The organism is Larkinella soli (genome assembly GCF_003703975.1).
Lineage (GTDB): Bacteria > Bacteroidota > Bacteroidia > Cytophagales > Spirosomataceae > Larkinella > Larkinella soli.
This window is the reverse complement of record NZ_QTJY01000005.1, coordinates 54458-110268: the sequence shown is the minus strand read 5'-3', so window position 1 is coordinate 110268 and position 55811 is coordinate 54458. Positions and strand designations below refer to the sequence as shown.

General features: G+C 59.6%; 55 protein-coding genes (2 of these 55 running past the window's edge). 34 read left to right on the top strand and 21 right to left on the bottom strand.

What is annotated here, in order from left to right:
* Positions 1 to 117: the beginning of an alpha/beta hydrolase gene (locus DX909_RS14250; RefSeq protein WP_128545854.1), read on the bottom strand. The gene continues 750 nt to the left of window position 1, outside the view; the window shows 117 of its 867 coding nt (coding positions 1–117); it begins with the start codon at positions 115 to 117; its stop codon lies off the left edge, out of view.
* A gap of 95 nt (positions 118 to 212) precedes the next feature.
* Here DX909_RS14250 and DX909_RS14245 point away from each other — a divergent pair, with 95 nt between their 5' ends.
* Positions 213 to 1202 (top strand): zinc-binding dehydrogenase, encoded by a 990-nt coding sequence (locus DX909_RS14245; RefSeq protein ID WP_128545853.1) that lies wholly within the window; start codon positions 213 to 215, stop codon positions 1200 to 1202.
* 233 nt (positions 1203 to 1435) lie between these two features.
* On the opposite strand, the gene DX909_RS14240 is transcribed toward DX909_RS14245, so the two are convergent.
* On the bottom strand, positions 1436 to 1804 hold the full coding sequence (locus DX909_RS14240) for a hypothetical protein (protein WP_128545852.1): 369 nt from the start codon (positions 1802 to 1804) through the stop codon (positions 1436 to 1438).
* Positions 1805 to 2261: 457 nt separating this feature from the next.
* Here DX909_RS14240 and DX909_RS14235 point away from each other — a divergent pair, with 457 nt between their 5' ends.
* On the top strand, positions 2262 to 3164 hold the full coding sequence (locus DX909_RS14235; protein ID WP_128545851.1) for a manganese catalase family protein: 903 nt from the start codon (positions 2262 to 2264) through the stop codon (positions 3162 to 3164).
* A 45-nt stretch (positions 3165 to 3209) separates the two neighbouring features.
* On the opposite strand, the gene DX909_RS29545 is transcribed toward DX909_RS14235, so the two are convergent.
* A complete protein-coding gene (locus DX909_RS29545; protein ID WP_164851283.1) occupies positions 3210 to 3383 on the bottom strand; it encodes a hypothetical protein in 174 nt (57 codons plus the stop codon).
* A 186-nt stretch (positions 3384 to 3569) separates the two neighbouring features.
* Between DX909_RS29545 and DX909_RS14230 the strand changes: the two genes are divergently transcribed.
* The 5 genes from DX909_RS14230 (at position 3570) to DX909_RS14210 (ending at position 8966) form a co-directional block, all read left to right on the top strand.
* Positions 3570 to 4616, top strand: coding sequence for a sensor histidine kinase (locus DX909_RS14230; RefSeq protein WP_128545850.1), 1047 nt, complete (start codon positions 3570 to 3572; stop codon positions 4614 to 4616).
* A complete protein-coding gene (locus tag DX909_RS14225) occupies positions 4597 to 5427 on the top strand; it encodes a LytR/AlgR family response regulator transcription factor (RefSeq protein WP_128545849.1) in 831 nt (276 codons plus the stop codon). The genes DX909_RS14230 and DX909_RS14225 overlap by 20 nt, the downstream gene beginning before the upstream one ends.
* Positions 5428 to 5631: 204 nt before the next feature.
* The gene (locus tag DX909_RS14220; protein ID WP_128545848.1) at positions 5632 to 7080 is read left to right on the top strand and encodes a S41 family peptidase; all 1449 of its coding nucleotides are present in this window, start codon (positions 5632 to 5634) and stop codon (positions 7078 to 7080) included.
* 22 nt (positions 7081 to 7102) lie between these two features.
* Positions 7103 to 7930: a hypothetical protein gene (locus tag DX909_RS14215; protein WP_128545847.1), complete on the top strand. Its 828-nt coding sequence runs from the start codon at positions 7103 to 7105 to the stop codon at positions 7928 to 7930.
* Between the two features lie 4 nt (positions 7931 to 7934).
* Positions 7935 to 8966 (top strand): S41 family peptidase, encoded by a 1032-nt coding sequence (locus DX909_RS14210; RefSeq protein WP_128545846.1) that lies wholly within the window; start codon positions 7935 to 7937, stop codon positions 8964 to 8966.
* A 44-nt stretch (positions 8967 to 9010) separates the two neighbouring features.
* On the opposite strand, the gene DX909_RS14205 is transcribed toward DX909_RS14210, so the two are convergent.
* From DX909_RS14205 to DX909_RS14190, 4 genes are all read right to left on the bottom strand, one after another.
* Complete coding sequence (locus tag DX909_RS14205; protein ID WP_128545845.1) at positions 9011 to 9805, bottom strand: hypothetical protein; 795 nt, start codon at positions 9803 to 9805, stop codon at positions 9011 to 9013.
* A 22-nt stretch (positions 9806 to 9827) separates the two neighbouring features.
* Complete coding sequence (locus DX909_RS14200) at positions 9828 to 10970, bottom strand: cytochrome-c peroxidase (RefSeq protein ID WP_128545844.1); 1143 nt, start codon at positions 10968 to 10970, stop codon at positions 9828 to 9830.
* 68 nt (positions 10971 to 11038) lie between these two features.
* Positions 11039 to 11554, bottom strand: a complete 516-nt coding sequence (locus DX909_RS14195; protein WP_128545843.1) for a hypothetical protein — start codon at positions 11552 to 11554, stop codon at positions 11039 to 11041.
* 56 nt (positions 11555 to 11610) lie between these two features.
* Positions 11611 to 12066, bottom strand: coding sequence for a rhodanese-like domain-containing protein (locus DX909_RS14190; RefSeq protein WP_128545842.1), 456 nt, complete (start codon positions 12064 to 12066; stop codon positions 11611 to 11613).
* 130 nt (positions 12067 to 12196) lie between these two features.
* On the opposite strand from DX909_RS14190, the gene pdxR reads away from it, so the two are divergent.
* A complete protein-coding gene (pdxR, locus tag DX909_RS14185; protein WP_128545841.1) occupies positions 12197 to 13681 on the top strand; it encodes a MocR-like pyridoxine biosynthesis transcription factor PdxR in 1485 nt (494 codons plus the stop codon).
* Positions 13682 to 13699: 18 nt separating this feature from the next.
* On the opposite strand, the gene DX909_RS14180 is transcribed toward pdxR, so the two are convergent.
* The 3 genes from DX909_RS14180 to DX909_RS14170 all read right to left on the bottom strand — a co-directional run bounded on the left by DX909_RS14180 (position 13700) and on the right by DX909_RS14170 (position 16626).
* The gene (locus DX909_RS14180; protein ID WP_128546028.1) at positions 13700 to 14014 is read right to left on the bottom strand and encodes a HigA family addiction module antitoxin; all 315 of its coding nucleotides are present in this window, start codon (positions 14012 to 14014) and stop codon (positions 13700 to 13702) included.
* 81 nt (positions 14015 to 14095) lie between these two features.
* On the bottom strand, positions 14096 to 15130 hold the full coding sequence (gene cydB, locus DX909_RS14175; protein ID WP_128545840.1) for a cytochrome d ubiquinol oxidase subunit II: 1035 nt from the start codon (positions 15128 to 15130) through the stop codon (positions 14096 to 14098).
* A 110-nt stretch (positions 15131 to 15240) separates the two neighbouring features.
* Positions 15241 to 16626 (bottom strand): cytochrome ubiquinol oxidase subunit I, encoded by a 1386-nt coding sequence (locus DX909_RS14170; protein WP_128545839.1) that lies wholly within the window; start codon positions 16624 to 16626, stop codon positions 15241 to 15243.
* A gap of 172 nt (positions 16627 to 16798) precedes the next feature.
* On the opposite strand from DX909_RS14170, the gene DX909_RS14165 reads away from it, so the two are divergent.
* Positions 16799 to 17563, top strand: a complete 765-nt coding sequence (locus DX909_RS14165) for a creatininase family protein (RefSeq protein ID WP_128545838.1) — start codon at positions 16799 to 16801, stop codon at positions 17561 to 17563.
* Positions 17564 to 17567: 4 nt separating this feature from the next.
* Here the strand turns inward: DX909_RS14165 and DX909_RS14160 are convergent, their stop codons facing one another.
* The 3 genes from DX909_RS14160 to DX909_RS14150 all read right to left on the bottom strand — a co-directional run bounded on the left by DX909_RS14160 (position 17568) and on the right by DX909_RS14150 (position 19795).
* Positions 17568 to 17864 (bottom strand): nucleotidyltransferase domain-containing protein, encoded by a 297-nt coding sequence (locus tag DX909_RS14160; protein WP_128545837.1) that lies wholly within the window; start codon positions 17862 to 17864, stop codon positions 17568 to 17570.
* 3 nt (positions 17865 to 17867) lie between these two features.
* Positions 17868 to 18296, bottom strand: a complete 429-nt coding sequence (locus DX909_RS14155) for a nucleotidyltransferase substrate binding protein (RefSeq protein ID WP_128545836.1) — start codon at positions 18294 to 18296, stop codon at positions 17868 to 17870.
* 110 nt (positions 18297 to 18406) lie between these two features.
* Positions 18407 to 19795, bottom strand: coding sequence for a PQQ-dependent sugar dehydrogenase (locus DX909_RS14150; protein ID WP_229311045.1), 1389 nt, complete (start codon positions 19793 to 19795; stop codon positions 18407 to 18409).
* Between the two features lie 158 nt (positions 19796 to 19953).
* Here DX909_RS14150 and DX909_RS14145 point away from each other — a divergent pair, with 158 nt between their 5' ends.
* From DX909_RS14145 to DX909_RS14135, 3 genes are read left to right on the top strand one after another with little or no spacing between them, the layout of a single operon-like run.
* A complete protein-coding gene (locus DX909_RS14145; protein WP_128545835.1) occupies positions 19954 to 21711 on the top strand; it encodes a PA14 domain-containing protein in 1758 nt (585 codons plus the stop codon).
* Between the two features lie 7 nt (positions 21712 to 21718).
* The gene (locus tag DX909_RS14140) at positions 21719 to 22057 is read left to right on the top strand and encodes a tRNA-binding protein (protein WP_128545834.1); all 339 of its coding nucleotides are present in this window, start codon (positions 21719 to 21721) and stop codon (positions 22055 to 22057) included.
* Between the two features lie 21 nt (positions 22058 to 22078).
* Positions 22079 to 24088 carry a plastocyanin/azurin family copper-binding protein gene (locus tag DX909_RS14135; RefSeq protein ID WP_128545833.1) on the top strand — a complete coding sequence of 670 codons (2010 nt, stop codon included), beginning with the start codon at positions 22079 to 22081 and terminating at the stop codon, positions 24086 to 24088.
* Positions 24089 to 24261: 173 nt separating this feature from the next.
* Here DX909_RS14135 and DX909_RS14130 read toward each other — a convergent pair whose 3' ends face one another.
* Positions 24262 to 24672, bottom strand: a complete 411-nt coding sequence (locus DX909_RS14130; RefSeq protein ID WP_128545832.1) for an Rrf2 family transcriptional regulator — start codon at positions 24670 to 24672, stop codon at positions 24262 to 24264.
* A gap of 102 nt (positions 24673 to 24774) precedes the next feature.
* Here DX909_RS14130 and DX909_RS14125 point away from each other — a divergent pair, with 102 nt between their 5' ends.
* The 7 genes from DX909_RS14125 (at position 24775) to DX909_RS14095 (ending at position 31870) form a co-directional block, all read left to right on the top strand.
* A complete protein-coding gene (locus tag DX909_RS14125) occupies positions 24775 to 25305 on the top strand; it encodes a hypothetical protein (protein ID WP_128545831.1) in 531 nt (176 codons plus the stop codon).
* A 93-nt stretch (positions 25306 to 25398) separates the two neighbouring features.
* Positions 25399 to 25692: a hypothetical protein gene (locus tag DX909_RS14120; RefSeq protein WP_128545830.1), complete on the top strand. Its 294-nt coding sequence runs from the start codon at positions 25399 to 25401 to the stop codon at positions 25690 to 25692.
* A 32-nt stretch (positions 25693 to 25724) separates the two neighbouring features.
* Entirely contained in the window at positions 25725 to 27077 is a 1353-nt protein-coding gene (locus tag DX909_RS14115) for a M20/M25/M40 family metallo-hydrolase (RefSeq protein WP_128545829.1), read from the top strand.
* Positions 27078 to 27292: 215 nt separating this feature from the next.
* Entirely contained in the window at positions 27293 to 27760 is a 468-nt protein-coding gene (locus tag DX909_RS14110; protein ID WP_128545828.1) for a lipocalin family protein, read from the top strand.
* A 305-nt stretch (positions 27761 to 28065) separates the two neighbouring features.
* Entirely contained in the window at positions 28066 to 29253 is a 1188-nt protein-coding gene (locus tag DX909_RS14105) for a pyridoxal phosphate-dependent aminotransferase (protein ID WP_128545827.1), read from the top strand.
* A gap of 32 nt (positions 29254 to 29285) precedes the next feature.
* The gene (locus DX909_RS14100; protein WP_128545826.1) at positions 29286 to 30848 is read left to right on the top strand and encodes a flavin monoamine oxidase family protein; all 1563 of its coding nucleotides are present in this window, start codon (positions 29286 to 29288) and stop codon (positions 30846 to 30848) included.
* A gap of 23 nt (positions 30849 to 30871) precedes the next feature.
* Entirely contained in the window at positions 30872 to 31870 is a 999-nt protein-coding gene (locus DX909_RS14095) for a Hint domain-containing protein (RefSeq protein WP_128545825.1), read from the top strand.
* A gap of 21 nt (positions 31871 to 31891) precedes the next feature.
* Here the strand turns inward: DX909_RS14095 and DX909_RS14090 are convergent, their stop codons facing one another.
* Positions 31892 to 32680 carry an SDR family oxidoreductase gene (locus tag DX909_RS14090; RefSeq protein ID WP_128545824.1) on the bottom strand — a complete coding sequence of 263 codons (789 nt, stop codon included), beginning with the start codon at positions 32678 to 32680 and terminating at the stop codon, positions 31892 to 31894.
* Positions 32681 to 32794: 114 nt separating this feature from the next.
* On the opposite strand from DX909_RS14090, the gene DX909_RS14085 reads away from it, so the two are divergent.
* Both DX909_RS14085 and DX909_RS14080 read left to right on the top strand, forming a co-directional pair.
* Entirely contained in the window at positions 32795 to 35905 is a 3111-nt protein-coding gene (locus DX909_RS14085) for a PVC-type heme-binding CxxCH protein (protein ID WP_128545823.1), read from the top strand.
* An 88-nt stretch (positions 35906 to 35993) separates the two neighbouring features.
* Positions 35994 to 36929, top strand: a complete 936-nt coding sequence (locus DX909_RS14080) for a hydroxypyruvate isomerase family protein (RefSeq protein WP_128546026.1) — start codon at positions 35994 to 35996, stop codon at positions 36927 to 36929.
* 69 nt (positions 36930 to 36998) lie between these two features.
* On the opposite strand, the gene DX909_RS14075 is transcribed toward DX909_RS14080, so the two are convergent.
* The 3 genes from DX909_RS14075 to DX909_RS14065 form a co-directional block, all read right to left on the bottom strand.
* Positions 36999 to 37310, bottom strand: a complete 312-nt coding sequence (locus tag DX909_RS14075) for an isoamylase early set domain-containing protein (protein WP_128545822.1) — start codon at positions 37308 to 37310, stop codon at positions 36999 to 37001.
* A 163-nt stretch (positions 37311 to 37473) separates the two neighbouring features.
* A complete protein-coding gene (locus DX909_RS14070; RefSeq protein ID WP_206513004.1) occupies positions 37474 to 39771 on the bottom strand; it encodes a TonB-dependent receptor in 2298 nt (765 codons plus the stop codon).
* 146 nt (positions 39772 to 39917) lie between these two features.
* Positions 39918 to 40283 carry a DUF8478 family putative metalloprotein gene (locus DX909_RS14065; RefSeq protein WP_164851282.1) on the bottom strand — a complete coding sequence of 122 codons (366 nt, stop codon included), beginning with the start codon at positions 40281 to 40283 and terminating at the stop codon, positions 39918 to 39920.
* Positions 40284 to 40484: 201 nt separating this feature from the next.
* Between DX909_RS14065 and DX909_RS14060 the strand changes: the two genes are divergently transcribed.
* Both DX909_RS14060 and DX909_RS14055 read left to right on the top strand, forming a co-directional pair.
* The gene (locus tag DX909_RS14060) at positions 40485 to 41678 is read left to right on the top strand and encodes a Gfo/Idh/MocA family protein (protein WP_128545820.1); all 1194 of its coding nucleotides are present in this window, start codon (positions 40485 to 40487) and stop codon (positions 41676 to 41678) included.
* A gap of 243 nt (positions 41679 to 41921) precedes the next feature.
* Complete coding sequence (locus DX909_RS14055; protein ID WP_128545819.1) at positions 41922 to 44300, top strand: PAS domain-containing sensor histidine kinase; 2379 nt, start codon at positions 41922 to 41924, stop codon at positions 44298 to 44300.
* A gap of 2 nt (positions 44301 to 44302) precedes the next feature.
* Here DX909_RS14055 and DX909_RS14050 read toward each other — a convergent pair whose 3' ends face one another.
* Positions 44303 to 45034 carry a GntR family transcriptional regulator gene (locus DX909_RS14050; RefSeq protein WP_128545818.1) on the bottom strand — a complete coding sequence of 244 codons (732 nt, stop codon included), beginning with the start codon at positions 45032 to 45034 and terminating at the stop codon, positions 44303 to 44305.
* A 131-nt stretch (positions 45035 to 45165) separates the two neighbouring features.
* On the opposite strand from DX909_RS14050, the gene DX909_RS14045 reads away from it, so the two are divergent.
* The 8 genes from DX909_RS14045 (at position 45166) to DX909_RS14010 (ending at position 52794) form a co-directional block, all read left to right on the top strand.
* Entirely contained in the window at positions 45166 to 45966 is an 801-nt protein-coding gene (locus tag DX909_RS14045; RefSeq protein ID WP_128545817.1) for an SDR family NAD(P)-dependent oxidoreductase, read from the top strand.
* Positions 45963 to 46847 carry an ROK family protein gene (locus DX909_RS14040; RefSeq protein ID WP_128545816.1) on the top strand — a complete coding sequence of 295 codons (885 nt, stop codon included), beginning with the start codon at positions 45963 to 45965 and terminating at the stop codon, positions 46845 to 46847. Before DX909_RS14045 ends, DX909_RS14040 begins: the two co-directional genes overlap by 4 nt.
* A 25-nt stretch (positions 46848 to 46872) precedes the next feature.
* Entirely contained in the window at positions 46873 to 47697 is an 825-nt protein-coding gene (locus DX909_RS14035) for a sugar isomerase domain-containing protein (RefSeq protein ID WP_128545815.1), read from the top strand.
* Positions 47698 to 47721: 24 nt separating this feature from the next.
* The gene (locus DX909_RS14030; RefSeq protein ID WP_128545814.1) at positions 47722 to 48600 is read left to right on the top strand and encodes a sugar phosphate isomerase/epimerase family protein; all 879 of its coding nucleotides are present in this window, start codon (positions 47722 to 47724) and stop codon (positions 48598 to 48600) included.
* Positions 48601 to 48610: 10 nt separating this feature from the next.
* The gene (locus DX909_RS14025) at positions 48611 to 49999 is read left to right on the top strand and encodes an FAD-dependent oxidoreductase (protein WP_128545813.1); all 1389 of its coding nucleotides are present in this window, start codon (positions 48611 to 48613) and stop codon (positions 49997 to 49999) included.
* On the top strand, positions 49996 to 50970 hold the full coding sequence (locus DX909_RS14020) for a phosphotriesterase family protein (protein ID WP_128545812.1): 975 nt from the start codon (positions 49996 to 49998) through the stop codon (positions 50968 to 50970). The genes DX909_RS14025 and DX909_RS14020 overlap by 4 nt, the downstream gene beginning before the upstream one ends.
* Before the next feature lie 14 nt (positions 50971 to 50984).
* A complete protein-coding gene (locus DX909_RS14015; protein ID WP_128545811.1) occupies positions 50985 to 52013 on the top strand; it encodes a methionine synthase in 1029 nt (342 codons plus the stop codon).
* Positions 52014 to 52080: 67 nt separating this feature from the next.
* Positions 52081 to 52794, top strand: a complete 714-nt coding sequence (locus tag DX909_RS14010; RefSeq protein WP_128545810.1) for a glycosyltransferase family 2 protein — start codon at positions 52081 to 52083, stop codon at positions 52792 to 52794.
* Here the strand turns inward: DX909_RS14010 and DX909_RS14005 are convergent.
* Together DX909_RS14005 and DX909_RS14000 are read right to left on the bottom strand one after the other, a co-directional pair.
* On the bottom strand, positions 52780 to 53274 hold the full coding sequence (locus DX909_RS14005; RefSeq protein WP_128545809.1) for a PIN domain-containing protein: 495 nt from the start codon (positions 53272 to 53274) through the stop codon (positions 52780 to 52782). The genes DX909_RS14010 and DX909_RS14005 overlap by 15 nt on opposite strands.
* Positions 53271 to 53537 (bottom strand): hypothetical protein, encoded by a 267-nt coding sequence (locus DX909_RS14000; RefSeq protein WP_164851281.1) that lies wholly within the window; start codon positions 53535 to 53537, stop codon positions 53271 to 53273. Before DX909_RS14000 ends, DX909_RS14005 begins: the two co-directional genes overlap by 4 nt.
* 38 nt (positions 53538 to 53575) lie before the next feature.
* On the opposite strand from DX909_RS14000, the gene DX909_RS13995 reads away from it, so the two are divergent.
* The 3 genes in view from DX909_RS13995 to DX909_RS13985 are tightly spaced (at most 36 nt apart) and all read left to right on the top strand, a layout consistent with a single transcriptional unit that may run on beyond the window.
* A complete protein-coding gene (locus tag DX909_RS13995; RefSeq protein WP_128545807.1) occupies positions 53576 to 54472 on the top strand; it encodes an MBL fold metallo-hydrolase in 897 nt (298 codons plus the stop codon).
* Positions 54473 to 54508: 36 nt separating this feature from the next.
* On the top strand, positions 54509 to 55696 hold the full coding sequence (locus DX909_RS13990) for an FG-GAP repeat domain-containing protein (protein ID WP_128545806.1): 1188 nt from the start codon (positions 54509 to 54511) through the stop codon (positions 55694 to 55696).
* A protein-coding gene (locus tag DX909_RS13985) for a GNAT family N-acetyltransferase (RefSeq protein ID WP_128545805.1) crosses the window boundary here: on the top strand, positions 55693 to 55811 show its beginning. It continues 352 nt past the right edge of the window; only the first 119 of its 471 coding nucleotides appear in the window; it begins with the start codon at positions 55693 to 55695; its stop codon lies off the right edge, out of view. The genes DX909_RS13990 and DX909_RS13985 overlap by 4 nt, the downstream gene beginning before the upstream one ends.

The following is a 55811-nucleotide window of genomic DNA, read 5'->3' as shown; positions in this document are numbered from 1 at the left end:
CACATTTAAAATATTTTCCTGCGGGGCCGGTTCAGCCGGTTTCATGTCTTTATTTCGCGAACAATACGTCAGCAGGAAAACCGCGGCCAGGCCCGCAATCGCTCTCGGAATTCGCATAAGCGCTTGTGTTTTTGCCTGTAATTTAGGGAAATAGGCCGGAGTTGGACGTAGAAACCTATTGTGCAGTCCTTCATCTTAAATCGATACAAAAAATGAAAGCAATTGTCCTGGAAGGGGAGGGGAAACCCCTGCGGCTTATGGATATGCCGGCCCCCGAGCCCGGGCCGGGCGACGTTCTCATCCAGCTGAAAGCGGCCGCCTTCAACCGACGGGACTGGGGCTTGCAGCACGGCAGCGCCCGGCAGCCCACGATTTTGGGGTCCGACGGTGCGGGAGTCGTGTCGGCGGTGGGCGAAGAGGTTCCGGCCAACTGGGTCGGGCGGGAGGTGATCATCAACCCGTCGCTGAATTTCGGAGAGAGTGGCCGGGCGCAGGGGCCGGATTTCCAGATTCTGGGCATCCCGCGGCACGGAACCTTCGCCGAAATGATCGCCATCCCGCAGGAATACGTTCACCCGAAGCCGGCGCATCTGACCATCGAAGAAGCCGCGGCCGTGCCGCTGGCGACGCTGACCGGCTACCGTGCCCTGTTCAGCCGGGGCGGTCTTCAGGCCGGTGAGCGAGTCCTGCTGACCGGCATCGGGGGTGGGGCGGCCCTGGCCATGCTTCAACTGGCGACCACGGCCGGGGCGGAGGTGTACGTCACCAGCGGTTCCGACGAAAAGATCGAACGGGCGAAACAGATGGGGGCCAGCGGGGGCGTCAATTACCGGGGTGCCGACTGGGTGCACGAGTTGCAGACGCTGGCCGGGGGCGGTTTCGAGCTAATCGTCGACAGTGCCGGCGGACCCGGTTTTGCGCAACTGATCGATCTGGCGATACCGGGCGGGCGGATCGTCATGTTCGGGGCCACGCGCGGCAACCTGCCCGAACTGACCACCCGCACCATTTACTGGAAACAGCTTTCCATCCTGGGTACCACGATGGGCACCGCCGAGGAGTTTGCGGCCATGATCCGGTTTTACGAACAGCACCGGCTTCACCCGACCATCGACGAAATCCTGCCCCTCGAAGAAGCCGAGCGCGGCATTCGGAAAATGGACCACTCCGAGCAGTTCGGGAAGATTGTCGTGAAAATTTGAGTATTACTCCCAACCTCTCAGGGGCCGCCGATGCGGTTGGGGGTAATAAGCGGTGAAGAACTGGAAGGCTGATGGAGATTGGCAGTCTTTTGGCATCCTGGCGCCGGGGAGACCACCCCCAGCCGGACCACCCCCCAGCCCCCTCCTTACCAAGGAGGGGGAGTGCTCCGCCACTTTCAACGCTCTGCGAAGCCACCCCCTCCTTAGCAAGGAGGGGGCTGGGGGGTGGTCCCTCAGAAATACGGCGGGATGCCCTGCCCGTCGATGGGGAAGGCCTGGTACAACTGGTGAATCTCCCGGTGCAGAAAGGATCTGGAGGGGCAGTTGGGGCGGTCGAAGCGCAGGACGACGGCGAAGGGCGTCACGCAGATGGTGCGGCCGCAGACGATGCGGCCGTCGGTGGTTTCGATCAGGAGCAGGCCGGAGGCCATTTCACGGTCGGCGAGGTCGATGGGAAAGCCGACGACGATGGCCCCCCGGGGCAGCAAAGGCGTCATGTCGAAGTCGGGGAGTCGGAAACAGCGGGCGTGCGCAACCTGATGGTTGGTCAGCGGGCGCTGCGAGGTAGGCAGATGCCGCAGGGGGTTGTTCTGGTTAGCCATTGGAAAAGCAAAAAAGAGGCCGGTCACTGGCTAACTATATAACACCACTCTAAAGTGCCTGCTAAATGGAGAGGGGGACTTTCACCCTTTTGCCGGCCAAGGCTTTTCCTTCTCCATAAAGCAGGCCCGCCTTAAGAGTTTACTTGGTACAAGTATTAGATAGTTAGCCGCTGCAAATATAATTGCTTGTGCACAAAATAAAAATGATTGCAAAAAATACCGCACACTCAAGTTGGTAAAGGAAAATTAATAAGTCATTTGGAAAAAGTACAAGTGGTTGATTGATAGCAGGATACAGTTCTTATATTGAAAATATCGATCAGGTATCGAGAGAATCAATGAACTCAGGATAGGAAAACGGAAACAACCTATATAGGGGAGGGTTCATTTTTTGAGATTCCGGCCGAAGACAGCCGGTCCCTCTTACTCATCTTTTCATCTTTAACCAGCTCAGATTATGATTTTGAAGATGGACCGGCTGCCGATTGAGCTGCCCACACCCAAAAACCCCTCGCCCAACAGTGCGGCTGCCGTTCAGGAACTTCTCGGCGGCAAGTTCGGGGAGATGTCGACGCTGATGAACTACACCTATCAGTCGTTCAACTTCCGCGGACGCAAGAAACTGCGGCCGTTCTACGACCTGATCTGCAGCATCGCCGGGGAGGAGTACGGCCACATCGAGGTGGTTTCCTACACGATCAACCTGCTGCTTTCGGGCGTGACCAAACGCGGCATCGACCCGACCGTGACGCCCCTCGCCAATGGAACCGACGCCCGCAACACGCGGCACTTCATCGCGAGCGGACAAACCGCCCTGCCAATGGACTCACAAGGAGATTTCTGGACGGGCGGCAACGTGTTCAGCAGCGGCAACCTGAAGCTGGACCTGCTCCACAACTTCTTCCTGGAGTGTGGTGCCCGCGGCAACAAAATGCGGGTCTATGAGATGGTGGAAGACCGCACCGCCCGCGAAATGGTGGGCTACCTGCTCGTTCGGGGCGGTATTCACATCGTGGCGTATGCCAAAGCGCTTGAAAAACTGACGGGTGTCGACGTGACCAAACTGCTGCCGATTCCGGACCTGAGCAACGACGCGTTCCCGGAAGCGAAGAAGCACATGCAGAACAAAGTACACCTGAAACTCTATACGTTCAGTCAGGAGGATTACAAGCAGGCCGGACTGATCTGGACCGGCACACACCCCGAAGACGGCCAGCCGCTGGAGTTTATTCAGGGCAGCCCTGAAGGCTTCCCGGCGCCGGACCTCGACGAGGAGCCGCAGCTCAATGCACCGGGTGCCGACGAAATCGACCCCGAAATGTTCGCCGATATCGCCAAAAAGCTGGGCGTTAAATTCTGATGACAAGTGGATTGGGCGTTTTCCGTCGGAAGACGCCCAATCTATTTATTTAGCCGGATGCGGCCCCAGTTTTCCCATCAGCAGCAGCATCACCGTGGCGACGGGGCCGAAAAAGATCGTGAGCCAGAACCAGGTGATCGAATCCCGGCCTTTTTGGTCGGCCAGCCATAGGTTGACCAGGATCACGAACACAGTCAGAAAAAAGAGAAAGGCTTCCATTCGGCAGGGGTTAAATGACTGATTATAAACTGCTGCCTAAAGGTAAGTGTTCAGTTCCTCCCGGCCATTATTTCTTCTCCACATTTTTCTTCGGGCCCGGTTTTCCGGGTGCCCGGCTTCCCTTTCCGACACTTCGGGCCTCCCGGTCTTTCGGTTCAGCGGCTTTTGTGACATCTTTAGGGTACGATGGAACAACTGAACGACCGGTGGCTGCGGTTCGTGGGCATTCCGCTGACGGCCATCCTCGGTAACTTTATATTTTTTCAACCCGACAACGACGCCCACCACATCAGCCGCTGGCTGGCGCTGGGCCTGAGTCTGGCCGAGAGCGTGATGGTCTGGGAGGCCGTCCGCTGGGGCATCATCCTCGGCCGCCGGCGCTTTCCGAGGCTGAACCAGACCACCCCCCGGATTCTGACCCAGGCGGGGTGGTTCATCGTCGTGATCGTGATTCTGCGGGTCGGAACGACGTATATCTACGACGTGACCCGCTTCTGGGGCTATCCGATGTCCTTCCGGGCCTACTGGATCAATACGCTGGTGCCGTTCCTGTTCACGGTCCCGATTGCGGCCATTTACGAGGGGCGGTATCTCTACCGGCAGTGGTGGACCACCTACTACGAAGCCGAACGGCTCAAGAAGGAAAACCTGCAAAGCCAGCTCGACTCGCTCAAGTCGCAGATCAACCCGCACTTTCTGTTCAACAGCCTCAGTACGCTTTCCTCGCTGGTAACCGAAGACCCCAAACTGGCCGAGAAGTTCATCGACGAACTGGCCTCGGTCTACCGCTACGTGCTCCAGACCAACGAACAGCCCCTGACCACCCTGACGAGCGAGTTGCAGTTCATCCGGGCCTATTTTCACCTGCTCCAGATGCGGTTCGGGCGGAGCGTGGAGCTGGAGGTGGCCGTCGACGAACGCTGCAACGGCTTTCTGCTGCCGCCCCTGACGCTGCAACTGCTGGTCGAGAATGCCGTCAAACACAACACCGCCCTGCCAACCCGCCCGCTGCTGGTCCGGATTTATACCGACGAGGCCAATAACCTGTTTGTCGTCAATACCTTGCGGAAGAAGCAGAACGTCGTGCCGTCGAACCGGACCGGCCTGGCGAACATCCGCTCCAAATACCGGCTCCTGGGCCAGCCTGACGTGGTGATCCGGCAAACCGACGAATGCTTTCAGGTGATGATCCCGCTGATTGAAGCAACCCGCTATGAATATTCTCATCATTGAAGACGAAGAACTGACCGCCCGCAAGCTCCGGCGGCTGGTTCAGGAGGTGGAGCCGACGGCTCAGGTGGTCGGCATCACCGGCAGCGTGGAGGAGTCCGTCGAATGGCTCCGGACCCAGCCCGGACCCGACCTTATTTTGATGGACATCGAACTGGCCGACGGCCAGAGTTTCGATATTTTCAACCGCATCCGGGTGACCTCGCCGGTCATCTTCACGACCGCCTACGACGAATTTGCCATCAAGGCCTTCAAGGTCAACAGCATCGACTATCTGCTGAAACCCGTCAAGGAAGAAGACCTCCGCAGCGCCCTGTCCAAACTGCAAGCCATGCGTCAGGCCCTCGGAGGTCCGGCGACCGGCGGCCCGGCGCCCAACCTGGAAGCCTCGCTGGCGGGGCTGCTCCGCCAGCTTCAGGCCGTCGTGCCGGCGGCCGCTCCGCCCTCCCCTGAAACGCCCTTCCCGCCCGCGCCCTACCGCGACCGGTTTCTGATCCGGCAGGGCCAGCGGCTGTTCTCGGTCGGCATCGACGAGGTGGCTTATTTCTTCAGCCGCAACAAGATGTCGTTCCTGAAAACCCGCGACGAACACGACTGGATGGTCGATTATACGATGGACGAACTGGCCGCCATGCTCGACCCCCGGCGGTTTTTCCGGCTCAACCGCCAGATCATCGCCGAACTGCGGTCCGTCGATAAGGTGCATCTGTATTTCAACGGGAAGCTGAAAATCAGCCTGCGGCCGGCCGCAGAGGAAGAGGTCATCGTCAGCCGCGAGAAGTCCGCCGAATTCAGGCAGTGGTTAGGGGAGTGAAATTCGACACTTCGGTCCGGCTCCCCGGCACTTCGGTGGGCAGTGGGTTTCGGGTGGGCGGTTTTCGGGGCAACTTTGCAGGACCACCCCCCGGCCCCCTCCTTGGAAAGGAGGGGGTGGCTTCGCAGATTGCTGAACATGGCGGAGCACTCCCCCTCCTTACCAAGGAGGGGGCTGGGGGGTGGTCCCCAAAACAACAAATCGATGAAAACAACACTCCGACTCTGCCTGCTCCTGCTGCTGGCCGCTACCCGCCTGTCGGCGCAGACCCTCACCCCCGAACAGCTGAAAGAAGATTTCGGCCGCTTCCGGACGGCCCTCCACGAGGTACACCCCGAAATGTACCGGTATACGCCCAAAACCACCTTCGATTCTCTCTTTACGGCCGCCGAAGCCGGGCTGAACCGGCCCATGACCCAGCACGAATTTTACGTCCGCATGCTGCCGCTGCTGACGGCGCTGAAAGACGGCCACATCAAATGGATTCGGGCCGGGCAGGACGAACACTATCCCTTCTCGACGGAAAGCCTGTTCCCCTTCCGGCTGTATTTTGTGGGGAACCGGGCCTGGGTGGTCGGGGATTACGGCGGAGAGAACCGCATCCCGAACGGCGCCGAAGTGACCGCCATCAACGGGCTTTCCACCGAAACCGTCATCCGAAGGCTGCTCCCGAACATGACCTTTGCCGACGGCCATACCGTCAACGGTAAATACGAAGATCTCAACCACTTTTTCTCCGGCTATTACGCCACCTTCATCGGCGCGCCCGATGCGTTCGAGATCGACTACCGGGCCGGGAATGAAAACCGGTCGGTGCGGGTTTCGGCCGTCACCCTCAAACAGATAACAGCCTTCGTGGAGCGGCAGAAGCCGGCCGGCCGCAAACCGTTCCGGCTGACGTATCCCGCCGACCGGACGGCCCTCATGACCATCGAGCGGTTCTGGGACGACCCCAAAGAGCAGGACTACCGGAAGTTTCTGGAGGATTCGTTCCGGGAAATGCGGCAAAAAAACATTCAAAACCTCGTTCTCGACCTCCGAAGCAACGAAGGCGGAGAGGAGAAATACGGCGTTCTGCTGTACCGTTACCTCGCCCTGAAGCCGTTCCGGTATTACGATCACATCTCCGTCCGGCAGAAGAAGAAGTATTCCTTCCCGGCCTGGACGCCCAAACTCTACACGAAACTGCGGTGGCTGGTGGTAAAGAAACGCGGTGACGGCTACGTGTTTACCAAACAACCGGGCCTGAAAACGCTCAAACCGGACCGCGACGCCTTTGCCGGAAAGCTGTATGTGCTGATCAACGGCGGCTGTTTTTCCGTGACGACCGAGTTCTCCGCCCGCGCCCATGCCGACCGCCGGGCCGTCTTTCTGGGGCAGGAAACCGGGGGCGGCTACGAAGGCAACACCAGCGGTATTTTCACCATCACCCAACTGCCGCATTCCAAAATCGACCTCGGCATCGGGATGTTCGGCTTTCACATGGCCAACCTGCCCGCCGAAGGGCCCAAAGACCGGGGCATTTTGCCCGACCGCACCGTCATCCCGACGGCGGACGATATCCTGACCGGCAACGATCCGGTGCTGAAAACCGCTCTGCACATGATCTCCCAAACGGGAACCGTTCCGGCCAGGTCTGCTGCAACCAACTGAGAAACAACAAATACTTAATAGTATGAAACCGTTTATTTCGACAGTCTGCCTGTCGCTGGGGAGCCTGTTGGCCTTCGGTCAGGCGCCCGACCGGACACCGCGCCCCGGCTCCGAGCTTCAGGTGAGTTATGCGCGGGAAACGTTCAAAATGCACGACCTTCAGGCGTCGCCGGTGCGGTATGTCGCCAACCTGAACGGCGCCCGCATCACCTACAGCCGCCTGGGCCTCCGCAATCGCTGGAATGCCGGTCTCCAGGCCGGACTGGCCGACTTCATCGCGCCCTCGCTGGGCATCCGGGGCATCAAATTCGCGCCTGACCAGCGGGAACCGCTCTGGCTGGTGCCGACGGTCTACCGGGGCCGGATCGAACTGGAATACCTTCGGCAGATCGGCCGGACGGCCCACCGGACCGCCTGGCTCGGGCTGGGCCTGCACGACACCTTCGGGTATGCCGACGGTCTGGCGCTCGGCACCTGGGTGATCAACACGGCCTCAGCCGCCGTCCTGTACCAGACCCGGCTTCAACTGGGCCGCAAACACGTCCTGACCGCCGATGCTTCGCTGCCGGTGCTGGCGGCCGTGAGCCGGTTGCCCTACAGCAACGTCGTCTCGGAACCCGGCCGCACCAGGGCAGCCACGTTCTTCGGCAATACCCGCTGGACCTCGCTGAACCGCTTTCTGAACCCGCAGGTCGGCCTGGCCTACCGGTTCGATCTGAGCCGGCGGACGGCTTTCGGAGCCGGTTACCGCTTCAACTGGATGCAGTATCCCGAACCGCGCCCGATCCGGACGGCCACCCATTCGCTGAACCTTTCCCTGGTTTATAAATTTCAATATCAATTCCGTTAAGACGATGAAATCCACTACCATAAAATCCCTGATTATGAGCCTGCTGGCCGTGGCGCTGGCGGCCTGCAACGACCTGACCCCGGGGCCGGAACCGGCCAACACGCCGGAGAAAAATTTTGAGCTGCTGTGGCAGGAGTTCGACCGGATGTACGGCCAGTTTGAAGTGAAAGAGATCGACTGGGACGCGGTTTATAAAAAATACCGCCCGCAGGTCCATGCCCACCTTACCGACGACCAGTTGTTCGACGTCGCTTCGGCCATGCTGGGCGAACTGAACGACGGCCACGTGTGGCTGCTCAAACCCGGCCCCAACTACCGCCGGTACGACAGCGGCCCGACCTACGCGACGGACCAATTCAGCCTGGACGTCGTGAAAAAATACCTTCAGGACATGCACGAAGTCGGTTCGCCGGAGGGCGTCAGGGTGGTGTACGGCAAACTGGCGGGCAATCTTGGTTATATCTACCTGGCCGACCTCGGCCTCGACCCGGGCTACTACGACAAGGCGATGGACGAGGCTCTGGCGTCCCTGGCGGGCGTGAAAGGCATGGTGGTCGACGTGCGGAACCTGCCGGGCGGGGAAGACCGGTCGAGTCGTCAGGTGGCCGGGCGGTTTGCTTCGGAGCGCCGGCTGTTCATGACGACGCGCTTTCGCAACGGCCCCGCCCATACGGACTTCACGGCCCCCATCGAATGGTATGTCGAACCCTCAGGCCGAAGCCGCTTTACCGGCCCGGTGGTCCTGCTGACGAACCGCATCACCCAGAGCGCCGGCGAAACCTTCACGCTGGCGATGAACCAGAATCCGAAGGTAACCCAACTCGGCGACACCACCTTCGGTGTCTTCTCCGACAACCCCAAACGCGAACTGCCCAACGGCTGGATCTACTCCGTCAGCACCGGCGACTTCCGGGCCGCCGACGGAAAAAGCTACGAAGGCGTCGGCATCGCCCCCAAAATTCGTGTCGTCAACACCAAAGAGGACCTGGCCGCCGGCAAAGACCGGGTGCTGGAAGCAGCCGTGGGGCGGTTTTAGAGTTTGGGGGTTTAGGAGTCGGGGGGGTGGGGGTTTTTAGGCAATCATGGGATTGTGGTATACTCGAAGGTCTGCTCGGAGTGCTTTTTTCCGTCGGGAAATTCGATGAACTGGCGGGTCGGGTAGCCGGCGGTATTATACTCGTAGGACATCCTGAAATCATCCATGGTGGTTTGGCTGGAGCGCACGGTCTTCATTTTCAGAATGTTGTTCTTTGAGGAATACCGGGCATTTCCGGGTTCGGCCAGCGTCAGGGCGAAGAAAGGGTTGAGGTGGCTGTCGTATTCCAGCGTCGTCTCGTGCAGCAGTTTGTCTCCGATGAGGCTGTAGGTTTTCACGGAAGCGACGTTGCTGCCCGCGTAGGTGAACCGGTCATAATACGAGGCCGAATCGGTGCGGTACCGGGTGGTGATCCGAACTACCTGATCGCCCTCGTAGGTCAGGGTACGGTCGAACACCGGGACGGAAGCCACCTTATTGTTCAGTTCCAGATATTCGGTTTTTGCCAGACGGTCGCCTTCGTACAGATACCGGAATTCGGCCACCACGGCGCTCGCCGACCGGAGGGTCATGACCGACAGTTTACCGTCTACATACTGGAAATCCTTGAAGGCCATCGGAGCGCCGTCGGACCGGGTCTGCTCCTCGCGGATCAGGCGGCCTGCGTCGGAATAGACATACTTTACGTTGTAATACGAGCCGTCGACATAATAGAACCGGCTGCTGCTCAGGCGGTATTTCGTTACCTGGGTGGCCGCCGGTTCTTCCGTTTTCCGGCAGGCCGACAGCAGAAATACAATACCCAGCAGCAGGCCGGCCCGGGAGATGGTAGTGGACATGGTGTTCATCCGTTGTTGTTACTTACTTTTTAAAGGGGTCTGAAAAGCGTTGATCTTTGGTCAGTTCTTCATCGGTCAGGGTTTTCAGGAAGGCGATCAGGGCCTCCTTATCGATCTTGTCGGGGTCCAGCGCTTCCTTCCGGATCGTGGTGACGGCTTCGCCCTGCCGGTAATGGTCGATGACCTCGCCGAGGCTGGTAAACCGTCCGTCGTGCATGTAGGGCGCCGTCAGAGCGATGTTGAACAGGGTCGGAATCTTGCTCTTCCCATCTTTGAATGCCTGCCGGTTTACCCCGTTGCTCAGGTGCTGAAGTACGAGTCTTCCGTCCAGAAAATGGCACTGGTCGCAGCCGCCTACGACGTAGGAATAATACCCCCGGTTTTCCAGTTCGCTGAACTCCTTCACATAGACTTCACCCGGCCGGTCGTCGGCGGAGGGCACTTTGAGGTGGGTTCCGGTATGGAATTTCGAGCGGTAGCTGATCAGGGAAAGCAGAAACTGGTTGAGCGCGTCGGCCACTTTGGGGGCCGTGATGTCGCGGCTGCCATAGGCCTTCTCAAACAGCGCCGGATAATAGGTCAGCGATTTCATTTTGCCGATCAGGCCGGGCAGCGTCATGCCCATTTCGGTCGGGTCCTGAAAGGGGGCCAGCACCTGATCACGGAGTCGTTTGGCGCGGCCGTCCCAGAAATACCCCGGGTCGTTGTCCTCGATCAGGCCCAAGTTCACGGTCGACATGGCGCTGAAGTGGGTCTGACCGCCCAGAAAGCCGGTGCTGAACGCCTTGCCGTCGGTGAAGGCCTTGTCCTGGTGGTGGCAGCCGGCGCAGGCGATGGTGCCGTTGGCCGAGAGCTGTTTGTCGTAAAAGATGAACCGGCCGAGCGTGGCGCCCCAGTTGGTGATCGAATCCTGGTTGGTTTTCAGCCTCATTTTCAACTGCCAGACGGCGACGGAACGTCCCGAAAAACCGGTGAAGCCGGTGGGCTTCAGGTCGGGCAGGTCGGTGTAGTTCAGCGGGGTCTTCAGGGTGTCACCGACCGTACTGATTCCGGGCCCCGGGTCAGGCGCATTGTCGCGGCTGCACTGGAACAGTCCTACGGAAGACAGCGAAAGGAGGACGACGGCGATTCGTACGGAGGTCGGGGTCAGGTTTCCGAAACACATAAGAGGGCCTGTTGCGAGATGGCTTTCTGTCGCAACAGACCCTCAGGTCGTCGGAAAGGTTGGATTGGTCAGAATAAAATGGATCGTTCGGCGGACACCTGGATCAGGGACGGGGCGGCAATGGTGAAAAGATGCCTCAGGCGGTGAGGCCCTGAATGGATGACCAATTGGTACCGGCCTTCGGGCAGGTCCGTCAGGTTAAGCCGCTGCCAGGCCCAGTCGGCCCGACCGGAGTCGACGTGCAGCAGATCACCGCGTTCGGTTTCCAGCTTCAGCATCCATTTCCGTCCTCTCTTGTTACCGATCAGCAGTTTAAGAAGCAGCGGATTTTTGGAAGGGAACAGCAGCACCTGAAAATCGGGCTCCTCGTAGAGCGGAACGCTCGTCCGCTCGCCCGACGCGCCGTCGGGGTTCTGCATGGCGGCCCAGCCCGCTTCCCGGATAACCGAGGCCGTCTGGCCGGTCACCCAGACCGGCAGGAGAATCGTCACCAGCACCGCAAGGCCGATCCGCCGGAGGCCCGGCGGACGGGTAAGTTGGGCTTCACCCGGAAGTGAAGCCCGGTCGGTAGTCCGTCTGTTCATCGTCGTATTTGTGAGTTGTTCACCGGATAGTTCTGAAAATGAGCGTTCGGGCGGGGTCAGCAGCCGCACTCGATCAGGCTGCCGGGCGCTTCGCCGGTGCTGGTCGGGAAGCCGTCGCGTTTCCACCAGTCGATGCCGCCGAGCAGTTCCTTGCACCGAAAACCGAGCGAAACGAGTTTGGCGGCTCCTTTGGTGGAGGCATTGCAGCCGATGCCGTCGCAGTAGACCACGATAATTTTATCCCGGGGCAGTTCTTCGGTGGTTTCGGCATTCATCTGTCGGTGGGGCAGGCTGACGGCCCCCGGAATGTGTTCCTGCCGGTAGCTTTCGGCCGAGCGGGCATCCACCACCACAAAGGTGTCGATGCCGTCGCGCTGGTCGTGAAAAACGTCGGAAGCGTCGGTTTCGAAGCAGAGCTTGTGGTAGAAATGGGCCAGGGCCGTTACGGTGTCGCCGGGCTGGTACTGGGCAACGCGCCCGCTGCGCGTGGTGGAGATCGTAAAGGTTTCCATCGGTGATTTATTTTTGCAAAAATCGCCGGAAAGTGGCTACGGTGAAAGAGCCGTTTTTGTGTAAACCGATAGGGCCAATTTGGAAAAAACCGGTACCTTTACCGTCGGCTGAAACCCTTGAATATCCTCCATGAGCAAGCAGGCGCCCAAGATTGATCTGCCCGGTCCGGCCTTGGAACGGAAAGCGGACCTCCCCCTGCATCAGCAGGTTTATGAGCACATCCGCCAGGCCATCGTCGACGGGCGGCTCCAGCCCCGGCTCCGGCTGCCGGCTACACGGATGCTGGCCGCCGACTGGGGGATTTCCCGCAACATCGTCCTTCTGGCCTTCGAGCAGCTGCTGCTGGAAGGATACCTCGTGGCCCGCACCGGTTCCGGAACCTTCGTGGCCGACCAGCCCGCCCGGCTTTCGGCGCCCCCTCCGCGTCGGGTTCCGGTCAAACCGGCCGAACCGACTCCCCGCAGTGCCTTCCGGCAGGCGGCCGAAGCCTATGTGCTGCCCCGCAATACCGAGCGAGAAGCCATCCGGCCGTTCCAGACCTCGCTGCCTTCCCTGCGTGATTTTCCGTTTTCGATCTGGAACCGGCTGGCCGTGCAGGTGTACCGGGGGCTGCACATCCAGCATCTGGGCTACGGGGATGCCGCCGGGCACGGGCCCCTGCGGGAGGCCATCGCGCGGCACGTCGGGGTCAACCGGGCCGTTCGCTGTACGCCCGAGCAGGTGGTTATCGTGCAGGGTACGCAGCAGGCGCTGTTTCTGACGGCTTCCCTGCTGCTCGAACCCGGCGACGCGTACTGGATGGAAGACCCCGGCTATCCGGCGGCTCACGCGAGCTTTCAGGCGGTGGGGGCGGTGGCCTGCCCGGTGCCGGTCGGGAGCCAGGGGCTGGACCTGGATTATGCGCTCACCCGGTACCCCCGCGCACGGCTGGTGTACGTGACGCCTTCGCACCAGTATCCGATGGGAGGAGCCATGCCGTACCCGGTTCGGAAGCGACTGCTCGACTGGGCGCAGCAGCGCAACGCCTGGATTCTCGAAGACGATTACGACAGCGAACTGCGTTTCAGCGGCCGCCCGCTGCCTTCTCTCCAGGGGCTGGACCCCGCCGGGCGGGTAATTTACGTCGGTACGTTCAGCAAAACGCTGTTCCCGGCCCTGCGGATGGCCTATCTGATTCTGCCCGATGCGGAGATGGCCCGGCTTTTCGCCCGCGGCAAGGTCCTGCTCGACCGGCAGGGGCCGGTGGTGGAGCAGTTGATTCTGACGAAATTCATGGAGGAGGGCCACTTCGGGCGGCACATCCGGCGGATGCAGCAGCTGTACGAAACCCGTCAGAACGGGCTGCTGGACATGCTGAAAGCCATCCCGACCCCGCATGGACCCCTCGGCTCGAATGCGGGGATGAACCTATTGGTGCGGTTGCCCGAATCGCTGGATGACCGGGCGGTTTCGGCCGAGCTGGCGAAGGAGGGCATCATAGCGCCCCCGCTTTCCAACTATACCCTCGAACACCGCCAGCCGCCCGCCCTGCTGCTGGGCTACGCGGCCTTCACGAAGGAACAGATGCAGACGGCCGTCACCCGGCTGGGGGAAGTGCTGCGCAGGATGATGTGATAGGGAGAAAAGCGGCCTTCAGGCCGACTTGAATCTTGAATCGGAAAGCCCGAAATGTTGAATTTTTCTGCGGTCTACCTTTCGCTCCGCATGCCAAACTTCGTAGTTCTTCTGAAGGTTTACCCAAAATTGAGTGGTATTTCCGAAGGCCTCCAATAGTTTCACAGCCAGTTCCGGGCTGATCCCCGCATGACCATTGACGATGGCCGACAGGTTTTCGCAGGCAATACCCAGACCTTTCGCTACCTGAGTAATGGTTACGCCACGTTCCTTAATATATTCTTCCCTTAAAATTTCGCCCGGATGTACCGGCGGAAGTCCCCTCTTTAACATGACGTTTAGTTTAGTGATAATCAACGTAAGCAGCATCCAGTACGTCACCGTTTTTAAACCCGGCCATGATTCGGTCCGCTCTCAATAACTGGTTTCCTCCAGCTTTACTTTGCCGCGGAAGGTCCAGAAGACGAATACTGTGTAGGTCAGTACGAGGGGCATGCCGATGGCGGCAAACAGCAGCATGGTCCGGAGCGACTGGTCGGTGGAGGCCGCTTCGTAAATGCTGATGTGGCCTTCGGGATGCGTCCGCGACAGCACCAGATTCGGGTACAGCCCCAGCGCGAACAGCACCATCAGCAGCGCCGTCGTGACGCCCGACGAGATGAACCCGCGCAGGTACCGGCGCTGCTCGACCATCCGCCGGATGTTGAGCACGATCAGCACGGCCGTGACCGGAAACACGAACAGAACCGGGTGCTTGTGAAATATGGCTTCCATGTGCGGCACGTAGATGAGCGTCGCCATGCTGGCCGTGATGAAGCAGAGAATGAAGAACTTGCTCGTCTGGTTGATCAGGACGGTCATCTTCGCATACAGCCGGTCTTCGGTTTTCATGGCCAGATACATGGCTCCGTGCAGCATGAACAGCGACAGTACCGTCACGGCGATCAGCAGGGCGTACGGGTTGAAGAAATCCCTCAGCCGCCCGACGAACTGGTGATCTTTGTCGAGCGGGATGCCCTGGATCAGATTGCCCAGCACCAGCCCGAACAGCAGGGAGATGAGCGTGCTGGACAGGCAGTAGCTGACGTCCCAGAAAGTGCGCCACCAGGCCATCGGCTCCTTGCTCCGGAACTCGATGGAAATGGCCCGGAAGATGATCGCCACCAGCAGGATCATGAACGGCAGGTAAAACGCCGACAGGATGGTGCCGTAGACCAGCGGAAAAGCCGCAAACAGCGCCCCGGCACCGATGATGAGCCAGACTTCGTTGCCGTCCCAGACCGGCCCGATGGCGTTCAGGACGATGCGCCGGCTCTGTTCTTTCCGGAAAAACAGGTGCAGCGCCCCCGCGCCCAGGTCGAAGCCGTCCAGAATGCCGTAGCCGCTGATGAGCGCGCCGATCAGCAGAAACCACCAGGTGGGAAGATCGATACCGAGAACCGTATCCATGGGGGAGTTCTTGAATGATTGAGTGGTTGAATGATTGAATTGTTGAATGGATGAGTGCCGGCAGTTTCGCTATTCATTCATTCTTTTATTCATTTATTCTTTTATTCCCTTTAGTGAATCTCGAACAGGTCGGGGTTTCGCTTGGAGAACGGAGCGTTTTCGTCGGTCATCAGGTCGGTGTCGGGGCCGTGCTGGATTTTCTTGTTCAGCAGATACAGGAACAGTCCGAACAGTACCACGTAAATGAAGGTGAACAGGAGGAGGGAGATCAGCACGTGCTCCGCCCTGACGGCCTGGGAAAGCGCGTCGGACGTACGCAGGTGCCCGTACACCACCCACGGCTGGCGGCCCACCTCCGCCGTGTACCAGCCGACCTGGTTGGCGATCTGCGGCAGCAGCACCGACGGCACGAACACCGCCATCAGCCAGCGGGTCTGAAACAGTTTTTTCCGGTAAAGGAGAAAAAGCGCCAGCCACGAAAGGCCGATCAGCGTCATGCCGATCATGACCATCAGGTGGTAGGTCTGAAACACGAAATTGACGGCCGTCGGACGGTTTTCGGGCGGGATGCTGTTGAGGCCGGGAATGGGTTTCGTGAAATCCTGATGCACCAGAAACGAGAGGCCGCCCGGTATTTTCAGCCCTTTGACCTCCTGCTTCTCCGCATCGACCCAGCCGAACAGCCAGGCGTCGGCCGGGGCGGATTTTTCGAAGTGGCCTTCCATGGCCGCCAGCTTGGCCGGCTGGTATTTCGTCACGACCTCGGCCGATTGATGACCCGTGAACAACTGCCCCAGCGAGGCCACGGCCGCCACCCAGAGGGCAATTCTGAAGGCTTTTCGGGAATGATCCTCGAACCGCCCTTTGAGAATATACCACGCACTGACGCTCAGCACCAGAAAGGCCCCGGCCAGAAAAGCGCCGATCAGCACGTGCGAATACCGCTCGACGGACGACGGGTTGAATACCATGTCCCAGAAGTTGGTTACTACGGCCCGGGCTTTCAGGCCCTCGCCCTCGATGCGGTAACCCGCCGGGGTCTGCTGCCAGGAGTTGGCGACCACGATCCAGAGCGCCGAAAACATCGACCCCAACGCCACCAGGACCGTGGAAAGAAAGTGAACCCGCGGACTAACGCGGTTCCAGCCGAAAATCAGAATCCCGAGAAAACCGGATTCGAGCGCGAAGGCGAAAATGCCCTCGGCCGCCAGCGCGGAGCCGAAAATGTCGCCGACATAGCGGGAATAGACCGCCCAGTTGGTGCCGAATTCAAACTCCATGACGATGCCCGTCGCGACGCCGATGCCGAAGATCAGGGCGAAGATTTTGACCCAGAACCGGGTCAGTTCTTCATAAACCACGTTGCCGGTTTTCAGGAAAAGACCTTCCATGATGACCAGACAGACCCCGAGGCCGATGCTCAGTGGAGGATAGATATAATGGAAGGCAATGGTGAAGGCGAACTGGATGCGGGAGAGGATTTCAACGTTGTCCATGGCCGGTGGTGATTGGGAAGTGGAGGATCGCCCGCAAGTTACGGTGCAACCCGACATGAAATCCTGGTCCGGAACAAGTTTTATTACCGGTAACTCAAAAGGCGGTATTTTTACGGACCCGGCGGCCGAAGCGCCGTCCCGAACAGCAAGACCGACCCTTTAACCCGACTCCATGCGCCCTTATATTCTGGCCGAAGCCAACTGGAAACACATTCACGATCAGCCGGTTGAACTGGCGATTCTGCCCTGGGGAGCCACCGAGGCCCACAATTATCATCTGCCTTATGCCACCGACGTGATCGAGGCCGACCACATTGCCGCCGAAGCCGCCCGGCGGGCCTGGGAGCAGGGCGCCCGGGTGATGGTGCTGCCGACGATCCCGTTCGGGGTCAATACCGGCCAGACCGACATCCTGCTCGACATCAACCTGTACCCGAGTACGCAGAAGGCCATCCTGAACGACATCATCGAGGTGCTGAACCGGCAGGGCATCCGCAAGCTGCTGATCCTGAACAGCCACGGAGGCAACGATTTCAAAACCATGCTGCGGGAGCTGGGCGTCCGGTACCCGGAGATGTTTCTGAGTACCTGCTCCTGGTTCCAGACGCTCGACAAAAGCCGGTATTTCGACCAGCCCAAAGGCGACCATGCCGACGAGATGGAAACAAGCCTGCTGCTCCATCTGCGCCCGGACCTCGTGCTGCCGCTGGAGCAGGCCGGCGACGGCGCAGCTAAAACATGGAAGGTGCAGGCGCTGCGGGAAGGCTGGGCCTGGGCCGAGCGGAAATGGTCGCAGGTGACGGCCGACACCGGCATCGGCGACCCCTCGCAGGCCACCGCCGAAAAAGGCCGCCGGTATTTCGAAGACGTGACCCAAAAGCTCGGCGGTTTCTTCGTCGAACTGGCCAGGCTGGATTTGAAGGAGTTGTACGAGTAAGTGTTTAAAGAAGCGGTTGGCCTACCCGGTCAATGTGGTCTTTTAACGCCGGTTCGTCGATACGATCGTAGATGACGAGGTCAAACCGGTAGAGAAGCCAAAGGTCATCGAGTTTTAAGGAAAGCGTCCGGATATCGTCCAGGGTCAGTTGGTTGCCGATAAGAGCGATGTCGATATCCGATCCGGGCCGGAACGTTCCCTTTGCCCTTGACCCAAACAGGACGGCCTGGTGAACCCGGCTGTTAGTCGCCAGAATACCGGTGATATTGGAAAGGATTTCCGGGCTTAGACCGAACGACATGGCTTATTCGGAGTCAAGGGGAGACAATTGCCTTCCGTGCTGTTCCGCTTCCAGCCGGGCGGCCAGCTGATTCAATAAACCAACGTACTCATTTTCGATATCGGTAACGATTTCGTTGGCGGTTTCCTCGTTGTAGCTATGGCTCGTCAGATTGCGGCTTTTGTGCATTCTGGCCCAGGCCAGACCGTCGATATAACCGTCCTGGAAGGCCTGTTCGATGACCGGGCGCGGCCCGAAGAGGTCACGGTAGCCTTTGTCCTGAAGCAGATCCTGCTGGGTCTTCCAGGCCAGTTCATACGTAGATTCGAACGCCTTGATCAGGCCCTGTTCCTCAAACTCGTTCAGTTCGCCTTTTTCGATGAATCGATTGAGCTGCGAAAGGGCTTTTTTGTAATTGCCAAACCGCTGAATCCAGCGAACGTCATCGTGCATCTTCCGGAAATTGGTTTCCCAAACCTACGAATTTTCACCCCGCTTTTCCTAAGAACGCGAACGGCCCTCTCACTGGAGGGCCGTTCTGAAAACCGGTCAGGCGGTTCTGGTTATTTCTTCGCCGTGTACATCACCCGCCAGACGGTGCCTTTGACCGAGTCGGAGATGTAGAGCGAGCCGTCCGGACCCTGGGCGAGGCCCATCGGGCGGTGTTTGGCGTCGCCGGGGCTGGCCAGATCGAGCTTGCCGGCGTTCGGGCCGCTGTCGCCGGGTTTGGCGACTTCGGCAACTCCCGCGAAATTCTCCGCGAAGACTTCATATTTCCCGGACGGTTTTCCGTCTTTTCCGAACGGCACGAAGGCCACGAAATAGCCGCCCTGCTTCAGCGGAGCGCGGTTCCAGGAACCGTGGAAGCAGATGAACGCGCCGTTTTTGTAGCGGGCCGGGAACTGGCTGCCGGTGTAGAACAGCACGTCGTTGGGCGCCCAGTGGCCGGGGAAGGCCATGATGGGCTTGTCCTTGCCTTCGCAGCGCTCGATCTTTTTGCCGTCACCGCCGTACTCAGGAGCCAGCACCTTTTTGTTCTGGTTATGGTCGTTGTAGCAGTAGGGCCAGCCGAAGTCGGAGCCTTTCTTCACCATCATGAACTCTTCGGAAGGCAGCTCGGCGCTTACCTCGTTGGTGAACACACCGCCCCAGTTGTTGAGGGCGTCGCGGCCGTGCTGGAGGGCATAAAGGGTGTTGTTGGCCGTATTCCAGTCGAGGGCGACGGCGTTGCGGATGCCGGTCGCATAGCGCGAGCCGTCCTTCTGCCGCTGGTTCGGTTTGTTGGCGTCGAACTCCCAGATGCCGCCGTATTCTTCCAGCAGCGGACAGGGTTCCTGGCCCTTCGAACCCGGCTGGCGGTCTTTTTCCTGGCAGGCATTGGAGGGCGCGCCGAAGGTGACGTACAGCTTGCCGTCGGGCGAGATCGCCAGCGGCTTGGAGGCATGCTGGCGCTGGAGGGTCAGGCCGGTCACGATCGGCTCGGCTTTGGCGTCCTCGGCCACCATCCCGTTGGTCATCTTGTAGCGGTACACCGACGTGTCGGAGGAGGCATACAGATAACCGTTGTAGATCGCCAGGCCGGTGCCGCCGTAGTTGCCGAACATTGTGGTTTTATCGGCTTTGCCGTCGCCGTTGCCGTCCTGCAGCCCGACGATGCCCTTGCCTTCCTTCAGCCGGTTCAGTTTGACGAAGATCGTGCCCTGCGGGTCGACGGCGATATGGCGGGCGCTGCCGAGGTTGTCGGCCACGGTGAGCGCCCCGAAGCCGCTCATCAGTTTCAGGCCGCCGTTGTCGGGATCGGGAGCGGGGAGCGCCGGGCGGGCCGGTGTTTTCGAAAGGGCGGTTTTGTCTTTCGGACCTTCATTTTTTCCCGTAAAGGACATCAGTACGGCGGTCAGGGCCACCCCGGCGAGCAGGCTCGGGCCGGTGCCGGAACGAAATGGGTTTTTCATTGGAGTGTAAAGTTAAGGCCCATGGAAACAGGGAAAACAGGTTAATTCCGGTTTGCAAGTTAGTAGTTTTGGAATTTTGGTATTCAGGCCGGCGGACTTTTGAAACCGAAACCCGATTTATTGTTAACTTTGAAATCCTGAAACCTTATTTATATTCAATGAATCCCTTTCTCCGACGGTTCGGTTACGGAACTGCCCTGCTGCTGATGGCGGCCGCAGTCCCGGTCCGGGCACAATCCGTTGACGAATCCTTGACGCTTCTTCCCGCCGACAAGCTCTCCGGTCTGCCTTCCAGCTGGAAGCAGGCGGCCTCCGTGCAGGTCAACCCGTTTCGTCCGGAGGTGAAAACCAAGGCCGGCAACGGCGTGCTGGTGGGTTCGCCCGGCCAGCCCCTAACGCTCCTGACCAATGCCGCCGACGTTCGCGTGGTCATGGACGTGCTGCTGTCACCCGGTGCCGATGCGACGCTCTCCTTCGGCCCGGCCGGCATCCGTCTGACCGACAGCTGGGGACAGCCGACCCTGAACGGTTCCACCTTCGGCAGTGTGGAGGCCAGTCCGGCCCTGCTGCCGCTTCAGAACGCGGCCGAAGCCCCCGGTTTGTGGCAGCGTCTGGAGGTGTCGGTGCAGTCGGGCAAAGGACCGGCGACGCTGACCCGGATGACGCTCAACAACAGTCTCCTGCATGAGAACCTGGTGCTGCCCCGCTCGGGAACCGGCGCACCCGGCACGGTGGCGTTGAACGTGAAAAACGGCACGGTGGCCGTTCGGAACATCGCCTATCAGCTCATTAAGGACCGCCCGGTGGCGCGGCTGGCCAACCTCAGGTATAAATTCTACGAAGCCAAAACCGAGACCACTTCCCCGGCCGCTCTGTCCAACCTGAAGCTGGTGAAGGAAGATACCACCTCCGCCCTGACCTACGAAGTGGCTTACGGCCAGCCGCGCTGGCACGCCATCGTCTATACCGGCGACCTGATCGTCGACGAGGCCGGGACCTATACCGTCGCCCTGCAGAACGGCGGCTATGCCGGGTTGCAGATCGACGGCCGGGACGCCATCCCGAACACTTATCAGGGCCTCGGCTCGATGAATGCCGCCAAGGTCAATCTGACGGCGGGCCGGCATCCGTTCACCCTGTTCTACGGCCGTTCGTGGCCCCGGCCGGGTTTCGGGATGTTCATTTCTGCGCCCGACACCAAGTTCCAGGCGCTGCACGCCCGGGCCTCACTGCCCGAGCCGGACCCCGTCGGGCAGATTGCCGTCGAACCCGGCACCAAACCGTCCGTGATCCGGTCGTTCGTGAATTTTAACGGGAAGAAGAAAACCCACTGTCTGTCGGTGGGCGGCCCCGGCGGCCTGAACTATACCGTCGATCTGAACCAGGGTGCCCTGCTCCAGGTCTGGCGCGGCCCGTTCGCCGACGTCACCGAGATGTGGTACGAACGCGGGGAGCCGCAGCTGCTCAAGCCGCTGGGCGCTCCGGCCGTCCTGTCGGCCCAGAACCCGCTGGCCCTGCTGGCGAACCCGACCCAGTTCTGGCCCGACAGCCTGTCCGACCGGGAGCTGACCTACAAAGGGCTGCGGATGAATGCCCAGGGCTTCCCGATTACGCAATACCGCTTTCAGCAGATGGACGTTACGGACGCGATTCTGCCCGACGCCGACGGAAAGGCCCTCACCCGGACGCTGACGCTGACCGGCCCCGACACCGGCTCGCTCTACTGCCGCCTGGGTTCGGGCCAGTCGATCGAGGAGGTGGCGAAGGGGCTGTACGTCGTCGACGGACGGTATTATGTACGGCTCGATCCGAAAACGAAAGCGACCGTGCGGCCCAGTGGCGGGCGTCAGGAACTGATCCTGCCTGTCGGCCTGAAAAACGGAGCGGCCACCATTCAGTATGCCCTACTCTGGTAATCCGGACATGGAAAATAACCTGACCTGGGAGGAGTTTGAAAACGTGGAGATGGTGACCGGCACCATCCTCGCCGTCGATCCCTTCCCGCAGGCCCGCAAACCGGCCTATCAACTGACCATCGATTTCGGATCGAAGGGCATCCGGCGGTCGTCGGCCCAGTTGACGAAACTGTACCGGCCCGATGACCTGGTCGGGATGCAGATCGTGGCGGTCATTAACTTCCCTCCCAAACAGATCGCGACGTTCCGCAGCGAATGTCTGGTCCTGGGAGCGGTAGGCGCGGAGGGAGAAGTCACCCTGCTGCAGACCGAACGAAAAACTGAAAACGGTTTGAGAATAGCGTAAATAGCGAAGCCATCAGACATCATGAAAAAAATTATCGGCCTTTTCCTTTCAACCTTTCTTCTTGCTGCGGGCGTGTCGGCACAGACCGGCCGGCCCATGACGGAAGATGATTATTACCGGCTTATCACCCTTCCCATTCCGGAAGGCGTCCTGCTGGAAGTGGGCGGGATGACGGTCATCCCCGACGGCCGGCTGGGTGTTTCGACCCGCCGGGGTGAGGTGTGGCTCATCAGCAACCCCTATATGCAGGGCAGCCGCCAGCCGCAGTTCCGGCGGTTTGGCTACGGCCTCCACGAGCCGCTGGGGCTTACCTACCACAAAGGCGCCTTTTACGCCACCCAGCGGGGCGAAATCACGAAGATGATCGACACCGACGGCGACGGTGAAGCGAACGAGTATCAGTCGATCGTGAAGTGGCCGCTGTCGGGCAACTACCACGAATATTCCTACGGGCCGCTGTTCCTGCCCGACGGCGATATGCTCATTACGCTCAACCTCGACTGGATCGGTTTCGGGGCCTCTCTGGCGAAATGGCGGGGCTGGATGCTGAAGGTGAACGAGAAGGGCGAATTGAAGCCCTGGGCCACCGGCCTGCGCTCCCCGGCCGGTTTCACCATGCTCCGCGACGGGAGCATCTTCTACGCCGAAAACCAGGGCGACTGGGTCGGCTCCGGCCGGATGACCCACCTCGAACGGGGCGATTTCGCCGGCAACCCGGCCGGTCTGCGCTGGTCGTCGGAGCCGGGTTCTCCCCTGAAACTGAAGCCGGAAGACGTGCCCAGCACCGGAAAGCCGATGCATGAGGTGGCGAAAACCGTTCCGAACCTGAAGGTGCCGGCCGTGTGGTTCCCGCACACGCTTATGGGCATTTCGACCTCCGATATTCTGGAAGATACGACGTCCAGCCGTTTCGGACCGTTCGAGGGGCAGCTGTTCGTCGGCGATCAGGGGCACAGCAAGGTGATGCGCGTGTTCCTGGAAAAAGTGAACGGCAAGTATCAGGGCGCCTGTTTCCCCTTCCGTTCCGGCTTCCAGTCCGGTATTCTGCGGATGGCCTGGGGCCTCGACGGCTCGATGTTCGTCGGACAGACGAGCCGGGGCTGGTCCGCCACCGGAAAAGATCCTTACGGTGTTCAGCGGCTGGTCTGGACCGGTCAGATGCCGTTCGAGATGAAGTCCATCCGGTCGATGCCCGACGGCTTCGAGGTGGAGTTTACGCTGCCCGCCGACCGGAAAACCGCCGAGAATCCGGAGTCTTACAGCCTGAACAGCTTCACCTATAAATACCACAAGACCTACGGCAGCCCCGTCGAAGATGCCCGGCCGGTGCCGATCCGGGGCGTGGTGGTGTCGGACAACGGTCTGAAAGCCCGCATCGTGGTCGATACGACGCTCCGCGAGGGGTACATTCATGAGGTAAAAGCGGAAGGCGTCAAATCGACGACCGGCCTGTCGCTGCTGCACAATACCGGTTATTACACCCTGAACGCCATTGCGCCCGGCACGCGCCTGACCATTGCCGCACCGGCCAAACATAATCATGCCGACATGGCGGCCACGGCCTCGACCAAAAACACGCCGGCTCCGTCTGCCGGAAAAGGCAAACCGGCGGTGAGTGCCAAACGCATCACCGAACAGCCTGCCGACTGGACCGGAGGCCCGGATCAGGTCATCACGATCAGCACCCAGCCGGGGCTGAAATTCGATCAGACGCAGGTGCAGGTGAAAGCCGGAAGCCGCATCAAATGGGTGTTCAACAACGTCGACGATATGCTGCATAACTGCGTGATCGTGAAGCCCGGAACCGCCAATCCTGTCGGGGATGCGGCCCTGAAGCTGAACCTGAACGGCTCGAAGATGCAGTATGTGCCGGTGACGCCGAACGTGCTTTACCACACGAACCTGCTTCAGCCGGAGAGTTCGGAAGCCATCTACTTCGTGGCCCCGGCTACCCCCGGCGACTACCAGTACGTCTGCACGTTCCCCGGCCACCACACGCTGATGCAGGGTACGCTGAAGGTGGTGAAATAAAACCACCCCCGGCCGGAGCGCCGGTCCGACCCCTCCTTGGTAAGGAGGGGGTAATTCTTGTCATCCCGAGGAACGAGGGATCTGGTGCCTGGGCGCTTCAGGGAATGAGAAATTCAGCCGCAGGATCCCTCCTGCGTCGGGATGACAAAGCGGACTGCCCCGGTCGGGGGTGGTCACTCAAACCGGCGGCTGAAGTCGGCCAGGGTCACCGAGCCCAGGTTTCGCAGAAGGGCTTCTTCGGCATCCTGATAGAGCCGGTCCAGGTGTTCGTTGATTCGGCGGCCGACCGGGCAGGCGGGGTTCGGGAGGTTCTTCTGTTGGCCCAGCAGCGGGTTTTGCCGGACGGCCTGATACACCGACGAGAGCAGAATCCGATCGGCGGGCCGGGCCAGCATGCTGCCTCCGCTTTTGCCTTCCTTGCTGACGATCAGGCCGTGTTTCCGCAGGTTGATGAGTTCTTTCCGAACCAGCACCGGGTTGATGTTGACGCTTCCGGCAATGTATTCGGACGATAATAGGTCGTTTCCGGCTCTGGCCAGCAGGGTGAGAATATGGATCGAAATGGAAAATCGCCCGTTGTTCATTCGATAACGTTGATTAAAGCAGTACGAAGGCCCGGTCCCTTTCCTCCGATAAGAGGATTTGTCGACGGAATTTTTAAGTTTGTACTGACCGCAAACTTATCTATGAAATTTTTATATATCCTTTTTTTGGTGGCAGGTTTTACCGGTACCGGTTTTGGACAGCGGCCCGCCGACTCTACGTTCTTCCAGCCCCGCCCGGGCATTCCGGCCCACCTGAAGCCCATCGAACGGACCATAGGGCCGGTGTATTACTACGGAGGCAAGCGGCTGCGTTCGCCGTATTCCCTGGAAATACCGTTCAATGAGCTGGATGACCCGGAGGTCAACCGCAAATTTCGGGCCTATCGGACGCTGGTTACGGCCGGTCAGCTCGTCACGCTGGTGCCTCTGGCCTATATCCTGACCCGACCGAAGGGCGGTTACGTCCGGCCACGGGGCTACTGGGCGGTTTATGTAGGTTCCATCGTCGCTACGCTGGGTTTTACGATTATCGGGAACACAAAGGTACGCCAGGCGGTTACACGCTATAACAAGGTACTGGCCGACGCGCGCTTCGGCTTTTCCGTCGAGCCGCTGCCAGGCAGTGGTCATGCCGCTCTGGGCGTAGGGCTGACGGCCCGGCCCCGGTGGTAACCGGCCCGGTGTCGCTGCCGGTCGGGGTCCGCTTTCTTTCAAACCGACAACCAACGCACAGGAGGGGCCGATCACCCATCGGCCGAACGGAAGATGAACGATACCGAACCGATGGAGGAACGCCCGGAACGGCTCTTTCGGACACTGTATTCCGAAGAGGAGGCCCGCCAGTTTGCCCGGCCCGAGGTGTTCCGGCTGCCTACGCACCGGATCGCGATCTGGTCGGCGGGGGTGTCCCTGCTCGTCGCCTGTGCGCTGGTGGTTTCGTGGGCCGTGGAGCGGGGCCGTCCGCAGCCCGGTTCGAAAGCCGACAGCCGATCCACCAAAAAGGCCTCTATTCTTCCGGCTAAACGGGTTAAAAACAGTTCCGCAACGTACCGGCGCTGAGTTCTTCCATTCCTGATTTTTACTTTTTCCGCATGAAAAAAGCGCTACTTCTGACGAATTGTTGCCTGCTTTCTTTTGCCCTTTCCGCCCAGACCGTCGTCAACCGCGACCCGTTCATCACCCAGATGGTCGGTGAGGTGTCGGGCGACAGCCTGCGCGCGCACATTGAAAAACTGGTCAGCTTCGGCACCCGGCATACCCTCAGCAGCACTACCGACCCCCGGCGCGGCATCGGCGCGGCCCGGCGGTGGATTCTGAGCAAGTTCCAGCAGTATGCGAAACAGTCGAACGGACGGTTGACGGCCCAGATCGACTCCTGGACGCTCCAGCCCGACGGCCGGCGCATCGACAAGCCGGTGGAGATGGGCAACGTCATGGCGACGCTGAAGGGCACCGACCCGAACGATAACCGTATTTTTCTGGTCAGCGGACACCTCGACAGCCGGGTTACCGACGTCATGAACCGCACTGCCGACGCGCCGGGGGCCAACGACGACGGCTCCGGGACGGCCGCCGTGATCGAACTCTGCCGGGTCATGAGCAAACGCGGTTTTCCGGCCACCATCCTCTTTCTGACCGTCAGCGGAGAGGAACAGGGCCTGCTGGGCGCCGAGCATCTGGCCGAACGCGCCCGAAAGGAAAACTGGAACCTGGAAGCCCTGCTCAACAACGACATCATGGGCTCGAACCACAGCCACGACACCCGCGTCATCGACAACACCCGCGTCCGGGTATTCAGCGAGGGGCTGCCCGGTTACCAGACCGACTCGGTGGCGGCCTACATCCGGCAGTACGGGCTGGAAAACGACGGGAAATCCCGCCAGCTGGCCCGGTATACGAAAGAGGTCGGCGAGCGGTATGTCGATCAGCTCGAAGTGGTGATGGTCTACCGCAATGACCGGTTTCTGCGCGGGGGCGACCATACGCCGTTTGTTACCCGCGGTTTTCCGGCCGTCCGGATCACCGAAATGAACGAGAATTTTCAGCACCAGCATCAGGACCTGCGCACGCAGGAGGGCGTCGAATACGGCGACTACCTGAAGTTCATGGATTTCGACTACCTCCGGAAGAATACGGCAATGAACCTGGCCGTGCTGGCCAACCTGGCGAAGGCGCCGGCCATGCCCCAGAACGTGACGGTGGAAGCCCGCAACCTGACCAACACCACCAGCCTGTTCTGGCAGGCCCCGAAAAGCGGGCGGGTGAAGGGCTATTACGTGCTGATGCGGGAAACCCACTGGCCGTTCTGGCAGAAAAAATTTTTCACCGATAAAAACGGGCTGACCCTGCCGTACTCGAAGGATCACTATTTCTTTGCGGTTCAGGCGGTTAGTGAAGACGGGAACGAGAGTCTGCCGGTGCTTCCGCGCCCAAGCCTGCGGTGAGGGAACGGAGCCGGTAACGAAGGTTTTGGGATGGATTTCACCGGGAACGCAACGAAGTTACCGTGAAAGCCGTATAGGAGATGATTTGCCTTGCTTTTTAACTTTAAGTTATCATTCAGGCCAAATTTTTTGTAGCTTACGTCGCAGGGGCGCGGAATGACCTTTTCATCCGATCCATTCACACAAAATAATTTACGTCAAAACAAAATCGAGTTATGAAACGATTGCTGTACCTGTTCAGCCTTGTGGTGTTGACGGCTGGGCTGAATTCCTGTAAGAAAGATAGCGACCCGCAGCCCGATCCGGTGGTGGGTTCCTGGAAGTTGGATAGAATCCGTACGGCCGGCTTCTCGGGCGCTTTCGCTTCCTTTAACGGTGATAACGATCCGGCCCTTTTCGACTATCAGGATAGCTTTACGGTCAAAACCGATAAAACGTTCGCCGGAACGGTCCGTACCAGCGGCCGCGTGGTCGACTATAACGGAAACTGGGAATTTTCAGGTACCCAGCTTTCTCTGAAAAATGACCAGGGCGCCGAAGACCGGTATACGCTGGATGCGACCAAAACCCCGGCGCAGCTGCTCTCCGAAACCATCGCCACCAGCGATTCGCTGCGAAATCCGACGACGAATAAGATAGAAGTGGTCAACTACAGCCTGCAACTGGTTTATACCAAGCAGTAAACTTCCGATATACTTTCTTTTCATGAAGCTCCGCAGGCCAGACCTGCGGAGCTTTTTTCATGAATTTCCGGCTGGGCCGGCCGTTGGCTTTTGGGGTAAGTTAACGATGAGTTTAAAGAATTTTTGAAAAAAAGGTTTACATTTCAAGACGTTTCCGTGAAAAAACCATCTCGTAGTAAAAAACTGCTTCCTATGGAGAAGCCTTTTTTAAATTTTGTCTAATATTGAAAATACGAAATTGGATTTGGTTTTATTCGGAAATAATAAAATCGAAACGTAGATTAGTACAAAAATCATCAACCACTATGGACTACTCCTGTAGCCGCCGGGACCTGCTCCGTTCCGGCGCCCTCCTGACCGCCGGGCTGACGATGAGTCGGTCGGGTTTCGGTCTGGGAAACTGGAATCCGACCGTCGCCAATGCCCGTCATGAGCAGGCGCTGGTCGACGAGTTTGCCCGCCTGGGCGAAGACCTGCCTGCCGTCAAAGCCCGCATCGCCTTCAACGAGAATCCGCACGGGCTTTCCCCGAAGGCGAAGGAAGCCCTGATCAAAGCCGCCGAAACCGGAAACCGCTACGCCATGTTCGAAGGACGGGAACTGAAACGGCTCATCGGTAGCCGGGAAGGCGTCAAGCCGGAGAACATCATGCTCTCGGCCGGGTCATCGGAACTGCTGACGGCCATGGCGGTTCTGTTTACCGGGAGTGCAGCCAAAGGGGGAGGAGGAACCATCCTGACCAGCCAGTTCACCTACGACGATTTTCTCGGCTGCGCCAGAGACTTCGGGGCGAAGATCGACGCCGTTCCGCTGACCAAAGAATACCGCTACGACCTGGCCGCCATGAAGGCCCGGATCAACGCCGATACCCGCCTGATCTACATCTGTAACCCCAACAACCCGACCGGGACCATCGTCCCGGCCGACGAGCTGACGGCCTTCTGCCGGGAGGTGTCGCCGAAAGTGCCGGTATTTGTGGATGAAGCGTATATCGACTTCCTGAAACCGGAGGAGCGCGCAGCCCTGCCGAAGCTGGTGGCCGAGGGGCACAACCTGTTCCTGACGCGCACGTTCTCCAAGATTCACGGTTTTGCCGGGCTGCGGCTCGGCTACGCCATCGCGCCTGAAGGTTTTCTGGAAGAACTGCAAAAGTATTCCCGGGGCGAGTGGAACCCCAGCGTGACGACCCTCAAGGCCGGTATGGCGAGCTATCAGGACGAGGAGTGGCAGAACTTCTGCCGGACCGAAAACGCCCGGGGCCGTGACATTTTGTATAAAGGACTGAAAGAGAAGGGCTACGAATACGTGCCTTCCTACGCCAACTTTGTGCTGTTCCCGATTCGGATGAAAACCCGCTCGTTCGAACAGCAGATGTTCAAAAACGGCATCATGACCTCGACCCGCGAACACAACGCCCAGCCCTATTGCCGGGTGAGCATCGGCACTGCCGACGAAATGGGAATGTTCCTCGACGTCTTCAAAAAAATTGCCTGACCTCGTGCGACAGTCGCCGGCCCTTTTTGAAGATGACCCGACGTAATTTCATCGAATCGACCGGAGCGAGTTATGCCGCTCTGATGGCCTGGGGGCTGTTGCGGCCGGCACCCGCCGGGGCTTTCAACCTTCCAGCCAACGGCACCAGAGACGGCAAGGCCCGTAAAGTGATCATTCTGGGAGCCGGTCTGGCCGGCCTCACCACGGCCTATGAACTCGGCAAACTGGGCTATGACTGCACCGTGCTGGAAGCGCGAAGCCGCTCCGGCGGCCGGGTCTGGACGGTACGGGGCGGCACAAAGGAAACCGAACTGGGCGGAAGCGGGCAGGTCTGCCGGTTCGGCGAAGGGCTTTATTTCAACGGCGGGGCCGCCCGGATTCCGCACAACCACGAGCTGACGCTGCACTACTGCCGCGAACTGGGCGTGCCGCTCGAAATCTTCAACGGCGCCAACGAAGCGGCTTTTCTGTACAACGACGGAGGCACCGGCCCGCTCGCTAACCGCCGGATGCGAATCAGCGAATACCACAACGACCTGCGGGGGTATACCAGCGAACTGCTCGCTAAGGCACTGGATCAATCGGCGCTGGATCAGCAGCTTACCAGGGAGGACGTCGAGAAACTGATCGACTTTCTGAAAAACGAGGGCGACCTCAATACCGGCCGGCTCTATAAGGGAACCAGCCGCCGGGGGTACAAAACCGCTCCCGGAGCCGGTGCCGTCCCGGGCGAACTGAACGACCCCTACGGCCTGACGGACCTGCTCCGCTCAGGCTTCATGCAGCCGGTGTTCCATAACGTGGGCGACTACACCTACGAACAGCAGGCCACGCTGCTGCAGCCGGTCGGCGGGATGGACGCCATTCCGAAAGCCTTCGAGAAGAAACTGGCGGGCAAAATCCTGTTCAACGCCCCCGTGAAAGAACTTCGGAAAACCGAAACGGGCGTTCGGGTGGTGTATCGGAAAGACGGCAAAACCGTCGAAACGACGGCCGAATTCTGCGTATGTACGTTACCGTTACCCATTCTGAAAAAGCTGGAATCCGACCTTTCGCCTATGGTCAGGCGAGCCGCCGACTTTATTCCCTACATGAAAACCGGCAAGATCGGCCTGCAATTCAAACGGCGGTTCTGGGAGGAGGACGACCATATTTACGGCGGTATTTCGCGCACGAACATGGACATCAACCAGATCTGGTATCCATCCTTTGGGTTTATGGGCAAAAAAGGCGTCCTGATTGGGTATTATAACTTCTACAGCCGGGCCGAGGCCGTGGGCGAGCTACCGCCGGCCGGCCGCGAAAAGCTGGCGCTGGAGCAGGGGGGCAAAATCCACCCGCAGTATGGGCAGGAGTTCGACAACGCGTTCTCGCTGGCCTGGCACAAGATACCGCACAACGAGGGCGGCTGGGCGCTGTACGACGAACCTGTCCGCCGGAAATACTACCCCGCGCTGCTCGAACCGGACGGTAACATTTACTTTGCCGGTGAACACACGACCTACCTGACGGCCTGGATGGCCGGGGCCTTCCACTCCGCCCGTCGCACGGTGGAAGCCATTCATTCGAGGGTAGGAGAGTACACGAAAAAATAATCCTTATCAAACGCACAACAGGAATGAAGACCAACCTTGTTCGAATCGGTTTCGTGGCCGGATGCCTGCTGGCCGTCTGTCTTTTTCCCCGGCTTCTTTTCGGCCAGACGGCGACGGCCGGCATGAGCGTCGACCAGCTGAAAGCCGTCAGGGAGATCAAAGTTGCCAATCTGGAGAAAGATACCTATTTTAAATCAGGCGATTTCATCCTGGACCGCTACGAGGAACGGCCGGCCTACGTGTTCAACTACAGCGACGGAATCCAGCGGAAGATTTATCTCTACAAGGTCTACAACGCCGGGGATACGAAAGAACTGGGCCTGCTGGCGATCTATCTGAACGGCAAAACCAACGAGACGAAATCGTTCGTCATTCCCGGTGCCTCCGCCGACCGGAAAGCCTGGGACGCCTACATCGACGATCTGAAAAACGTGGGTGAAAAGGAACCCGGCCTGATGTCGACGCTCAGCTTCGTGATCTCCCGCGAAATGGCGCTGCTGATGGGGGGCGGCCCCAAAAGCGAAGGCGGCGACAAAAAGAAAGAGGAATATAACTTCTGCTTCCCCGCCGACGCCCCGGTTACGCTGGCTGACCGCCGGACGAAAGCCATCAGCGAAGTCCGACCGGGCGACGAAGTAATGGCCTACGATGCCGCCACCCGGATGCTCGTGCCGGCCGGCGTGAAGCAGGTGCAGGTGCATGAGGGCGGAACGGTCGCCGTCAGCGGGGTCTGGCTTCGTCCGGTGGAAGAAGTATCCGCCGGCCGCGCGGCTTTCCTGACGGCCCCGGTGCTGCTCGAAGCCACCCCCAACCACCCGGTTCAGACCGCCGGCGGTTCGAAGAAGCTGGGTGACCTGCGGCCGGGCGACGTTCTCTACCGTTTCGACGGGGCTGCCCGGAGCGTCACAACCTGGAAAGTCGATGGGGTGCAGGCTGCCGTCCGAACGGTCGATAAAGTCTACAACCTCGTCACCGACCGCGGTAGCTTTCTTATTAACGAGGTCGTCGTGCTGGATAAGTAAGCGGGGGGTGGTCCCGCTGCCTCACATCCCCCAGGCCAGCATACCGCCGTCGACGGCCAGTGACTGAGCGGTGATGTAACCGGCCGCGGGCATACAGAGGAAGGCGACGGTGGCCGCGATTTCCTCCGGTTGGCCGGTCCGGCCCATCGGCGTGCGGCCCAGGATGGCGGCCCGTTTTTCCGGATTGTTCAATACCGGTTCGGCCAGCGGGGTGTGTACGTACCAGGGCGCCACGGCGTTGACCCGGATACCATCCGGAGCCCATTCGACACCGAGGTTTTTGGCAAGCTGGTGAAGCGCGGCTTTCGTCATGCCGTAGATTGAACCGCTGCTGGTGTGGGTGAAACCCGATACCGACGACACGAATACGATGGCTGCTTTCCCCGGTTGCTGCCCCCCCGACGTCTTAAGCAGGGGATAGGCCGCCCGGCAGAGTTCGTATCCCGACTTCAGGTTGGTATTCAACAGGAAATCGAATTCGTCGGTGCTGTACTCGACCGTCGGCTTGCGGATGTTCGTTCCGGCGTTGCTGACGAGCAGGTCCAGGCTGCCCCAGCGGGCGGTTACTTCCTCCATGATCCGGGCCGCAGCCCCCGGCCGTCCGACGTCTTCGGCCAGCCCCTCCACGGCAAAACCGCCCTGCCGGTAATTTTCCAGCTTCTCTTGCAGCAGCGCGTTGTCCCGGGCCACGAGAAATACCTCGGCGCCCAGGCTAAGTAATTGATCGACAATGGCTTCGCCGATGCCTTTCGTGGCGCCGGTGACCAGTGCGCGGTAGCCCGTGAGCTGCCACAGGGGTAGATTTAACATATTGTTCCTTTATCTATACGGATTCAGCCATAAAAATACGGCCTTGTCTTTACTGTGAAGGTTTATTAGTACATTTACACGATATATTCCAACCCCAAAACCTACGGGTCGTTTATGAAATCAAACCGTTTTGCCTCGGGCTTCCGCTTTTCGCGCCGGGCCTGGGCACTTTCAACGGCCGGACTGCTTGCCGGGGGCGTTCTGATCGGTGCGTATCAGAATACCAACCTCAACCAGGCATCCGGCGAGTACCTCGAACGCCTTTTTTCTCAGCTCAGCGACGACGACAAACACGACCCCAAATACGCCGTCGGAAGTCTGAACATTGCTCCCGGTCTGGAAGCGAAACTGTTTGCCGCCGAACCCATGCTGACCAACCCGACCAACATCGACGTCGATGCCAAAGGGCGGGTGTGGGTCTGCGAAGCGTATAATTACCGCGCCGGCATCAACGGTAACCCGACCCGCCCCGAAGGCGACCGCATTCTGATTCTGGAAGACCAGAACGGCGACGGGCAGGCCGACGTCACCAAGACCTTCTACCAGGGCACCGATCTGGTTTCTCCGCTCGGCATCTGGGTGCAGGGCAATAAGGTGATCGTTTCCGACAGCCCCAATGTATTCGTATTTACGGACGAGAACGGCGACGACAAGGCCGATAAGAAAGAACTCCTGTTTACCGGCATCAGCGGCACCGACCACGACCACGGCATGCACTCCTTCGTGTTCGGGCCGGACGGAAAGTGGTATTTCAACTTCGGTAACGAGGGCAAACAGATCCGCGACAAGGACGGTAAACCTCTCTTCGACCGCACGACCGGCAAGGAGATCACCCAGCCGAACTACCGGCAGGGCATGGTGTTCCGCTGCAACCCGGACGGCACCGAACTGGAAGTACTCGGACATAATTTCCGGAATAACTACGAGGTGGCGGTCGACTCCTACGGCGCCCTCTGGCAGTCGGACAACGACGACGACGGCAACAAGGGCGTGCGGATCAACTACGTCATGGAATTCGGTAACTACGGCTTCACCGACGAGATGACCGGCGCGAGCTGGCAGGCCAACCGGACCAACATCGAGCCGGAGATTCCGCTGCGCCACTGGCACCTCAACGACCCCGGCGTCGTGCCGAACCTGCTCCAGACCGGAGCCGGCTCCCCGACCGGTATTATCGTTTATGAAGGCAAGCTGCTTCCGGCTACCTTCCAGGGGCAGGTGATCCACTGCGACGCCGGACCGAACGTCGTCCGGGCCTACCCGGTTCAGAACAGCGGGGCCGGCTACAAGGCCGGCATGGTGCCGATTCTTGAAGGCGCCCGCGACCAGTGGTTCCGGCCTTCGGACGTCTGCGTGGCCCCCGACGGCTCGCTGATCATCTCCGACTGGTATGACCCCGGTGTCGGCGGTCACCAGGCCGGCGATCAGAACCGGGGCCGCGTTTATCGCGTCGCTCCTCCCAACACACCGTACCGCCTGCCAAAGGTCGATCTGACCACAACCAAAGGCGCCGTGGAGGCCCTGCAAAGCCCGAACATGGCGATTCGCTATGCCGCCTGGAACACACTCTATGGCCTGGGTGCCAAAGCCGAAAAAGACCTGGCAAACCTGTATAAGACGGCCGCCGACCCCCGCATGAAAGCCCGCGCCCTCTGGCTGCTGAGCAAACTGGAAGGCAAAGGGAAGAAATACGTGGAAACCGCCCTGAAAGACGCCGATCCGAATCTGCGCATGGCCGCCCTGCGGGCCGCCCGCCAGATGAAAACCGACATTATTCCATACGTAAAACAACTGGCGAACGACCCCAGCCCGCAGGTACGTCGCGAGTGCGCCATCGCCCTGCGCCGGAACAAATCACCCGAAGCGCCCGACCTGTGGGCGAAGCTGGCTTCGCAGCACGACGGGCAGGACCGCTGGTATCTGGAGGCACTCGGCATCGGCGCCGACGGCCAGTGGGATACGTTCTACCCCGCCTGGCTGAAACATGCCGGCATCAACCCGATCGGCACCCCGGCCGGGAAAGACATCGTCTGGCGGGCCCGCACCAAAGACGCCGTGCCCCTGCTGGCCCGGCTGGCCTCCGACCCGCAAACCGATCTGAACAGCCGCCTGCGGTATTTCCGGGCGTTCGATTTCAACCCCGGCGGGGTGGAGAAATCCAACGCGCTGCTCGGCATCCTGAAACAGAATCAGAACGACGCCCAAATCAGCAAACTGGCCCTGCGCCACCTCGACCCGGCTTTCGTCAAACAATCGGCGGAGGCATCGGCGGCCCTCGGTAAACTGCTGACCGACCTGTACGGCACGCCCGAATACCTTGAACTGGTCAGCCGGTATGAGCCGAAAACCGAAAACCAGCGGCTGCGGCAGCTGGCAATGGATAAAGCCACGGAGCGCGTCGGCCGGGAGGCCGTCCGGCAGTTGCTGGTGCAGGACGGCGGGCCGATGGTCTGGGAAACCCTCAACGGCGGCAATGCCGAATCGGCCGCCAGGATGATCTCGGCGCTTCGCAGCGTCGGCACGAAGGAGTCGCTGGAGATTCTCCAGACCGTGGCCCTCGACGAAAAACGGACGGATGCGCTCCGGAGGGACGCCGTCCGGGCCATCGGAGGGAGCTACAACGGCGAGGACCTGATTCTGGCCCTGCTCAAGTCCGGCCAGATCAAGGACGACTACAAGAAAGCCGCCGTTCAGGGCGTCGCCAACAGCTGGCGGAAGAAGGTACGGATGGAGGCCGCCGGTTATCTTAACGGCGGAAAAGGCACCGAAGGGAAGAAAATGCCGGTAATTCCGGAATTACTGGCCCAAACCGGTGACGCCGGACGGGGTCTGAACGTCTATAAGAACAACTGCGCCATCTGCCACCAGGTCAACGGCGAGGGCATGGACTTCGGGCCGAAGCTGTCGGAGATCGGCAGCAAACTTCCGAAAGAGGCTCAGTATCTGGCGATTCTGTATCCGGATGCCGGGATCAGCTTCGGCTACGAAGGGTATGAAGTGAAATTCAAGGACGGCAGCACGGTTTCCGGCATCGTCGCCAGCAAAACCGAATCCGACCTTCAGATGAAGTTCCCGGGCGGAACGACCTCGAACTACAAAATGAGCGACGTCGTCTCCCTGAAGCAGATGGACTCGTCCATGATGCCGACCGGCCTTCATGAAAATATGTCTACGCAGGAGCTGGTCGACCTGGTCGAATATCTGGCTTCCCTGAAGAGAAAATAACAGAACCGAAAGGAAGAAATCAGGCTGAGAGGCTCTTAGCCTGATTTCCTCCCTTCCTCCTCAACTCCTCTAATCACCATTTTCAATGATTCAACGACGCGATTTTGTCAAATCAACGCTGGGCCTGGCCGGTGCTGCCCTGACGGGGGTGGCCGTAGCGGGAAATCCGGGCCCTAAAACCCACACAATGGCGAAAAACCAGTTCAAGTTACGGTACGCTCCCCACTTCGGAATGTTTGAGAACAGTGCCGGCAAAGACCTGATCGACCAGCTCAAATTCATGGCCGACATGGGTTTTATGGCGCTGGAAGACAACGGCATGATGGGCCGGACGCCCGAAGTGCAGGAGAAAATTGCGAAGGAAATGACCCGGCTCGGGATGAAGATGGGCGTGTTCGTCGTCGACAAGGGCGGCAACGGGCAGAACACCCTCGCAGCCGGTAAACAGGAGCATATCGATATCTTCCTGAACGGCTGCAAACGTGCCGTCGAAACGGCCAAGCGGGTCAACGCCAAATGGATGACCGTCGTGCCGGGCGACTTCGAGCGCAACCTGCCCATCGGGATTCAGACCGGCCACGTCATCGACGCACTGCGCCGGGGGGCCGAGATCCTGGAGCCGCACGGCATGACGATGGTGCTCGAACCGCTCAGCGATACGCCCAACCTGTTTCTGCGCACCTCCGACCAGACCTACGAAATCTGCCGCGCCGTCAACAGCCCGGCCTGCAAGATTCTGTTCGACGTCTATCACATGCAGAAGAACGAAGGACACATCATCCCGCACATCAACTGGTGCTGGAGCGAGATCGGTTACTTTCAGATCGGCGATAACCCCGGCCGGAAAGAACCGACGACCGGTGAAATCAACTACAAAAAAGTGTTCGAACACTGCTATAAGAAGGCCAAAGCCGAGAACAAAGACTTCATCTGGGGCATGGAACACGGAAATGCCAGACCCGGGAAGGAAGGGGAAACGGCGCTGATTCAGGCCTATGTGGAGTCCGACAGCTTCGTCGTTTAACCCGGACGGAATCCATTAAAAAGCCCGGCCGCAAGGCCGGGCTTTTTTGTTACCGATGAGCGGGTCAGATTAGAGAACGACGACCGAGTTGTCTTCGGATGAAACGCCACTGGTGACGAATTTGTCGGCCTCCTGGTCGTTGATCCATTTGTCACCATCGATCAGATATCGGAACTGGAACTCCTGACCGACCGGCAGTTCAAGGGTGGTCTTATAGGAGCCGTCTTTCTGCTTCTTGAGGGGAGCGGCTTCAGCGTTCCAGCCGTTGAACTCGCCAACCAGAGCTACCGATGAGGCACCATTGACGGTGTCGGCCGGCAGCGAAAATGTAACTTTGCAAATTGTAGGCTTGCTCTTCAGGTACTGCTTTGCAAGGGCCATATAGCGAATGTGTGTTTGGTTTGCGGTTACAAATTTATATAAATAAATCAGTAACGCAATGGTTATCAAATCATTAAACCGAATACTTCTTCAGAAAGTCATATTGTTCGGTGCAATAATTTAAAAAATCCATTGAAACTACAGACTTTCATGCGTTAAAAAATTATCGAACGGTGTACCGGATTCCCAGAAAGCCCCGGATGCCCTGGTTGGGGGCAAACACGTAATTCGGATCGAACGTGAGCCGGTAAGGATTGCCCGGCGTCGCCACCACCTGCCCTTCCCGGTCGAACACCACCCCCCGGTCGAAGGGGTCGAAGGCCCGGGCGATGCTGTTGGCCGGGGGCGTAAAGTTCAGCAGGTTCTTGATGCCGCCGTAGACCTCGAATCCGTTGTCGAACTTCTTGGTCAGCTGGATGTTCTGGATGCTCCAGGTAGGCGAGTAGGCCGCCCGGGGGTCTTCCGGACTCAGTCGCGGCAGCCGCATCGGACCGTAGAGGTTGCCGGTATAGTCGGCCGAAAACCCGCGTCCGAAGTCGTAGGAAACGTTCCAGGTACCGGTAATGCGCTCGGTCAGCAGCTGGCGCGTCCGGACCTCGCGGCCGTCGGCGTCGTCTTCTACCTTATAGACGTCCATCAGTGTCGCCCCTACTACCATCTTCAGCGGGAAGGCGAACGTCGCATCCAGGTTCACGCTCACGCCCTTGGAGATTGAGTGCCCCTTCAGGTTGTCGAAGAAGATCTTGTTCGGATCGGTGTCGTAATCGGCGATGATGCGGTTCGTGAAATACGTGTAAAAAGCGGTAGCGTCGATACCCAGGAAACCGTTGTTGAATACGATCTGCCGCGTGTAGTTCAGGTTGACGTTCCAGCTCCGTTCCGGTTTGAGTGCATCCTGCACCACCACCTGACGCGCTCCGGTCAGGGCGGCATGGTCTTCCGTGAACAAGTTCACCACCCGGTAGCCCGTGCCGGCGTTCAGGCGGATGACATTATCCTTGTTCGGCGACCATTTGTAGGAGAAGCGGGGCGTCAGGATGCTGCCGTGCCGCGAATTGTAGTCGTATCGCAGGCCGAGCAGCAGCTTATGTTTTTCATTGAATGTAAATTCCGGCTGGACGAAAATCCCCGGCAGCACGATCCGGTCCGGGCGGTTTTCGGGCCGCAGGGAGTCGGCCGAAGCCGTGGCCGGCGTATTGTCGTCGTAGAAGGTGTATCGGAACGGCGTCCCGACCAGCAGGCTCACCCGGGAGTTGAACTGCTTGTCCCACAGAAACTGCCCGAACAGAATCCGCTGTGTCGCCATGTAGGCCGTCGTGCCGTAATACGAATTCTGATGATGGCTGTTGAACGACGACTGAAACGTGATTTTTTCGACTGTCGGCAGCTGGTAGGCTCCGATCAGCTCGACGCGCTCCGTGAAGATGCTTTCCCCATACAGCCGGTCACCGCCCCGGTAGGATTTGTTCCAGCCGATCTGCCCGCCCCAGCGGTCTTCGTAATAATACCGGGCCGCGAGATTCGCCAGCCGGTTTTCGGCCCGTTCGAACTGCCACTTGTTAAACAGGGAAATTCGGTTCTGCTGCGTCACGTCCGTGAAGCCGTCGCCGTTCTTGTCGTAGGGATGCTGAAAGTTGAAATAGTTCAGACCGATCAGCGAGTTGGCTTTTCCGGCCCGGAATTTCACACCGAGGTCGGCATTGTATTCCTGCCAGGTCGTACCGAACACGTCGGCCGTCACGGTCGGAGCTTTCAGCGGGTTCTTCGTAATGATGTTGATCAGACCGGCCACGGCTTCGGAGCCGTAGAGCGTCGAAGCCGGCCCCTTGACGATCTCCACCCGCTCGACGAGCGAGTTCGGGATCCCCGAAAGACCGTAGACCGTAGACAGGGAGCTGACGATGGGCATCCCGTCCAGCAGCACCATCGTATATGGTCCTTCGAGGCCGTTGATGTGGATATCGCCGGTATTGCAGACGTTGCAGTTTAGCTGCGGCCGCACGCCGTTGATGTTCTGGAGGGCGTCATAGATGTTGGGCGTCGGGTTTTTCTGGAAAAACTTTGGTGTGAAAATCTCCACCGGCACGGCGCTTTCCAGCTTCGAAACTTCCTTCATCGTTCCCGTCACGACCACTTCGCCCAGCGTGTTCGGCGACTCGCGCAGCTCGACGTTCTGCCGGAGCGTCTGGCCGGCCGCCAGGGTGACGGTTTTCTGGTAGGTGCCGTAGCCGACCAGCGAGACGTTCAGCTGGTAGCGGCCCGGCGGGATGCCCGTCAGCCGGTAGTTTCCCGCGCTGTCGGTCAGCAGCCCGAACCGGGTGCCTTTCAGGGCGACCGTTGCCAGTTCGACCGGCTTCTGATTCGACAGGATCTGTCCCTCGACGGTAGCCGGCGATTGAGCGTGGGATAGAGACAAGGCGCTGATTACTAATGCGATAAAAAGGTAAATGAATTTTTTCATGGTTGTATTGAAAGGGATGGAATAAAGGGATGGCCCGGACGCGCGCCAACGTGGCGATCCACCGCGCCGAACAGGGCGGTTACCGGAACGATTGACGGCGGGCAGGTTCAATCAGGCCGCAGGGTAGCGACGCAAACGCAGGAATGCTACCCGACAACCGGCGGGCCGCGATGCGAAAAGAAGGGAAAGTAATGTGTGAAGAAGAGCGTCTGAATGACCTGGAACACCCGAACGACCGGCATCGGCCGGACTGCCAACACGAACAGCAGCGGCATCGAACCGTCGTAAAGAACGTTCGAGAGGGTTTCGAGCCAGAACAGCTCGTTGTTCGTGTGGGTGTTGGGCTGGTAGGGGCTGTTGCCGACCGGCTTGTAGGGGTGGGCGTGGACGATGATGCGTCCGCTGGCAAGTCGGTGGGCGTGTCGGAACACCACGGAGTTCACCAGCATGAGGCTGAATAAAATCAGCAGCACGCGTGCGATCCTTCGTCGGCAGTCCGGAAGCCAGTACATCGCTCTTTATAAGAAGTTGATTAGCACAAATGTAACCATGTTCCGCAAAATACAAAACAAATTTAGACTAATCTAAATTTTCTTTTCCAAACGGCCGTACAATGGGGTTAATAGTTTTTTTAAATAGAAAGCAGGCAGTACATTTTTGGACTTAAGCTATATTTGGCCGATTCTTTTCTCAATTTATCCTTACGTCTCAAAATGCAAAAAATCGCCATGCTGGGTTCCGGCTTCATCGGCCGGTTCTACGCCGAGTCAATCCACGGCCAGCGCAGCCGCGACCGTGTGGTTGCCATCTACGCCCGCCGGGAGGAAAGCGCCCGCAAGTTTGCCGCCGATTACGACTGCCCGATCTGGTCGACCCATATGGAGGAGATCATTGCGCATCCGGAAGTGACGATGGTCTGCATCGCCCTGCCCAACAACCTCCACGAAGAAGCCGTCCACCTGTGCGCCCGGCATAAGAAAGCCGTCGTCAGCACGAAACCTCTGGGCCGGAACGGCGAAGAGGCCCTGCGCATGATGAGGGCCGTCGAGGAAGCCGGGATTTTTGCCGGATATCTGGAAGACCTCTGCTATACGCCCAAATTCCTGAAGGCGATGCAGAGCGTCAGAAACGGGGCGCTGGGACGCATTCTCTGGGCCAAGTCGCGGGAGACGCACCCGGGGCCGCACAGCGAATGGTTCTGGGACAAGGAGCAGGCCGGGGGTGGCTGTATGCTCGACCTGGGCTGTCACTGCGTGGAGATTGCGCGGAATTTCATCGGGAAGGATGTCCGGCCGGTGGAGGTGATGTGCTGGGCCGCCACCCAGGTGAAACCCATCGACGCCGAAGACCACGCCATCGCGCTGGTCAAATATGAAAACGGTGCCATCGGGCAGTTTGAGGTGAGCTGGACCTTCCGGGGGGGCATGGACCTGCGCGACGAGGTGATGGGTACCGAGGGAACCATCTGGATCAACAACTTCCTGCGCACGGGCTTCGAGATGTTCACGACCGGCAAGGGCGCGGATTATGTAGCCGAAAAAGCCGAGAGCAGCACCGGCTGGCTGTTTCCCGTGGGCGACGAAGTCAACGACCTGGGTTACAACCATATGTTTACGGATATGTTCAGCGCCTGCGAGGAGGGCCGCGCACCTTCCGAAACCTTCTACGACGGTTATATCGTGAATGCGGTACTGGATGCGGCCTACCGCTCGGCCGAAACGAAACAGTGGGAGCCGGTGCACCTGCCCGTCTGGCGGGGCCGCGAAGGGCTGTCACAGGAGTCGACGCTGGTCGATTACGACGAGAATTATTACCTGATTAAGGAGGAGGTCACCCACGACGGGCGCCATAAGGTCATCCTGAAGGACAAACAGACCGGCAAGATTCTCGAACGCGACCTCGTCTGAAGCTAAATCTGCCTGGAGATCAGCCACTTTTGCCGAAACCGGCAAAAGTGGCTTTCCTATCTTTTAATTAAGTCCGTAAATTGGCATTCCACTCGTAATTCATTCGGCTTTTGCGTATAATTAGGAAAGTGTGCCGCCCTTCCGAACCCTAATCCGTTCCGACCGTTGATCAATCCGACCGTACATGAATCCCAATCCTCAGAGCTGGTTTTTTCCGGATTGCCGGAGTATGCCCGTTTCCTGATGACTTCCTGTCCGGACGAGTTTGCGGGGGAGATGCTTCGGCTTTCCCGTCAGGCCGATCTGCCCATGCTGCGGTACCTTCCGTCGATGACGGAGGAGGAACTGCTGGCCTATACGAAACAGTCGGTGATCCAGTTCCTGGAGTGTTTCGTCGAAAACCGTACTACCGAATTTGTGGAGGAGTCGCTCGACCGCTGGCGGCAGAACCAGTTAAAGCTGGTCGGGCGGGAACAGATTTCTCCGAGAGACATTTCCCTGATCGGTTACATTCGGAAACAGGCCTTTCTGACGTTTCTGCCCCGCTACACCCAGGACCCGCTTCAACTGGTCGGAATCATCCGGGAAATCGACGATTATGCCCTTTACCTGCAGACGCGCGGAACGGAAATGTACGTCGGCCTGATGCGGGAGGCCATCGAGGAACAGCATTATTTCAACGAGAAGCTGGCCGGGACCTCCCCCGGCGTCATTTACGTCTTCGACCTGCTCCAGCAACAGGAGGTCTACTCCAACCGGAAAGTGGAGCAGCTGCTGGGCTACTCGCATGAGGAACTGCTGGAGATGGGGTCGCGCTACCTGGAGATCGTTCAGCATCCCGAAGACCTTCCGCGCGTGCTGGCCCACTTCCAGGCCTTCGATACGGCCGCCGACGGCGAGGTGCGGACGTTTGAACACCGCCTGAAGGCCAAATCCGGTGAATACCGCTGGATCCGGAATTACGAATCCGTGTTCCGGCGAACTACCGACGGCCGGCCCTGGCAGATCATCGGCATCGGCCTCAACATCGACAACGAGAAGAAAAATACCGAACAGCTTCTGAACCGCGAAGCCCAGCTTCAGGAAACCGTCCGGCTCTATCACCAGACCCAGGCCCTGACCCACATCGGCAACTGGACCTGGGACATCGCCACCAACCAGGTACACTGGTCCGACGAACTGTTCCGGATCTACGGCCTTGAACCGCAGTCGGAAGTGATTTCATTCGAGCGGTTCCTCCGTCTGGTGCATCCCGACGACCGGGAGACGGTTACGCGGCAGGTCCGGGAGTCACTGGAAACCGGGCAGCCCAATGACTTTCACCACCGCATCGTCCGGGTCGACGGCACCGTCCGGGTGCTTCACGCCCGCGGGGGCGTCATCCTGGACGACAACCACCGGCCGGTGCGGATGCTCGGGACGGGGCAGGACGTGACGGAACCCTGGACGGCCGGGCAGGAACTCCGTCAGCAGCAGATTTTTATCCAGAAAATTGCGGATGCCGCCCCCTCGCTGATCACGACCTTCAACGTCCGGACGGGCCGCTATCTGTTCGTCAGCCAGGGAATCGAAAAGATTCTGGGCTACTCCGCCCGGCAGGTTCTCGACGAAGGAATCGGTTTCCTGATGACGCTGATCCACCCCGACGACCTGACCCGCATCATGGAGGAAAACCAGCGGGCGGTCGAAGAGGCCAACCGGGTGCAGGGCGCCGGAACCGACGAGAAAGTGGTCGAATTCCGGTACCGGATGCGAAACCGTTCCGGGCAGTATCTCTGGCTTCAGACTTTCGGAACGGTCTTCGACCGGACGCCCGACGGCCTGGTGGAACATATCCTGAACATCTCGCTCGATATTACCGGCCAGGTCGAGGCCGAGCAGAAAGTGGAGGAAAAACAACGCCGGCTGGAGCAGTCGAATGCCAGCCTGCGGGAGTTTGCCTACATCGCCAGCCACGACCTCAAGGAGCCGCTCCGCAAAATTTCGACCTTCGGCGACCGGATTCTCCAGACGCAGCACGAAAAAATGGACGCCGACGGGCAGTTGTACCTTTCCAAAATCATCGATGCCGCCGTCCGGATGCACGCCATGATCGGCGACGTGCTGTCGGTTTCGCAGCTCACCTCCGAGCAATCGCAGGAGACGGTCAGTCTGCAGGGCATTCTGGACGAAACGCTCCAGGCACTCGACCACCAGATCGAACAGAAGGCCGCCGTGATCCGGTCCGACGGCCTGCCCCAGGTGCCGGTGGTGCCGACCCAGTTCCGGCAGGTATTTCTCAACCTGCTGACGAACGCCCTGAAATTCGCCCGGACGGACCGGCCGCCGGAAATCCGGGTTACTCACCGGTATCTGCACCCGGGAGAAGAAACGCCGTACGGCCTGCTGTCCGGCCGGCGCTATCTGCAGCTTTGCTTTTCCGACAACGGCATCGGCTTCGACAACCGCTTCGCCGGAAAGATCTTTGCCATTTTCCAGCGGCTGCACGGCCGCAATGAGTTCGAAGGAACCGGCATCGGTCTGGCAATCTGTAAAAAGATCGTCGAGAATCACGGCGGTGTCATCACGGCCGACGGGTCGCCCGACCGGGGAGCCACCTTCACCATCGTCCTGCCGGCCTGAGGTCAGAACCGGCCGTGCAGAATGAAGGAGTCGGTTCGGGCGTACAGCGAAGAATAGAAACTAAAATCCGAGCGGTTGGTATCGATGCGTTTGTCGAGCCGCAGCACGGGGCTTCCCGACGGCACGTTCAGCACGCGGGCCAGCTTTTCGTCGGCGCCGGCGGCCAGCACTTTCTGTTCTCCGCCCTTCACCAGCAGGCCGTATTTGGTCCGCAGCAGATCGAACAGGGAGCGGTTTTCAAGCCGCTGCCGCGAGAAGCCGGCCAGATACCGGTTCGGCAGGATGAGCCGCTCGAAGAATACCGGTTCGTCGTCGACGGCCCGCACCCGTTCCAGATAATAAAAGCCGGTTTTGACGTCTTCCTCCGAGGGAGAAAACAGCACCTCTTCCGGAAATTCCTGCACGTGCGGCTTGTGGAGAATCACCGTCGTGATCCGTTCGGTCCGGCGGCTGGTGCCCGTATTGGCGAGCCGCCCGACAATCGACATCACGCCCAGCCCGATCGGCAGCGGCTGCACGATACTGCCCTTGCCCTGGTGCTTGCGGATGTAACCGTCCTGTACGAGCAGCGAAAGCGCCTGTCGGATGGTGGGCTGGGTCAGGCGAAACTGGTTCTGAAGGTCTTTTTCGGAAGGCAGCAGGTCGCCGGACTTGAAATCGCCCCGGATGATCTGCTGGCGTAGGATTTCGTAAAGATACTGGTACTGAGGGATGCGTGTAGGCCGGTCGTTCATCGAAAAAGGGTATTGCTGAACAAGTATACGAAAAATGATAAAATCGCCAACTTATTATAATAAGTAGTAGGATTTATGAATGTCGCTTTCTACCTTCGTTACCCGGAATTCAGCAGTCGTTTTTATCGCGTATGGAACAGCAATGGTTAGGCGGAAAGGCAATCGTCGTGGTCGGTGGAACCACCGGTCTGGGGCTGTCTGCCGCTCAGGCCTTCATCGAACAGGGCGCCCGGGTGGTGGTCGTCGGCCGGAATGAAGAGAGTTGTAAGGCCGCCGAAGCCCTGCTCGCCGGTTACGGACGGGCCCTGAACGGCGATGCGACCGACCCCGCCACGGCGGTCTCCGCCATCACGCTCTGCCGGGGTGAATTCGGTCGTTTCGACGGGCTGTATCATGTGGCCGGCGGGAGCGGTCGGCGTTTCGGCGACGGGCCGCTGCATGAGCTGAGCCTCGACGGCTGGAACCGTACCTTCGAACTGAACCTGACCTCGCTTATGCTGTCGAATCAGGCGGCCGTCCGGGCATTTCTGGAGCAGAATACCGGCGGCACCATTCTGAACATGGGGTCGGTGCTGGGCTTTTCGCCCTCGCCCCGGTATTTCGCCACCCATGCCTATGGCGCCACCAAAGCCGCCATCATCGGATTCACCAAATCGATTGCGGCCTATTACGCGGCCAGCGACATCCGGGTGAACGTGCTGGCGCCCGCCCTCGTGGAAACGCCCATGGCGCAGCGGGCCGCCAATGATGCCGCCATTCTTGATTTCATCAAAACCAAACAGCCCCTGGACGGCGGCCGCATCGGCCGGCCGGCCGACCTCGACGGGGCCGCCGTCTACTTCATGTCGGACCTCTCGCGGTACACCACCGGGCAGGTGCTGGCCGTCGACGGCGGCTGGGAAGTCAGCGAAGGACAATTCGGACAACCATGACGATAGGCATCGACATCGGCGGCACCCGCATCAAGGGCGTGCTCATCGACGCAGCGACCGGCAACGTTCTGCACCGCGTCGTCTGTCCGACCAACGACAGCGAAGACGGCCGGTGGAAATCGGCCGTACTGGATACGTTCCGGCAATTGAAAGCCGCTGCCGGCGGGCCGGTAACCGGGGTGGGTCTTTCCGCGCCGGGCATCCCGAACCCCGCCAACGACGCCATTCTCTGTATGCCCGGCCGCCTGCCGGGGCTGGAACACTTCGTCTGGGCGGACTACTTCGGTGCGCCGGTCAGGGTGCTGAACGATGCGCACGCAGCCCTCATGGCCGAAGCCCGCTACGGAGCCGCCCGCGACATCCGGAACGCCCTCATGCTGACGCTCGGAACCGGGGTGGGCGGGGGGCTGCTCGTCAACGGGCAACTGTATCAGGGCTATTTCCAGATGGCCGGCCACCTGGGCCACATTACTACCGATGCCGACAGCGACTATCTGGGAATCAGTAATATGCCGGGAAATATCGAAGATGCCATCGGTAACTCGACGGTGGCCCGGCGCTCCTACGACCGCTACAAAACCACCCACGAACTGGTGGACGCCTACCGGCAGAACGAACCGCTGGCGACGCTGGTCTGGCTGACCTCGATCCGCCGGCTGGCCGTCACGATTGCCGGTCTGGCGAACGCCTTTTCGCCGGAGGTGGTGGTGCTGGGGGGCGGCATCGTACAGGCCGACGACGCCCTGTTCGGGCCGCTGAAGGCGTTTCTGGACGTTTTCGAGTGGCGTCCGGCCGGTAAATTCACCACCCTCCGCAAGGCCCATTTCGAGGACTGGGCCGGAGCGATCGGGGCCGCCGGGGCCGTGGGGGGGGAGGGTTGAAAAACAAAAAATAACAACCAACAGGATGATACAGGAATATCTCAAAAAAAGCCGGGCGATCATCGACGCCGTGGAGCGGCAGGAGGAGCCGCTTCGGCAGGCGGCCCGGTGGTTTGCCGATACGATTCTGGCGGGCCGCATGGTACACGTCTTCGGCTCGGGACACAGCCGGATCATGGTCGAGGAGATGTGGCCGCGCTACGGTTCGTTTCCCGGCTTCAACCCCATCGTCGAGCTTTCGCTGACGTTCCATAATCTGGTGGTCGGAGCCAACGGGCAGCGGCAGGCCATGTTTCTGGAGAACGTGTCGGGCCTGGCCGAGCGTATCCTGCGAAATTATGATCTGTCCGGGCAGGATACGGCCCTCGTCATTTCGTCGAGCGGCTGTAATGTCGTGCCCGTCGAGATGGCCGAAGGCTTCCGCCGGCGGGGGATCCGGGTGGTGGCGCTGATTACGAAGGAACACTCGGAACAAAGCACCAGCAAACGCGCCGACGGCCTCAAGCTGGGCGATTTCGCCGATCTGGTGCTGGACACCGGCGCTCCGGCGGGGGATGCCATGGTGAGCGTGCCGGGGCTGGATACGCCGGTTTCGCCGGGAAGCACCGTCGGCGGGGCGCTGATCATCAACTGCCTCAAAGCCGAGGTGGCGCGTCTGCTGACCGAAGCCGGGCGGCCGCCGAAGGTGCTGAGCAGCGCGGCCGTGGTCGGCTCGGAGCGGGCCGTCGAGCTGTTCGAGGCCGCCTACGACGAACACGCCCACCGGATCGCGAAGCTGTACGCCCAGGTCGGTTTTCCATCGTACGTCAGTGAGGCCGCCGAATCCGGCGTACCTGCCAATACCCGCTAAAATCCCGGCAATCCCTTCAAATTCATGCTGAATCGTCGTTCCTTCCTGGCGGCCGCAGGAGCCTTCGCGCTGACGGATGCCCTTTCCTTTCAGAACCATAAACCCGTAGTCGGAATGCACGTCTGGGTGTATTCGTCCGACAAACCCGGTTTCGACTGTTTTCCGGTGCTGGATCAGGTGTTTGCGGACGTCAAATACGCCGGGATCGGAGCCGTGGAGCTGATGGACGTCAACCTGCGTCATGACGACGCCGTCGAGCGGATCGGGGAGATTTCCCGGAAACAGGGCGTGCCGGTCATCGGAGCGTCGTATAGCCAGCCAATGTGGGATAAAAGCCGGCAGCCGGAAATTCTGGACGACGCGGCTAAGGTGGTGGAGCGGCTGGGTAAACTGGGAGGCCGGACGCTCGGCATCTCGGTCGGCAGCGCTCCGAAGAAGAAAACGCCTGAGCAGTTCGACGCGCAGGCCGACACGCTGAAACGGATTCAGGCGATTTGTCAACAAAACCGGGTCGTACCGAACCTGCATAACCATACCTACGAGGTGGCCGACGACCTGTACGATCTTCAGAATACGCTGCAGCGCGTGCCGGATATCGCCCTCGGCCCTGACCTCGACTGGCTGTTTCAGGCGAAAGTCGACGTGCTGACGTTCCTGGAAAAATACGGTGAAAAGATCGTCTACCTCCACCTGCGCGACCACCGCTGGACCGGCACCTGGTCGGAGGCCCTCGGTGAAGGCATCACCGACTTCGGAGCCATCGCCCGTCAGCTGAAGAAAATCCGGTTTGCCGGCGACCTCACTGTGGAGCTGGCGTTCCCGGGCGGTTTCAAACCGACGCGGCCCCTCCGCGAAAGCCTGAAAATGAGCCGGGAGGTAATCCGGCAGAAATTTGGAATCTAACCCCTCTCGTATGTTCTCGTACTTCAACACCTCCCGGGTTCCGCTGCTGGCCGAAACCGATATTCTGGTGGTCGGGGCCGGGTCGGCGGGCTGTGTGGCGGCTCTGGCGGCTGCGGCCGGGGAGCGGTATTCGGTCATGCTCGTGGAGCGCTACGGCTTTCCCGGCGGTACCTCGACCCAGATGCTCGACACCTTTTACGGCTTCTTTACGCCCGGCCCGGCTCCCCGCAAGGTGGTCGGCGGCTGGCCCGACCGCGTAGTCGACGAGCTCGATCGGACGGGCGACATCTTTCTGCGGCCCAACACCTACGGGGCCGGAACCGGCGTCAATTATAATCCTGAACGGCTGAAAACCGTCTGGGACCGGCTGATCCTGCAACACGGCATCCGGTATCTGCTTCATACCACCCTGGTCGACGTGGCCGCCGAGGGCGAGCGGTATGCCTGCATTTTCTGGAACAAAGGCGGTTTTTACCGCGTGGTCGCCCGGCGGGTGATCGACGCTTCGGGCGACGCGGACTTCTGCCACCTGGCCGGTTTCGAGTACGAGCGGGCCGGCGACGCCGAACCCGCCCAGAGCCTGACCACCACCTTCCGCATGAGCAACGTCGATCTCGACCGGTATGAACGCGCGGGCGGTAAAAGGATGCTGAAGGAAAAAATGCACGAAGCCGTCGACACCGGCCGGCATCCGCTGCCCCGGCGCGACGGCTCGGCCCACGAAATGAACGCCCGGAACTGCATCTCGACGGTGGCCGTGAAAGTGGCCGGACACTCCGCACTCGATGCCGAATCGCTGACGGAAGCGGAGGTGGAAGGCCGCCGGCAGGCGTTCGTTTACGAAGCGTTTTTCCGGGATAGCGTACCCGGTTTTGAAGCGTCGTCCATCATCGGCCTGTCGCACCAGATCGGGGTCCGCGAAACCCGGCGGGTCTACGGCCTGCACCGGCTGACGAAGGAGGAATGCATGGCGGGCCGGATTCCCGACGACACGATTCTGCTCTGCGGAGCGCCCATCGAAGACCACCGGCAGGGCCGGAACGGTGAGGACGAAACCCACTGGGAATACATCCCCGGCCACGGGGTATACGGGGTACCCTACGGCACGGTGGTGCCGCGCGGCAGTTCCACCGTCTGGGTGGTGGGGCGGTGTTTTTCCGCCACGCACGACGCCCACGCTTCGTGCCGTTCGATGGCTCAGACCATGTCCATGGGGCAGGCGGCCGGGCTGGCGGCCGTGCAGTCGCTGGTGCGTGACGAACCCGCCGGTCAGGTGGAGGCAGGTGGGCTGCGGGACCGGCTGCGGCAGATCGGGGCCGTGCTGGAACTGCCGGAAACCGTGGCCGATACGTCGCGATATGGCTGGAAAAGAAAGCAGAATGTAAACGTTGGACGATGAGCTTCGTACGAACCGTTTTGGGGGACATCGAGCCGGAACGCATGGGCGTGACCTATTCGCACGAACACGTCATCATCGAGGAAAGCTTTCCGACGCTGGGCAACCCGGATTTTCTGCTGAACGACGTCGATAAAGTGGCCGAGGAACTCAGCCGGGTGTATGAAGCCGGGGGCCGGACGATGGTCGATACCATGCCCGCCAACTGCGGCCGCAATGTGCTGAAACTGGCGGAGGTGGCGCGTCGGAGCGGTATTCAGCTGATCGCCCCCACCGGCATCCACCTGGAAAAGTATTATCCGCCGAATCACTGGCGGTATGCTTATTCGGAGGACCAGCTCACCCGGCTGTTCATCGCCGACATCCGGGAAGGCATCGACGCCCATGACTACAACGGCCCGCTGGTGGAGCGGACGCCCTACCGGGCCGGACTGATCAAACTGGCCACGGGCGACGACCCGATCACCCCGCATCAGGAGAAAATCTTCCGGGCCGTCGTCAACGCCCACCGCGAAACCGGCGCCCCCATCCTGACCCATACCAATGCAGGAAAACAGGCGCTGGAACAGGCCGAGCGGTTTCACGAATTAGGAGCTGACCTGGAACACGTCGTTCTCTCGCACGTCGACCGGCGGCCGGACCCGGACTACCACCGGGCGGTGCTGGAAACCGGTGTGCGGCTGGAATACGACAGCGGCTTTCGCTGGAAACCGGGTGAACCGAACGGCACCTACCAACTGCTCGAAGCTCTGCTGCCCGAGTTTCCCGACCGGCTGACCGTCGGGATGGATGCGGCCCGGTCGAACTATTGGCAGTCGTACGGTGGAAAACCGGGCCTGACCTGGCTTCTGACCACCTTCCTCGACGACCTGAAAAGCCGCCATCTCGATTCCTACATCAAAAACCTGTTCATCGACAACCCCAAACACCTCTACACCTTCACCCAACGAACCCCTCAACTCCCAAACCCCTAAACTCCCCAACCGATATGCAACCCATCCCCATTCGAACCACCGTCATCGGCAGCTATCCGTTTCCCGGCTGGCTCGAATTTGCCACTCAGAACCTGGACCGGTTCGGGCCGGCCGACATCGAGGAAATGATCGAAGATGCGGTCGTGGCCGCCGTCCATGACCAGACCACCGCCGGGTTAGACGTCATTTCCGACGGCGAACAGACCCGTCTGGACTTCAACCTGTCGTTCTACGGTTACATCCAGGGCCTTCAGCCGAACCATGCCGAAACCCGCAAATTCGGTCCGGCCGCTCATGACCAGCGGGGCCGCCACTCGATCGTGGCCGAGCTGACCGCACCGAACGGTCTGGGTGCCGTCAAAGAGTTCCAGCGGCTTCGGAAGCTGGCTCCGGCCGGACCGACGCTGAAAGCTTCCGTTCCCGGTCCCTATACACTCAGCGGCCGGATGCTGCCCAACGAGCGTTACAAAGACCGCTACGACATTACCGAGGCCCTGCTGCCGATTGTCCGGAAAGAGCTGGAAGACCTCGTGGCGGCCGGCTGCACCGAGATTACCGTCGACGAGCCTTCCATGTCCTGTTATGCCTACCGGGAGGATACCCGCCGGTTTGTCGATATCTTCAACCGCACCGTGGCGCCGGTGGTGGGAAAATGCCGGCTGTCGACGCACCTCTGTTTCGGGAATTTCAAGGGGCGGCCCGTCGGGTATCGCAAGATTCACCCCATGCTGCCCGATTTTCTGGACCTGACGGTGGATGAAGTCCATGTCGAGATGGCCAACCGGGAATTCGACGAGATCGAGCGGATCGCCGACTTTGCCGAAAGGATGGACGTGGCCGTCGGCATCATCGACGTGAAGAACTATTACATCGAAACCGTCGAGGACGTGATGGAGCGCATCCGGATGTGCCTGAAATACATTCCGGCGGAAAAGCTGGCCGTGGCCCCCGACTGCGGGTTGAGCCAGACCGCCCGCTGGGCCGCCCGCCGGAAGTTAGCCGCCATGGTGGAGGGGGCCCGGAGGATGCGGCAGGCCGATTGATCGCTTTGCGCCAACATTCCAGGGGGTTAAATGGTTGTTTAGAGCAAAGAACAACCGCGTGTGGCGTATGGAAACAAAGTGTGGAGTGTCCTGCATCATTCCGTTTTACAATGAAGGAGAACGAATTTTTTCCGTATTGGATAGTGTGACCAGCCTCAACGTGTTCGACCGCATCATCTGTGTGGACGACGGTTCCGAAGACGACACGCTGGCCCGCATCCGGCAGCGGTGGCCCCGTATCACCGTGATCCGGCTTCCGGAAAATCAGGGCAAAACGGCCGCCATCAAGCAGGGGCTGAAATCCGTTCACACGCCCTACGTGATGCTGATGGACGCCGACCTCCAGAATGTCGACCGGGAAGAACTGAAACAGATTGTGCAGGGCGTGGAGAATTGTCCTGACGTGGACATGATCATTCTGCGCCGGCTGAATGCCGAATGGTTCGTGAAGATGAACCGCGCCGACATTCTGCTGTCCGGGGAGCGGATTCTGCGGACCGAGGACCTGCGAAAAGTACTTGAGGACCGTGTGGAAGGCTTTCAGCTGGAACTGGCGGTCAACGAATATATGTGGAAGAACCACAAGAAGGTCCGGTGGGTGCCCTGGTCGGCTACCAATACGTATAAGATGGATAAGCGAGGGCCGGTCGAAGGCTTTTTCAAGGATTTTCTGATGTATGCCGACATCGTGCACTACGTCGGTATCGCCAGCTTTGTCCGTCAGGTCGCCAACTTCGCCCGCAAGCCGCTGCCGGCCGGCCGGTTTTTACAGACCCAGTAAACTACTGGTTCGCAAATGGTTGAAATTCAGAGCCGGCAGGTGTTGGCTTTCCAGATAGTAATAGAATTTCAGATCATCCGTCAGGACTAGATAGTTCTTCTTCGCGAAGGCCATCGAGACCGTATCGCTCAGGCCGAACCTGGCGAAGAAACGAGTCTCGGCGTTCATCACAGGCCGACTGGGGAAAGAGAGTTCTTCAATAGTTTCAATCAGGTGAGGAAGAACGGAAAGCACTGGGTTTCCTTTATACGACAAGCCTTCGATCAGATTGCTGACCTCTGTGAGAATATTCGTGGTAGTAACCAGTTTTTTGAAAAACCGGGTAAATTCTACCAGAAGGAAATAATCTTCCCGGGTATAGGCGCTCGTTCGTTTATCTTTCCCGATCTGGGACGGTTCTAAATATCCAATGACGATGAGGATTAGAATGTTTGTATCGACAAGCAACCCTTCGCACTGCCAAAATTCCTGTCTGGTCACTTTTGTAGTTCTCTAATTTTCATTGACAATACCTCTCCATTATCGGCATCGATTTTAAAGGTTTTATATTGCTTCTCAAAACCGGTAAGGTTGAGAATGGGAGAGGTCGGCCGTTCGGGTTTAATAAAAAAGCTGAGGGTGACCAGCCAGTGCTTTCTTTCTTCGTCCATTTCGACTTCTTCCAGAAGAATATCCTGAATACCTGGTAACAATTCTTTCAGGTAATTATAGGCCTGGTGGGCCGCGTCTTTAACCCCAATCATGATTTCTGTAACTTGCTTCGACAAAGATAACTTTATTCATGAAGCAATTGATTCCTGCTTTTCAAAAAGATCAGGCGCTGCTGGCCGACATCGAGGCCGCCCGTTTGCAGCCCGGACACCTGCACGTCTGGTGGTTGGGGCAGAGTGGGTTTCTGCTCCAGTGGGAGGGCCGGCATCTGCTGTTCGACCCCTATCTGTCGGATTCGCTGACCCGGAAATACGCCGGAACCGATAAGCCGCACGTGCGGATGTCGGAACGGGTGGTGGCCCCCGAACGGCTGACGATGATCGACCTCGTCACCTCCAGCCATAACCACACCGACCACCTCGACGCCGAAACCCTGCAACCCCTCTTTGCCGCCGGCCCGACGGCGCAGTTCATCATCCCGGAAGCCAACCGGGCCTTCGTGACCGAGCGCCTTCGCTGCGACCCGGCTTTCCCCCTCGGCCTGAACGACGGGCAGACGGTATCGGTCGCCGGTTTTACGGTCCACGGCGTCCCGGCGGCTCACAATGCGCTGGAGCGCGACGAACAGGGCCGCTGCCGGTTCATGGGCTTCGTGGTCCAGGCCGGCCCCTGGTCGGTCTATCACAGTGGTGATACGCTGTGGTACGACGGTATGGAGGACGTTCTGAAGCCCTTCGCCGTCGATATTGCATTTCTGCCGATCAACGGCAACAAACCCGAACGGCGCGTGGCCGGCAATCTGAACCCGGAAGAGGCCGCCCGGCTGGGCAGAGTCATCGGCGCCGGCCTGGTCATCCCGCACCACTATCACCTCTTTGAATTCAATACCGAAGACCCCGAACACTTCGTCCGGGAAGCCGGGCGGCAGGGAACGCCGTACCGGGTGCTGCGGCCGGGTGAACGCTGGAGCGGCAGGAAGGATTCGGGCCGAACCCTTGAAAATGGCCCGCCGATTGCCGAATATTGAGGAAAGTACATCCGTTCCAAACCCCCTTCCTTTCCGATGAGAACCCTGATCACTTTTCTGCTCCTGATCGGCCCGCTCTACGCCCAGACACCTAATTTTAAGATACAGGTCGTCGATAACCAGATCGCGATCGGCTACGGCCTGGCCGTCGGCGACGTCGACGGCGACCGGAAGCCGGACATCCTGATGGCCGACCAGAAGGAGTTCGTCTGGTACCGCAACCCCGGCAAGGCCGGTGATGCCTGGAAGCGTCACGTGATGGCCGCCAATCTGACCCCGCAGGATAACGTCTGCATTGCCGCCCGCGACATCGACGGCGACGGCCGCGTCGAGGTGGCCGTCGGAGCAGGCTGGAATCCTTCCGAAACGAACGACACCACCAAATCCGGGGCGGTATTCTACCTCATCCGCCCGAAAGATCCTACCCAGACCTGGGAGCCGGTCCGGCTGCATCACGAGATCACGACGCACCGGATGCGCTGGGCCAGGGTCGGGAATAACCAGTATCAGCTGATCGTGGTGCCGCTGCATGGGCTGGGTAACAAAAACGGCGAGGGTCGGGGCGTGCGGGTGCTGGCCTACGAGCCGCCCAAAGATGTCCGGAAACCCTGGAAAAGGATGATGGTGGATTCGGCGCTGCACATGACCCACAACTTTGAAATCTGGGAAGACGCCGGGGAAACCCGGATGCTCATCGGCAGTAAGGAAGGCGGTAAACAGGTCGCCTACCGGAACGGGCGCTGGATGCCCGTCGACCGATGGATCGGCGCGGGCAACGGCATGGGTGAGGTTCGGCGGGGATTTCAGGGGGACCGGAAGGTGCCGTTCGTGGCTTCCGTCGAACCCATGCACGGCAATAAACTGGTGGTTTATAAAAACGGCCCCATCGCCGATGCCCCGAATCAGTTGATGTACGGCGTGCAGCAGACGCTCACCGAGCAGCTGAGCCAGGGCCACGCACTGGTCTGCGCCGACTTTCTCAAGCTCGGTTCGGATCAGGTGGCCGTCGGCTGGCGAAACCCGAATGCCGACAAGAAGGTGGGCGTGCGGCTGTTCGTGCCGGACAATACCCTCCAGACCTGGAAAGAATACCCGCTCGACGACAGCGTAATGATGGCCTGCGAGGACCTCCAGGCCGCCGACCTCGACAACGACGGGGATCTCGACCTGATCGCGTCGGGCCGGGCAACGCTGAACGTGCTTATCTACTGGAACCAGCGATGAAGCCGGACGACGAGACCGAAATTATCGATTATGACCCTGCTTACCGCGATGCCTTCCGGGACCTGAATCTGGAGTGGATCGAAATGTATTTCAAGGTGGAGGAACCGGATCGAAA

Excerpts from the sequence above, each read along its gene's own strand:
- DX909_RS14245 (WP_128545853.1), top strand. The coding sequence starts at position 213 with ATGAAAGCAATTGTCCTGGAAGGGGAGGGGAAACCCCTGCGGCTTATG.
- DX909_RS14240 (WP_128545852.1), bottom strand. The coding sequence starts at position 1,804 with ATGGCTAACCAGAACAACCCCCTGCGGCATCTGCCTACCTCGCAGCGC.
- DX909_RS14235 (WP_128545851.1), top strand. The coding sequence starts at position 2,262 with ATGATTTTGAAGATGGACCGGCTGCCGATTGAGCTGCCCACACCCAAA.
- DX909_RS29545 (WP_164851283.1), bottom strand. The coding sequence starts at position 3,383 with ATGGAAGCCTTTCTCTTTTTTCTGACTGTGTTCGTGATCCTGGTCAAC.
- DX909_RS14230 (WP_128545850.1), top strand. The coding sequence starts at position 3,570 with ATGGAACAACTGAACGACCGGTGGCTGCGGTTCGTGGGCATTCCGCTG.
- DX909_RS14225 (WP_128545849.1), top strand. The coding sequence starts at position 4,597 with ATGAATATTCTCATCATTGAAGACGAAGAACTGACCGCCCGCAAGCTC.
- DX909_RS14220 (WP_128545848.1), top strand. The coding sequence starts at position 5,632 with ATGAAAACAACACTCCGACTCTGCCTGCTCCTGCTGCTGGCCGCTACC.
- DX909_RS14215 (WP_128545847.1), top strand. The coding sequence starts at position 7,103 with ATGAAACCGTTTATTTCGACAGTCTGCCTGTCGCTGGGGAGCCTGTTG.
- DX909_RS14210 (WP_128545846.1), top strand. The coding sequence starts at position 7,935 with ATGAAATCCACTACCATAAAATCCCTGATTATGAGCCTGCTGGCCGTG.
- DX909_RS14205 (WP_128545845.1), bottom strand. The coding sequence starts at position 9,805 with ATGTCCACTACCATCTCCCGGGCCGGCCTGCTGCTGGGTATTGTATTT.
- DX909_RS14200 (WP_128545844.1), bottom strand. The coding sequence starts at position 10,970 with ATGTGTTTCGGAAACCTGACCCCGACCTCCGTACGAATCGCCGTCGTC.
- DX909_RS14195 (WP_128545843.1), bottom strand. The coding sequence starts at position 11,554 with ATGAACAGACGGACTACCGACCGGGCTTCACTTCCGGGTGAAGCCCAA.
- DX909_RS14190 (WP_128545842.1), bottom strand. The coding sequence starts at position 12,066 with ATGGAAACCTTTACGATCTCCACCACGCGCAGCGGGCGCGTTGCCCAG.
- pdxR (WP_128545841.1), top strand. The coding sequence starts at position 12,197 with ATGAGCAAGCAGGCGCCCAAGATTGATCTGCCCGGTCCGGCCTTGGAA.
- DX909_RS14180 (WP_128546028.1), bottom strand. The coding sequence starts at position 14,014 with ATGTTAAAGAGGGGACTTCCGCCGGTACATCCGGGCGAAATTTTAAGG.
- cydB (WP_128545840.1), bottom strand. The coding sequence starts at position 15,130 with ATGGATACGGTTCTCGGTATCGATCTTCCCACCTGGTGGTTTCTGCTG.
- DX909_RS14170 (WP_128545839.1), bottom strand. The coding sequence starts at position 16,626 with ATGGACAACGTTGAAATCCTCTCCCGCATCCAGTTCGCCTTCACCATT.
- DX909_RS14165 (WP_128545838.1), top strand. The coding sequence starts at position 16,799 with ATGCGCCCTTATATTCTGGCCGAAGCCAACTGGAAACACATTCACGAT.
- DX909_RS14160 (WP_128545837.1), bottom strand. The coding sequence starts at position 17,864 with ATGTCGTTCGGTCTAAGCCCGGAAATCCTTTCCAATATCACCGGTATT.
- DX909_RS14155 (WP_128545836.1), bottom strand. The coding sequence starts at position 18,296 with ATGCACGATGACGTTCGCTGGATTCAGCGGTTTGGCAATTACAAAAAA.
- DX909_RS14150 (WP_229311045.1), bottom strand. The coding sequence starts at position 19,795 with ATGAAAAACCCATTTCGTTCCGGCACCGGCCCGAGCCTGCTCGCCGGG.
- DX909_RS14145 (WP_128545835.1), top strand. The coding sequence starts at position 19,954 with ATGAATCCCTTTCTCCGACGGTTCGGTTACGGAACTGCCCTGCTGCTG.
- DX909_RS14140 (WP_128545834.1), top strand. The coding sequence starts at position 21,719 with ATGGAAAATAACCTGACCTGGGAGGAGTTTGAAAACGTGGAGATGGTG.
- DX909_RS14135 (WP_128545833.1), top strand. The coding sequence starts at position 22,079 with ATGAAAAAAATTATCGGCCTTTTCCTTTCAACCTTTCTTCTTGCTGCG.
- DX909_RS14130 (WP_128545832.1), bottom strand. The coding sequence starts at position 24,672 with ATGAACAACGGGCGATTTTCCATTTCGATCCATATTCTCACCCTGCTG.
- DX909_RS14125 (WP_128545831.1), top strand. The coding sequence starts at position 24,775 with ATGAAATTTTTATATATCCTTTTTTTGGTGGCAGGTTTTACCGGTACC.
- DX909_RS14120 (WP_128545830.1), top strand. The coding sequence starts at position 25,399 with ATGAACGATACCGAACCGATGGAGGAACGCCCGGAACGGCTCTTTCGG.
- DX909_RS14115 (WP_128545829.1), top strand. The coding sequence starts at position 25,725 with ATGAAAAAAGCGCTACTTCTGACGAATTGTTGCCTGCTTTCTTTTGCC.
- DX909_RS14110 (WP_128545828.1), top strand. The coding sequence starts at position 27,293 with ATGAAACGATTGCTGTACCTGTTCAGCCTTGTGGTGTTGACGGCTGGG.
- DX909_RS14105 (WP_128545827.1), top strand. The coding sequence starts at position 28,066 with ATGGACTACTCCTGTAGCCGCCGGGACCTGCTCCGTTCCGGCGCCCTC.
- DX909_RS14100 (WP_128545826.1), top strand. The coding sequence starts at position 29,286 with ATGACCCGACGTAATTTCATCGAATCGACCGGAGCGAGTTATGCCGCT.
- DX909_RS14095 (WP_128545825.1), top strand. The coding sequence starts at position 30,872 with ATGAAGACCAACCTTGTTCGAATCGGTTTCGTGGCCGGATGCCTGCTG.
- DX909_RS14090 (WP_128545824.1), bottom strand. The coding sequence starts at position 32,680 with ATGTTAAATCTACCCCTGTGGCAGCTCACGGGCTACCGCGCACTGGTC.
- DX909_RS14085 (WP_128545823.1), top strand. The coding sequence starts at position 32,795 with ATGAAATCAAACCGTTTTGCCTCGGGCTTCCGCTTTTCGCGCCGGGCC.
- DX909_RS14075 (WP_128545822.1), bottom strand. The coding sequence starts at position 37,310 with ATGGCCCTTGCAAAGCAGTACCTGAAGAGCAAGCCTACAATTTGCAAA.
- DX909_RS14070 (WP_206513004.1), bottom strand. The coding sequence starts at position 39,771 with ATGAAAAAATTCATTTACCTTTTTATCGCATTAGTAATCAGCGCCTTG.
- DX909_RS14065 (WP_164851282.1), bottom strand. The coding sequence starts at position 40,283 with ATGTACTGGCTTCCGGACTGCCGACGAAGGATCGCACGCGTGCTGCTG.
- DX909_RS14060 (WP_128545820.1), top strand. The coding sequence starts at position 40,485 with ATGCAAAAAATCGCCATGCTGGGTTCCGGCTTCATCGGCCGGTTCTAC.
- DX909_RS14055 (WP_128545819.1), top strand. The coding sequence starts at position 41,922 with ATGACTTCCTGTCCGGACGAGTTTGCGGGGGAGATGCTTCGGCTTTCC.
- DX909_RS14050 (WP_128545818.1), bottom strand. The coding sequence starts at position 45,034 with ATGAACGACCGGCCTACACGCATCCCTCAGTACCAGTATCTTTACGAA.
- DX909_RS14045 (WP_128545817.1), top strand. The coding sequence starts at position 45,166 with ATGGAACAGCAATGGTTAGGCGGAAAGGCAATCGTCGTGGTCGGTGGA.
- DX909_RS14040 (WP_128545816.1), top strand. The coding sequence starts at position 45,963 with ATGACGATAGGCATCGACATCGGCGGCACCCGCATCAAGGGCGTGCTC.
- DX909_RS14035 (WP_128545815.1), top strand. The coding sequence starts at position 46,873 with ATGATACAGGAATATCTCAAAAAAAGCCGGGCGATCATCGACGCCGTG.
- DX909_RS14030 (WP_128545814.1), top strand. The coding sequence starts at position 47,722 with ATGCTGAATCGTCGTTCCTTCCTGGCGGCCGCAGGAGCCTTCGCGCTG.
- DX909_RS14025 (WP_128545813.1), top strand. The coding sequence starts at position 48,611 with ATGTTCTCGTACTTCAACACCTCCCGGGTTCCGCTGCTGGCCGAAACC.
- DX909_RS14020 (WP_128545812.1), top strand. The coding sequence starts at position 49,996 with ATGAGCTTCGTACGAACCGTTTTGGGGGACATCGAGCCGGAACGCATG.
- DX909_RS14015 (WP_128545811.1), top strand. The coding sequence starts at position 50,985 with ATGCAACCCATCCCCATTCGAACCACCGTCATCGGCAGCTATCCGTTT.
- DX909_RS14010 (WP_128545810.1), top strand. The coding sequence starts at position 52,081 with ATGGAAACAAAGTGTGGAGTGTCCTGCATCATTCCGTTTTACAATGAA.
- DX909_RS14000 (WP_164851281.1), bottom strand. The coding sequence starts at position 53,537 with ATGATTGGGGTTAAAGACGCGGCCCACCAGGCCTATAATTACCTGAAA.
- DX909_RS13995 (WP_128545807.1), top strand. The coding sequence starts at position 53,576 with ATGAAGCAATTGATTCCTGCTTTTCAAAAAGATCAGGCGCTGCTGGCC.
- DX909_RS13990 (WP_128545806.1), top strand. The coding sequence starts at position 54,509 with ATGAGAACCCTGATCACTTTTCTGCTCCTGATCGGCCCGCTCTACGCC.